Source organism: Pseudoflavonifractor sp. MSJ-37, assembly GCF_018917965.1.
In the GTDB taxonomy this organism is placed as follows: domain Bacteria; phylum Bacillota; class Clostridia; order Oscillospirales; family Oscillospiraceae; genus Pseudoflavonifractor_A.
Map to the genome: position 1 here is coordinate 858,526 of NZ_JAHLPP010000001.1, position 56,808 is coordinate 915,333.

58 protein-coding genes (2 of these 58 cut by a window edge) are annotated in these 56,808 nt (G+C 60.0%); 8 read left to right on the top strand and 50 right to left on the bottom strand.

Going from position 1 to position 56,808, the window contains the following annotated elements:
• The 3 genes from KQI12_RS04000 to pfkA form a co-directional block, all read left to right on the top strand.
• Positions 1 to 1,016, top strand: the 3' portion of a protein-coding gene (locus KQI12_RS04000) for a pyridoxal phosphate-dependent aminotransferase (protein WP_216570759.1). 175 nt of this gene lie to the left of the window's left edge; the window shows 1,016 of its 1,191 coding nt (coding positions 176-1,191); its start codon lies beyond the left edge, outside the window; its stop codon occupies positions 1,014 to 1,016.
• Positions 1,017 to 1,169: 153 nt separating this feature from the next.
• Positions 1,170 to 2,606: an adenylosuccinate lyase gene (purB, locus tag KQI12_RS04005; protein ID WP_216570761.1), complete on the top strand. Its 1,437-nt coding sequence runs from the start codon at positions 1,170 to 1,172 to the stop codon at positions 2,604 to 2,606.
• A gap of 134 nt (positions 2,607 to 2,740) precedes the next feature.
• Complete coding sequence (gene pfkA, locus KQI12_RS04010; protein WP_216570763.1) at positions 2,741 to 3,766, top strand: 6-phosphofructokinase; 1,026 nt, start codon at positions 2,741 to 2,743, stop codon at positions 3,764 to 3,766.
• A 57-nt stretch (positions 3,767 to 3,823) separates the two neighbouring features.
• Here the strand turns inward: pfkA and KQI12_RS04015 are convergent, their stop codons facing one another.
• Complete coding sequence (locus KQI12_RS04015; RefSeq protein WP_216570765.1) at positions 3,824 to 5,068, bottom strand: 6-phosphofructokinase; 1,245 nt, start codon at positions 5,066 to 5,068, stop codon at positions 3,824 to 3,826.
• Positions 5,069 to 5,253: 185 nt separating this feature from the next.
• Here KQI12_RS04015 and fba point away from each other — a divergent pair, with 185 nt between their 5' ends.
• From fba to KQI12_RS04030, 3 genes are all read left to right on the top strand, one after another.
• Positions 5,254 to 6,222 (top strand): class II fructose-1,6-bisphosphate aldolase, encoded by a 969-nt coding sequence (fba, locus tag KQI12_RS04020; RefSeq protein ID WP_216570767.1) that lies wholly within the window; start codon positions 5,254 to 5,256, stop codon positions 6,220 to 6,222.
• Positions 6,223 to 6,318: 96 nt separating this feature from the next.
• A complete protein-coding gene (locus tag KQI12_RS04025; protein WP_216570769.1) occupies positions 6,319 to 7,140 on the top strand; it encodes an ADP-ribosylglycohydrolase family protein in 822 nt (273 codons plus the stop codon).
• Positions 7,141 to 7,195: 55 nt separating this feature from the next.
• Positions 7,196 to 7,711, top strand: a complete 516-nt coding sequence (locus KQI12_RS04030; RefSeq protein WP_216570771.1) for an amidase domain-containing protein — start codon at positions 7,196 to 7,198, stop codon at positions 7,709 to 7,711.
• 92 nt (positions 7,712 to 7,803) lie between these two features.
• Here the strand turns inward: KQI12_RS04030 and KQI12_RS04035 are convergent, their stop codons facing one another.
• From KQI12_RS04035 to KQI12_RS04055, 5 genes are all read right to left on the bottom strand, one after another.
• On the bottom strand, positions 7,804 to 8,838 hold the full coding sequence (locus KQI12_RS04035) for a tyrosine recombinase XerC (RefSeq protein ID WP_216570772.1): 1,035 nt from the start codon (positions 8,836 to 8,838) through the stop codon (positions 7,804 to 7,806).
• 117 nt (positions 8,839 to 8,955) lie between these two features.
• Entirely contained in the window at positions 8,956 to 10,335 is a 1,380-nt protein-coding gene (radA, locus tag KQI12_RS04040) for a DNA repair protein RadA (RefSeq protein WP_216570774.1), read from the bottom strand.
• Positions 10,332 to 11,087 (bottom strand): N-acetylmuramoyl-L-alanine amidase, encoded by a 756-nt coding sequence (locus tag KQI12_RS04045; RefSeq protein ID WP_253290794.1) that lies wholly within the window; start codon positions 11,085 to 11,087, stop codon positions 10,332 to 10,334. Before KQI12_RS04045 ends, radA begins: the two co-directional genes overlap by 4 nt.
• A gap of 160 nt (positions 11,088 to 11,247) precedes the next feature.
• Positions 11,248 to 12,129, bottom strand: coding sequence for a DNA/RNA non-specific endonuclease (locus KQI12_RS04050; RefSeq protein ID WP_216570776.1), 882 nt, complete (start codon positions 12,127 to 12,129; stop codon positions 11,248 to 11,250).
• Entirely contained in the window at positions 12,126 to 12,422 is a 297-nt protein-coding gene (locus KQI12_RS04055) for a hypothetical protein (RefSeq protein WP_253290795.1), read from the bottom strand. Before KQI12_RS04055 ends, KQI12_RS04050 begins: the two co-directional genes overlap by 4 nt.
• 318 nt (positions 12,423 to 12,740) lie before the next feature.
• Here KQI12_RS04055 and KQI12_RS04060 point away from each other — a divergent pair, with 318 nt between their 5' ends.
• Together KQI12_RS04060 and KQI12_RS04065 are read left to right on the top strand one after the other, a co-directional pair.
• Positions 12,741 to 13,190, top strand: a complete 450-nt coding sequence (locus KQI12_RS04060) for a spore coat protein CotJB (RefSeq protein WP_371817948.1) — start codon at positions 12,741 to 12,743, stop codon at positions 13,188 to 13,190.
• A gap of 6 nt (positions 13,191 to 13,196) precedes the next feature.
• Positions 13,197 to 13,793 (top strand): manganese catalase family protein, encoded by a 597-nt coding sequence (locus tag KQI12_RS04065; RefSeq protein WP_216570780.1) that lies wholly within the window; start codon positions 13,197 to 13,199, stop codon positions 13,791 to 13,793.
• A gap of 105 nt (positions 13,794 to 13,898) precedes the next feature.
• On the opposite strand, the gene ligA is transcribed toward KQI12_RS04065, so the two are convergent.
• From ligA to KQI12_RS04285, 44 genes are all read right to left on the bottom strand, one after another.
• The gene (gene ligA, locus KQI12_RS04070; protein ID WP_216570782.1) at positions 13,899 to 15,881 is read right to left on the bottom strand and encodes an NAD-dependent DNA ligase LigA; all 1,983 of its coding nucleotides are present in this window, start codon (positions 15,879 to 15,881) and stop codon (positions 13,899 to 13,901) included.
• Positions 15,882 to 15,925: 44 nt separating this feature from the next.
• Positions 15,926 to 17,179, bottom strand: coding sequence for a methionine gamma-lyase family protein (locus KQI12_RS04075; RefSeq protein WP_216570783.1), 1,254 nt, complete (start codon positions 17,177 to 17,179; stop codon positions 15,926 to 15,928).
• A gap of 62 nt (positions 17,180 to 17,241) precedes the next feature.
• The gene (locus KQI12_RS04080; RefSeq protein ID WP_216570784.1) at positions 17,242 to 18,240 is read right to left on the bottom strand and encodes a M20/M25/M40 family metallo-hydrolase; all 999 of its coding nucleotides are present in this window, start codon (positions 18,238 to 18,240) and stop codon (positions 17,242 to 17,244) included.
• A gap of 27 nt (positions 18,241 to 18,267) precedes the next feature.
• Positions 18,268 to 19,293, bottom strand: coding sequence for a M42 family metallopeptidase (locus tag KQI12_RS04085; RefSeq protein WP_216570785.1), 1,026 nt, complete (start codon positions 19,291 to 19,293; stop codon positions 18,268 to 18,270).
• On the bottom strand, positions 19,290 to 20,321 hold the full coding sequence (locus tag KQI12_RS04090; protein ID WP_216571455.1) for a M42 family peptidase: 1,032 nt from the start codon (positions 20,319 to 20,321) through the stop codon (positions 19,290 to 19,292). The genes KQI12_RS04085 and KQI12_RS04090 overlap by 4 nt, the downstream gene beginning before the upstream one ends.
• 36 nt (positions 20,322 to 20,357) lie before the next feature.
• Positions 20,358 to 21,746, bottom strand: a complete 1,389-nt coding sequence (gene murD / locus KQI12_RS04095; protein ID WP_216570786.1) for a UDP-N-acetylmuramoyl-L-alanine--D-glutamate ligase — start codon at positions 21,744 to 21,746, stop codon at positions 20,358 to 20,360.
• 147 nt (positions 21,747 to 21,893) lie between these two features.
• Entirely contained in the window at positions 21,894 to 23,372 is a 1,479-nt protein-coding gene (spoIVA, locus tag KQI12_RS04100; RefSeq protein WP_253290796.1) for a stage IV sporulation protein A, read from the bottom strand.
• A gap of 79 nt (positions 23,373 to 23,451) precedes the next feature.
• Positions 23,452 to 24,984, bottom strand: a complete 1,533-nt coding sequence (locus KQI12_RS04105) for an SPOCS domain-containing protein (RefSeq protein ID WP_216570787.1) — start codon at positions 24,982 to 24,984, stop codon at positions 23,452 to 23,454.
• Between the two features lie 462 nt (positions 24,985 to 25,446).
• Positions 25,447 to 26,103, bottom strand: coding sequence for a thiamine diphosphokinase (locus KQI12_RS04110; RefSeq protein ID WP_216570788.1), 657 nt, complete (start codon positions 26,101 to 26,103; stop codon positions 25,447 to 25,449).
• Positions 26,088 to 26,969 carry a ribosome small subunit-dependent GTPase A gene (gene rsgA, locus KQI12_RS04115; protein WP_216570790.1) on the bottom strand — a complete coding sequence of 294 codons (882 nt, stop codon included), beginning with the start codon at positions 26,967 to 26,969 and terminating at the stop codon, positions 26,088 to 26,090. Before rsgA ends, KQI12_RS04110 begins: the two co-directional genes overlap by 16 nt.
• Position 26,970: 1 nt before the next feature.
• Entirely contained in the window at positions 26,971 to 29,076 is a 2,106-nt protein-coding gene (pknB, locus tag KQI12_RS04120; RefSeq protein ID WP_216570792.1) for a Stk1 family PASTA domain-containing Ser/Thr kinase, read from the bottom strand.
• Positions 29,077 to 29,091: 15 nt separating this feature from the next.
• A complete protein-coding gene (locus tag KQI12_RS04125; RefSeq protein ID WP_253290797.1) occupies positions 29,092 to 29,826 on the bottom strand; it encodes a Stp1/IreP family PP2C-type Ser/Thr phosphatase in 735 nt (244 codons plus the stop codon).
• A gap of 83 nt (positions 29,827 to 29,909) precedes the next feature.
• Positions 29,910 to 30,941, bottom strand: a complete 1,032-nt coding sequence (gene rlmN / locus KQI12_RS04130) for a 23S rRNA (adenine(2503)-C(2))-methyltransferase RlmN (protein ID WP_216570794.1) — start codon at positions 30,939 to 30,941, stop codon at positions 29,910 to 29,912.
• A gap of 16 nt (positions 30,942 to 30,957) precedes the next feature.
• Complete coding sequence (rsmB, locus tag KQI12_RS04135; RefSeq protein WP_216570796.1) at positions 30,958 to 32,286, bottom strand: 16S rRNA (cytosine(967)-C(5))-methyltransferase RsmB; 1,329 nt, start codon at positions 32,284 to 32,286, stop codon at positions 30,958 to 30,960.
• A 1-nt stretch (position 32,287) separates the two neighbouring features.
• On the bottom strand, positions 32,288 to 32,986 hold the full coding sequence (locus KQI12_RS04140) for a zinc metallopeptidase (RefSeq protein ID WP_216570798.1): 699 nt from the start codon (positions 32,984 to 32,986) through the stop codon (positions 32,288 to 32,290).
• 30 nt (positions 32,987 to 33,016) lie between these two features.
• Positions 33,017 to 33,940: a methionyl-tRNA formyltransferase gene (gene fmt, locus KQI12_RS04145; protein WP_216570800.1), complete on the bottom strand. Its 924-nt coding sequence runs from the start codon at positions 33,938 to 33,940 to the stop codon at positions 33,017 to 33,019.
• Positions 33,941 to 33,944: 4 nt separating this feature from the next.
• On the bottom strand, positions 33,945 to 34,430 hold the full coding sequence (def, locus tag KQI12_RS04150; protein ID WP_216570802.1) for a peptide deformylase: 486 nt from the start codon (positions 34,428 to 34,430) through the stop codon (positions 33,945 to 33,947).
• 18 nt (positions 34,431 to 34,448) lie between these two features.
• Positions 34,449 to 36,932: a primosomal protein N' gene (gene priA / locus KQI12_RS04155; protein WP_216570804.1), complete on the bottom strand. Its 2,484-nt coding sequence runs from the start codon at positions 36,930 to 36,932 to the stop codon at positions 34,449 to 34,451.
• A 79-nt stretch (positions 36,933 to 37,011) separates the two neighbouring features.
• A complete protein-coding gene (rpoZ, locus tag KQI12_RS04160) occupies positions 37,012 to 37,209 on the bottom strand; it encodes a DNA-directed RNA polymerase subunit omega (RefSeq protein WP_216570806.1) in 198 nt (65 codons plus the stop codon).
• 35 nt (positions 37,210 to 37,244) lie between these two features.
• Positions 37,245 to 37,868, bottom strand: a complete 624-nt coding sequence (gmk, locus tag KQI12_RS04165) for a guanylate kinase (RefSeq protein WP_216570808.1) — start codon at positions 37,866 to 37,868, stop codon at positions 37,245 to 37,247.
• A complete protein-coding gene (gene remA, locus KQI12_RS04170) occupies positions 37,865 to 38,134 on the bottom strand; it encodes an extracellular matrix/biofilm regulator RemA (protein WP_216570809.1) in 270 nt (89 codons plus the stop codon). The genes gmk and remA overlap by 4 nt, the downstream gene beginning before the upstream one ends.
• A 14-nt stretch (positions 38,135 to 38,148) precedes the next feature.
• Positions 38,149 to 39,027 carry a YicC/YloC family endoribonuclease gene (locus tag KQI12_RS04175; RefSeq protein ID WP_253290799.1) on the bottom strand — a complete coding sequence of 293 codons (879 nt, stop codon included), beginning with the start codon at positions 39,025 to 39,027 and terminating at the stop codon, positions 38,149 to 38,151.
• A gap of 113 nt (positions 39,028 to 39,140) precedes the next feature.
• Positions 39,141 to 39,656 (bottom strand): hypothetical protein, encoded by a 516-nt coding sequence (locus KQI12_RS04180; protein ID WP_216570810.1) that lies wholly within the window; start codon positions 39,654 to 39,656, stop codon positions 39,141 to 39,143.
• Between the two features lies 1 nt (position 39,657).
• Positions 39,658 to 40,269 (bottom strand): DnaJ domain-containing protein, encoded by a 612-nt coding sequence (locus tag KQI12_RS04185; protein WP_216570811.1) that lies wholly within the window; start codon positions 40,267 to 40,269, stop codon positions 39,658 to 39,660.
• Positions 40,266 to 41,150, bottom strand: coding sequence for a DUF5685 family protein (locus tag KQI12_RS04190; RefSeq protein ID WP_216570812.1), 885 nt, complete (start codon positions 41,148 to 41,150; stop codon positions 40,266 to 40,268). Before KQI12_RS04190 ends, KQI12_RS04185 begins: the two co-directional genes overlap by 4 nt.
• Before the next feature lie 2 nt (positions 41,151 to 41,152).
• Positions 41,153 to 41,575 carry a SoxR reducing system RseC family protein gene (locus KQI12_RS04195; protein WP_216570813.1) on the bottom strand — a complete coding sequence of 141 codons (423 nt, stop codon included), beginning with the start codon at positions 41,573 to 41,575 and terminating at the stop codon, positions 41,153 to 41,155.
• Between the two features lie 45 nt (positions 41,576 to 41,620).
• A complete protein-coding gene (locus KQI12_RS04200) occupies positions 41,621 to 42,862 on the bottom strand; it encodes a YbbR-like domain-containing protein (protein ID WP_216570814.1) in 1,242 nt (413 codons plus the stop codon).
• Positions 42,840 to 43,727: a diadenylate cyclase CdaA gene (gene cdaA / locus KQI12_RS04205; RefSeq protein WP_216570816.1), complete on the bottom strand. Its 888-nt coding sequence runs from the start codon at positions 43,725 to 43,727 to the stop codon at positions 42,840 to 42,842. Before cdaA ends, KQI12_RS04200 begins: the two co-directional genes overlap by 23 nt.
• A 194-nt stretch (positions 43,728 to 43,921) precedes the next feature.
• The gene (locus KQI12_RS04210; RefSeq protein WP_216570818.1) at positions 43,922 to 45,049 is read right to left on the bottom strand and encodes an aminotransferase class V-fold PLP-dependent enzyme; all 1,128 of its coding nucleotides are present in this window, start codon (positions 45,047 to 45,049) and stop codon (positions 43,922 to 43,924) included.
• A complete protein-coding gene (locus tag KQI12_RS04215) occupies positions 45,046 to 45,300 on the bottom strand; it encodes a DUF3343 domain-containing protein (RefSeq protein ID WP_216570820.1) in 255 nt (84 codons plus the stop codon). Before KQI12_RS04215 ends, KQI12_RS04210 begins: the two co-directional genes overlap by 4 nt.
• 61 nt (positions 45,301 to 45,361) lie before the next feature.
• Complete coding sequence (gene ispF, locus KQI12_RS04220) at positions 45,362 to 45,835, bottom strand: 2-C-methyl-D-erythritol 2,4-cyclodiphosphate synthase (protein ID WP_216570822.1); 474 nt, start codon at positions 45,833 to 45,835, stop codon at positions 45,362 to 45,364.
• The gene (ispD, locus tag KQI12_RS04225) at positions 45,832 to 46,473 is read right to left on the bottom strand and encodes a 2-C-methyl-D-erythritol 4-phosphate cytidylyltransferase (RefSeq protein WP_253290801.1); all 642 of its coding nucleotides are present in this window, start codon (positions 46,471 to 46,473) and stop codon (positions 45,832 to 45,834) included. The genes ispF and ispD overlap by 4 nt, the downstream gene beginning before the upstream one ends.
• A 170-nt stretch (positions 46,474 to 46,643) precedes the next feature.
• Entirely contained in the window at positions 46,644 to 47,120 is a 477-nt protein-coding gene (locus tag KQI12_RS04230) for a CarD family transcriptional regulator (RefSeq protein ID WP_216570826.1), read from the bottom strand.
• A gap of 168 nt (positions 47,121 to 47,288) precedes the next feature.
• Positions 47,289 to 49,232, bottom strand: coding sequence for a bifunctional 4-hydroxy-3-methylbut-2-enyl diphosphate reductase/30S ribosomal protein S1 (locus tag KQI12_RS04235; RefSeq protein ID WP_216570828.1), 1,944 nt, complete (start codon positions 49,230 to 49,232; stop codon positions 47,289 to 47,291).
• Entirely contained in the window at positions 49,229 to 49,828 is a 600-nt protein-coding gene (locus KQI12_RS04240; protein WP_371817949.1) for a lysophospholipid acyltransferase family protein, read from the bottom strand. The genes KQI12_RS04235 and KQI12_RS04240 overlap by 4 nt, the downstream gene beginning before the upstream one ends.
• Positions 49,825 to 50,502: a (d)CMP kinase gene (gene cmk, locus KQI12_RS04245; protein WP_216570829.1), complete on the bottom strand. Its 678-nt coding sequence runs from the start codon at positions 50,500 to 50,502 to the stop codon at positions 49,825 to 49,827. The genes KQI12_RS04240 and cmk overlap by 4 nt, the downstream gene beginning before the upstream one ends.
• Positions 50,503 to 50,506: 4 nt before the next feature.
• Positions 50,507 to 51,817, bottom strand: a complete 1,311-nt coding sequence (locus tag KQI12_RS04250) for an NAD(P)/FAD-dependent oxidoreductase (protein ID WP_216570830.1) — start codon at positions 51,815 to 51,817, stop codon at positions 50,507 to 50,509.
• Positions 51,798 to 52,661, bottom strand: coding sequence for a MurR/RpiR family transcriptional regulator (locus KQI12_RS04255; RefSeq protein ID WP_216570831.1), 864 nt, complete (start codon positions 52,659 to 52,661; stop codon positions 51,798 to 51,800). Before KQI12_RS04255 ends, KQI12_RS04250 begins: the two co-directional genes overlap by 20 nt.
• 160 nt (positions 52,662 to 52,821) lie before the next feature.
• Positions 52,822 to 53,529 (bottom strand): pseudouridine synthase, encoded by a 708-nt coding sequence (locus tag KQI12_RS04260; RefSeq protein WP_216570832.1) that lies wholly within the window; start codon positions 53,527 to 53,529, stop codon positions 52,822 to 52,824.
• Complete coding sequence (locus KQI12_RS04265) at positions 53,457 to 54,719, bottom strand: D-alanyl-D-alanine carboxypeptidase family protein (protein WP_216570833.1); 1,263 nt, start codon at positions 54,717 to 54,719, stop codon at positions 53,457 to 53,459. The genes KQI12_RS04260 and KQI12_RS04265 overlap by 73 nt, the downstream gene beginning before the upstream one ends.
• 68 nt (positions 54,720 to 54,787) lie before the next feature.
• A complete protein-coding gene (ytfJ, locus tag KQI12_RS04270; RefSeq protein WP_216570834.1) occupies positions 54,788 to 55,201 on the bottom strand; it encodes a GerW family sporulation protein in 414 nt (137 codons plus the stop codon).
• The gene (locus KQI12_RS04275; protein WP_216570835.1) at positions 55,191 to 55,889 is read right to left on the bottom strand and encodes a DUF2953 domain-containing protein; all 699 of its coding nucleotides are present in this window, start codon (positions 55,887 to 55,889) and stop codon (positions 55,191 to 55,193) included. Before KQI12_RS04275 ends, ytfJ begins: the two co-directional genes overlap by 11 nt.
• Complete coding sequence (gene scpB, locus KQI12_RS04280) at positions 55,886 to 56,488, bottom strand: SMC-Scp complex subunit ScpB (protein ID WP_216570837.1); 603 nt, start codon at positions 56,486 to 56,488, stop codon at positions 55,886 to 55,888. The genes KQI12_RS04275 and scpB overlap by 4 nt, the downstream gene beginning before the upstream one ends.
• A protein-coding gene (locus tag KQI12_RS04285) for a ScpA family protein (protein ID WP_216570839.1) crosses the window boundary here: on the bottom strand, positions 56,475 to 56,808 show its end. 467 nt of this gene lie beyond the right edge of the window; 334 of the gene's 801 nt are visible here — the last part of the coding sequence; its start codon lies beyond the right edge, outside the window; the stop codon is at positions 56,475 to 56,477. Before KQI12_RS04285 ends, scpB begins: the two co-directional genes overlap by 14 nt.

Sequence of the window (56,808 nt, forward strand, 5' to 3'; positions counted from 1 at the left end):
ACAACATCACCCGTTACACCCCCGCCGCCGGTACTGTGGAGCTCCGGCAGGCCGTGTGCGACCGGATGAAGGCCGACTGCAATGTGGAGTATAAGCCGAATCAGGTCGTCGTGACCAGCGGTGCTAAGCATGCCGTCTATCTGGCCCTCCGCGCTCTGGTGGATCCCGGCGATGAGGTCATCCTGCCCGCACCTTACTGGGTCAGCTACATCGAGCTCATCCGCATGGTGGGCGGTGTCCCTGTGGTCGTCACTGCCACGGAGAAGGAGAACTTCAAGCTCACTCCTGAGAAGCTGGCCGCCGCCATCACTCCCAAGACCAAGGCCCTCATCCTGAACAATCCCTCCAACCCCACCGGCATGATGTACGGTGCGGAGGAGCTGAAGGGCATCGCCAAGGTCTGTATCGAGAACGATCTCTATGTCATCAGTGATGAGATCTACTACGGTCTGGTCTATGACGGAGCAAAGTTCACCAGCTTTGCCAGCATCAGCCCTGAGACCTATGAGCGGACCATCCTGATCAATGGCGTGTCCAAGTCCTACGCCATGACCGGCTGGCGCATCGGCTATGCCTGTGCCGACTCTGCTGTGGCCAAGGTGATGGCCAATTATGTGAGTCATTCCACCGGTTCTCCCGTGGCCAGCTCTCAGAAGGCCTCTGTCACAGCTCTGACCGGCTCTCAGGCGAAAATCGAGCTGATGCGTCAGGCTTTCGAGGAGCGCCGCAATTATTTGGTGGACCGGATGAACAAGATCCCCGGCGTGAGCTGCATCAAGCCTGAGGGCGCTTTCTATGTGATGATGAACCTGGAGCAGTTGATCGGAAAGACTATCCAGGGCGTGACCATCACCGATGATAATGTCTTTGCGGATGCCTTCCTGAAGAAGGGACTGGTGGCTGTGGTCCCCGGTTCCGGCTTCGGCGCTCCCAACTTCACCCGCTGGTCTTACGCCACCTCTATGGAGAACATCAAAGAGGGCCTGGACCGTCTGGAAAAGTTCCTGGCGGAGTGAGCCATCCGACATCCTGTTGAGAAAAAGGCCGGTGTGTTTTGCGCACCGGCCTATTTCAAACGCAGGAGTCTGATGTGATATGGATATCTTGTGTCAGACGTGGTTTTATGGTATGATATTTGCTGAAATATGGTTGAAAAAGGGGATCCACACATGAATAAGACCGTATATGAAAGCCCGCTGTCTTCCCGCTACGCCAGCGATGAGATGCAGTATATCTTCTCTCCCGACAAGAAGTTCACCACTTGGCGCCGTCTCTGGATCGCGCTGGCCCGGGCCGAGATGGAGCTCGGTCTCCCCGTGACCCAGGAGCAGATCGACGAGATGGAGGACCATGTAGAGGAGATCGACTACGACATGGCCGCTGAGAAAGAGCGCCAGCTCCGTCACGATGTGATGGCTCACATCCACACCTTCGGTGCGACCTGCCCCAAAGCGATGCCCATCATCCATCTGGGAGCCACCAGCTGTTACGTGGGAGACAACACCGACGTCATCCTCATGCGTGAGGGCCTGTGCCTGATCCGGGACAAGCTGGTGCAGGTACTGGGCCATCTGGCCAAGTTCGCTGATGCCTATAAGGCGCTTCCTACCTTGGGCTTCACCCACTTCCAGCCTGCCCAGCTGGTCACGGTAGGAAAGCGAGCTACCCTGTGGATGAACGAACTGCTCATGGACCTGTCCGAGGTGGAGCATCGGATCGCCAGCCTGAAGCTCCTGGGCTGTAAGGGCACCACTGGCACACAGGCCAGCTTCCTGGAGCTCTTCGAGGGCGACCATGAGAAGTGCAAGGAGCTGGACCAGAAGATCGCCCGGGAAATGGGCTTCGAAGGCGTGGTCCCGGTCTCCGGACAGACTTACTCTCGGAAGATGGATGCCTATGTGCTGGATACCCTGTCCGGCATTGCCCAGTCTGCCAGCAAGTTCGCCAACGATATGCGCCTCCTGTGCCACCTGAAGGAGGTCGAAGAGCCTTTCGAGAAGAACCAGATCGGTTCCTCCGCCATGCCTTATAAGCGCAATCCCATGCGCTGTGAGCGCATCTGCTCTCTGGCCCGATACGTCATCGCCGATGCCGCCAACCCTGCCATCACCGCCGCTACTCAGTGGTTCGAGCGTACGCTGGATGACTCCGCCAACAAGCGGATCTCCGTGCCTGAGGCATTCCTCGCAGTGGATGCCATCCTGAACATCTATACCAATGTGGCCTCCAATCTGGTGGTCCATGAGAAAGTCATCGAGAAGCACGTCCTGGAGGAGCTGCCCTTCATGGCCAGCGAGAACATCATGATGGATGCGGTGAAGCGGGGCGGCAACCGTCAGGAGCTCCATGAGCGCATCCGCGTCCACTCTCTGGAGGCCGGCCGGAACGTGAAGGACCTGGGGCTTCCCAATAACCTGATCGACCTGATCGCGGCGGATAGCGCCTTCGGCATGACCCGGGAGGAGCTCACGGCACATCTGGAGCCCAGCCGCTATATCGGCCGCTGCCCGGAGCAGGTCACCGACTTCCTGAACGAGGACGTCAAGCCCGTACTGGATCGTTATGCGGAAGCTCTGCACCACAAAGAGACCGCGCTGAAGGTCTAAACGAAACGAAAGGGGAGAGGCTGGACGCATAGCCTCTCCTTTTCGGCGGCCTGTATAAAGCGGAGCGTTGTATGGACATGGAAACTGCGATATAATGACTGGGAATTCGAAACGTGTGAGAAGGAGGGCCTTTTATGGAAGAAAAAAAGGTGCGGAGGATCGGAGTGTTCACCAGCGGCGGAGACGCCCCCGGCATGAATGCGGCGATCCGGGCCGTGACCCGAACGGCGCTCCATATGGGCATCGAGTGTATCGGGATCCGGCGCGGCTACCATGGACTGATCAACTGCGATGTGGTCCCTCTGGATCTGGGCAGTGTCAGCGGCCTGTCCCGTCAGGGCGGCACCATGCTCTATTCGGCCCGCAGTAAGGAGTTCATGACGCCGGAAGGGCGTGAGAAAGCCCTCAATACTTGTAAACTGCTGGGGATCGATGGCTTGGTCGGCATCGGTGGAGACGGTACCTTCCGCGGCCTTCTGGAACTGTCCAAGCTGGGGATCTCTGTTGTGGGCATCCCAGGCACCATCGATAACGACATCTCCTGTTCCTCTTATACCATCGGTTTCGATACCGCCTGCAATACGGCGCTGGACTCCATCGACAAGCTGAGAGACACCATGCAGTCTCACGAACGCTGTTCTGTGGTGGAGGTCATGGGCCGGCATGCCGGACATCTGGCGCTCTATGTGGGCGTGGCCTGCGGCGCTACTGCGGTGATCGTACCGGAGCGGCCCTTTGATGCCGAACAGGATATCCTGGAGCCTATCCGCCGGGCACGCCTGAACGGACGGACCCATTTCATGGTCATCGTGGCCGAGGGCGTAGAGGGTGGAGCCTATGCGGTCGCGGACCAGATCCGGGCCGCGACTGCACTGGATACCCGTGTCACGGTCTTGGGCCACGTCCAGAGGGGTGGAAGCCCCTCCTCTCGGGATCGCGTTACGGCCACCTATATGGGCTACGAAGCGGTGAAGCTCCTGGCGGAGGGGGAGAGTGGCCGGGTCATCTGCCTCCAGAACGACCAGTATGTAGATATGGATATCAATGAGGCCTTGTCCATGAAGAAAGAGCTGGATATGCAGACCTATACTGTCATGCGGATCATGACAGGTGTGGACCATGCGCCGGACACGGTCCGTCCGTCCAGAAGCGACGCTTGAAAAAACGAGCTGTCTGACCATCGATGGTCAGACAGCTCGTTCTGCGTTCTGTATGTATCACAGGGAGGCGGCGAGGACCTTCTTCAGCTTGGCGAAGCGGGGAAGAGAGTCCACCTTTGGACTAGTCGGTTCTCCCTGGATCAGGGGGAGCACATAGTCGATGAAGGGCTGCTCTACACCGTTCCCGTCGGCATTGATCCACTCGCGGGGAACTTTTTTCTCAAAGTTGGCCACGATATCCAGAGGCTCCAGGACCGTCTCACACCGATAGCCGTTCTCCCGGTCACAACGGAACGCGACCATCTTGTCGGTGACACCGGAGACAGCGGCCTCCACAGCGGCCCTACCGGCGGCATAGGCCTCATCGATATCCGTCTGAGAGGCCACATGAGCACCGCACCGCTGAAGCAGGGACAGCTCAATGCCCCGGACCTTCGCTCCGGTCGCCTTCTTGACCACTTGGGCTAGGATGGAGGCCAGTCCACCCAACTGGACATGGCCAAAGCTGTCGGTGGCAGAGGCGGCTTTGGCCTCGGAGACGAAGGAGCCGTCTGCATAGTGGATGCCCTCAGACACAGCGATCATACAGCCGCCCTTCCTGGCATAGATCTCCTTCACATCGGCCAGGAAACGGTCCATGTCGAAGTCCACCTCGGGAAGATAGACCAAATCAGGGCCATAGCCAGCCCAAGTGGCCAGAGCGGCAGAGCCAGCCAGCCAGCCGGCATGGCGGCCCATGATCTCGATGACGGTGACAGCACCTGTATCGTAGACGTGGGTATCCTTGAACACCTCCATGCAGGTGGTGGCGATGAACTTCGCGGCGGAGCCGAAGCCGGGGCAGTGATCGGTGCCATTCAGATCGTTATCGATCGTCTTGGGGACGCCGATGATGCGGCATTCATAGCCGGACTCCTGCATATACTTGGAGATCTTGTTGCAGGTATCCATAGAGTCGTTTCCACCATTGTAGAAGAAGTAGCGGACATCGTATTTTTGAAAGATTTCCAGGATACGCTTATAGTCGGCATCGTCCTTTTCTGGGTCAGCTAGTTTGTATCGGCAGGAGCCCAGCTCGGAGGAGGGAGTATATCTCAGAAGTTCCAGCTCCGCGGGATCCTCCAGACCCATATCATAGAGCCGGTCCTCCAGGACGCCTTTAATCCCGTTGGCCGCACCCAATACTCTGGTGATGTTTCCGCTGTCCAGCGCCGTTCGGATCACGCCAAGCGCACTGGCATTGATGACCGCCGTCGGACCGCCAGACTGTCCGATGATACAGGCACCCTTGAGTTCATTCATCACAATTTCCTCCCACTGACCGCTTTGACCCCGTGTTCTGTGTCTTTATGTCGCTGTTAGTCGATTTTCCACCTATATAAGGGAGCTCAAAACGAAATTTCACCGTAATTATATCACGGACCCCTTGTATTTGTCGATCTCAAATGCTAAAATCTAATCGTACTTTGAAAAAGGAGATGAGCCTTATGCCTCTCGTCACTACAACTGAAATGTTCAAGAAGGCCTATGACGGCGGTTATGCCATCGGCGCGTTCAATGTCAACAATATGGAGATCGTGCAGGGCATCACTGAGGCGGCCAAGGAAGTCCATGCTCCCCTCATCCTGCAGGTGTCCAAGGGTGCCCGTGCCTATGCCAACCACACCTACCTGATCAAGCTGGTGGAGGCCGCTGTGATCGAGTGCCCCGATATCCCCATCGCGCTCCATCTGGACCATGGCCCCGACTTCGAGACCTGTAAGGCCTGCGTGGACGGCGGTTTCACTTCTGTCATGATCGATGCCAGCTCCAAGCCTTTTGCGGAGAACATCGAGATCACCAAAAAGGTCGTGGAGTATGCCCATGACCATGGCGTTGTCGTGGAGGCTGAGCTGGGCACCCTGGCCGGTGTGGAGGATGAGGTCAAGGTGGCTGCCGAGGATTCCTCCTACACCCATCCTGAAGAGGTGGAGGAGTTCGTCACTAAGACGGGCTGCGACTCTCTGGCTATCGCCATCGGCACCAGCCATGGTGCTTACAAATTCACGCCTGCGCAGTGTACCCGCAACGAGAAGGGCGTCCTCGTTCCACCGCCCCTGCGTTTCGATGTGCTGGAAGAGGTCTCCAAGCGCCTGCCCGGATTCCCCATCGTACTCCATGGCTCTTCTTCTGTGCCTCAGGAGTTCGTAAAGATGATCAACGAGAACGGCGGCAAGATGCCCGACGCTATCGGCATCCCCGAGGACCAGCTCCGCAAGGCCTCCGCTATGTCCGTATGCAAGATCAACATCGACTCCGATCTGCGCCTGGCCATGACCGGAACGATTCGTCAGTTCATGAACGAGCATCCTGACAAGTTCGATCCCCGCGAGTATCTGAAGCCCGCCCGTGCCAACATCAAGGAGCTCGTCAAGCATAAGCTGGTGGACGTCCTCGGCTGTGCTGGCAAGGCGTGATGCTTGGTCTTTCCGTCGAATGATATCGATCGAATGAAAAAACAGCCGTCCGGACCTTCGGACGGCTGTTTTTATATAATATAAGGGGACGAGCATATGAAGGATCAAAAAAATGGCGGTACGGTCATCGGCGGTATCATCGGCGATATCGTCGGCTCTGTATATGAGTTTGACAACTACCGCGCCAAAGACTTCGATTTGTTTGGAGACTATAAAGGGAAGCACTGTTTTGCAACAGATGACAGTATCATGACGCTGTCCGTCTGCAAGGCTCTGCTGGAGGCCGGGCCCGGTTACGACGAGCTGAGAGGCACAGCGGTCCGCTGTATGCGGGAGGTGGGCCGTCCATATCCACACTGCGGCTATGGAGGCCGCTTCTATGACTGGATGTACTCGGATGTACCACAGCCGCCGTATCATAGCTTTGGCAATGGCGCCGCCATGCGGGTCAGTCCGGTCGCCTATGCGGCGGACAGCCTGGAGCAGGCAGAGGCTCTGGCGGAGATCGTCACCGGTGTCACCCACGACCACCCGGAAGGGCTCAAGGGCGGCCGGGTCACGGCCGGTCTCGTATGGCTGGCCATGCACGGCAGAGATAAGATGGACCTGTGCGCTTATGCCGAACGGAATTATGACCTCGGCTTCACCATCGAGGAGATCCGGCCGTCCTATCGATTCAACGAGACTTGCCAGGAGACTGTCCCACAGGCCATCGTGGCATTTCTGGAGTCCAGCGATTTCGAGGATGCCATCCGGATGGCCATTTCTGTGGGCGGTGACAGCGACACGTTGGCCTGTATCACGGGCTCTATCGCCGGAGCGTATTACGGTGTCCCAGAGGAGTTCCGGAAGAAGGCGTGTTCGTTCCTAGATGACCGTCTGCTGCATATCTATCAGGAGTTCAGCCAGGCATATTAAAAAATTGGCCCGCCAGGACATGGCGGCATAAGATGATGGGAGGGGAGGGAGCGCTATGCCGCCGATCCAGGTGCCTTACGACCGCCTGGCCGCTGTTGCCTATGCCCATCGCTGGGCTTACCGTCGGGCCACAGACTACTATGACTATGAGCGACTGGGAGGGGACTGTACTAACTTTGCCTCTCAATGTATCTATGCCGGAAGTGGAGTGATGGACTTCACGCCGACCTTTGGCTGGTATTACCGAGATGCCAATGATAAGGCCCCGGCCTGGACAGGAGTGGAATATTTCTATCGCTATTTGATCCGGACAGGGGGCAGTACCGGCCCGTTCGCCGCCGAAATATCGCTGGAAGAAATACAGCCGGGCGACCTCATACAACTCGATATGGGGCTTGGGCGGTTCAGCCATACGCCTGTGGTCGTAGCAGTGGGGAAGAGGCCGACATCCCGGAACACTCTAGTCGCGGCCCATTCTGCGGATACCGACTACCGGCCGCTCGTCACATATCCGGCCCAGCGGATCCGGTGTCTCCACATTTTGGGCGTCCGGAAGCAGCTCGACCATTGACGTTGTTTTGTTGAGTTCAGTAGAGGATATGTTTATAGAGCTGATAGAAGGGCAGACCGCCCATAGGAATACGGTCTGCCCTTCTATCGTACTCACTTTTTCGCATTTTTTGAACTATCTGGACCTTTTTTTCGGTGGACAGCCCCCAACGGGTTGGCTTTTGCGGCCAAGCGCAAATCATCGCTCTCCACATGGGTGTAAATCTGCGTCGTGTTCAGATTGTCGTGCCCAAGGACCTCTTGGAGCGTACGGACATCGACACCGTTCTGGAGCATGAGCGTTGCCGCCGTATGACGGAGCTTGTGGCTGGAATAGAGCGAACTGTCCAGCCCGGCCTTTTTGAGCCGCTGTTTCACCATATAGTGGACGGCATCCTTGGTCATGCGGCCGTGCCGGCGGGTGATGAACAGAGCGTTCGGGTCAGTAGAAGCACTGCTCTCACGTTCTTCCAGCCAATCGTCCAGCGCCTGCCGACAGGCGTCATTCAAGTAAAGGACCCGTTCTTTATTGCCTTTGCCTAGGACTCGAAGCTGATCTTGGCGTATATCGGTCAGATCCAGCGCCACCAGTTCAGAGATACGCATCCCACAGTTCAGGAACAAAGTCAGGATACAGTAGTCACGGGCACGGTTGGGCTCATCGACACTTTCCAGGAGCTGGATGGATTGCTCCAATGTCAGATAGCGCGGCAGAGCTTTTTTCAGCCTGGGCGAATCCAGATCCTGCATCGGATTTTCTGTGATGAGCTTGGCTTTGTTGGTGAGATATTTGTAGAAGGAGCGGATCGTAGCGACTTTGCGGGCACGGGTGGGCGCACTGAGACTGCGGTCACGGTCCAGATAGTCCATGAACGCATAGACATCTGTGAGCGTCACAGAACGGGCCAGATCCAGATCCACATCGTCGATAGCGATGGCTTCAAAGTCTGTGTCGCGCGGGACCAGTCCTTTTTGGAGCTTCATGAACCGGAAAAAGGTCCGCATGTCCAGATAGTATTCGTCTACAGTCTTGAGCGAATGACCTTGTATGGTACGGTGATAGGTCAAAAAATCTCGTATCAGCGCAGGAGCTTCTGTACGGTAGTCCAAATCAGGCGGCGGCGGCCTGAGCGGCCCAAAACAGGCCATCCAGGCGGAGGACCGGGTCTCAGCCTCCACTCAACTCAACAAAATTTTTATTTTGTTGAGTTGATGATACACCCCCATACACCTCCCTCAAAGTGGATTTTTGTGTCTTAGAGCGGCTTACAGGATCGTGGCCAACGCTTCCCGGATGTTCTTGACACGGATCAGTTGAAGTCCATCCGGTGCATTCAGCTTTCCGCTATTGCGGGCCGGGATGATACATTTCGTGAAGCCCATCCGCCGGACCTCGCTGAGCCGCTGACCCAGAACGTTGACTGACCGGAGCTCACCGGTCAATCCAACTTCGCCGATCGCCGCCAAATCGTTTGGCAGCGGTTTGTCCCGAAAGCTGGATGCCAGCGCCATGATCATCGCCAGATCAGCTCCCGGCTCATCCAAACTCAGTCCTCCGATGACATTGATATAGGCATCACAGGTACTGACCATCAGACCGCCTCGTTTCTCCAGGACCGCAAGCAGCAACATGGCCCGATTGAAGTCGAATCCATTGGAGGTCCGTCTGGGCACGTTGAAGCTGGTAGGCGTCAACAGGGCCTGGACCTCTGCCAGTACTGGCCGGACTCCCTCCATGACACAAGTCACGCAAGTTCCGGGAGCGTCTTGAGGTCGTCCTTCCAACAGCATCTCAGACGGATTCGGGACTTCTGCCAAGCCATCGTCTGCCATCTCGAACACGCCGATCTCATTGGTCGCGCCAAAACGGTTCTTTGCGGCCCGCAGGATCCGGTACGAGAGCTGTTGTTCCCCTTCGAAATATAGGACACAGTCTACCATGTGCTCTAGGACCTTCGGACCAGCGATCGAGCCCTCTTTGTTCACATGGCCGATGACGAAAACAGTGATGCCCTGCCCTTTTGCCAACTGCATCAGGGCCATGGTACAGTCCTTCACCTGCCCGATACTGCCCGGTACGGCCGTCAGATCGCCATTATACAGCGTTTGGATGGAGTCCACAATCAGTACGTCCGGCTTGAGGGTATCGACAGCTTCTACCACGTCCTCCAGGTTCGTCTCAGAGAGGAGATAGAGCCCATCGCCTTTGATGTGCAGGCGCTCTGCCCGGAGCTTGATCTGACGCTCTGATTCCTCGCCGGAGACATACAGCACATGGGATGTTCGGCACAGGTGATCACAGATATGGAGCATCAGGGTGGATTTGCCGATGCCGGGCGCACCGCCCACCAGGACCAGAGAGCCCTTCACCGCTCCCCCGCCCAAAACTCGGTCCAGCTCTGCCATCCCGGTCTGGAATCGAAGTTCCTGGGTGGTCTCGACTTCATCCATCCGGTGCGGCATATGGCCTCCGCTGATGATGCGGCTCTTTGGACCGGCAGCGATCGATACGCCGGAAGCCTTCTTTTTTGATTCAGCAGGCCGCTCTACGATCGTGTTCCAGGCACGGCAGACCGGACATTGACCGGCCCATTTGGGGAGTTCGTTCCCGCACTCCGTGCAGTAAAATAGTGTTTTTGCTTTCATTGGATGGGATATCCTCCTTGGTTCAGCCGTCCATCAGCCGTTTCTTGAAGCCATGCGGCGGTCAGGACCATGGCAAGCTCCGTTTGATAGCGCTCCGTCCGGAGGAGTGCCTCCTCCTGTGGATCGCTGAGGAAACCACACTCCACTAAGACGGCCGGACAGGTGACCTGATCCATCAAATAGACCGAGTCCGGGATCGGCTTTGCCTCTCGACGGTTCTCCGGATCCAGGGTGCTCCTCAGGAGCGCTTGGGTCTGTTCGGCCAGGACTTGGCTCCCCTCTACTTTCCCGTAGAACACCTGTGCGCCATGACAGCGCTTTTGGCTGTTCGGATAGGAATTTTGGTGGACGCTGAGGAGGACAGCATTTTCCTGAGCCTCGACCATAGCGACCCGCATATGAAGGTCAGATATCTTCTTCTCACGCAGGGTCCTGGCTTCCGGAGCATGGATCGACCGATCCTCTCTCCGCAGAAGCAGAGGCGGATCGCCGCAGAATGCCAGGAGCTGTTCCATCCGCAAGACGATGGAGAGATTGATGCCGCTCTCCGGTATGCCGGTCAGCGAGACCGCTCCCCCGTCCTCCCCGCCATGCCCGGCATCTAAGACGAGGGTGGTGTCTCCGCCCCTCGCCGGCAGGAGCACAGCAGCGGCGGACGAGGCCATCTCCATCCGGTGCCGGATACCAGACCAGATGCCTAATATGATCACCGCCGAAGCGACGATGACACGGCCGTTTCCTAAATATTTCATGTACGCCCCTCCCCGTCTTTGAAGCTATGCATCAGGGACCGGGGCTATGCGGATATCGACTTTCTTATTGTAACACATCTGACTCATCGGGACAAGAGCGGCGGATACCTGGCTAGCCAGATATCCGCCGCGTGAAAATGACCGTGATGGATGGTCGAGATCAAGGCTTACAGGTGCCGCAGGGCGTGTAGCCTTGTGCGATCAAGTCCTCCCGCCTTCCAGTATAGTCCTGCCGATTGGATGTGCTCATGTTCTTCGCACCGGAGCAGTCCGGGAGGTGGAACTTCTTGGAACTCGTGTTCAGTACATAGCGCTGAGACGGACTGACGCTGTTGGCAGTGTCGGACGAACCACCATCGCCGGACAGACGGCTCTCTCCGGTGGTGTAGTCGATCTCGATACCGGGCTGGACGTTGTAGACGTAGACATCATAACAGACCTCGTCATCCTCTACCGACTGGGCCTCCATCCGGACGCCGCGGGCCACAAGCTCGTCACCCTGGAATACCGGCGTGACCCGGTAGAGCACATGGTGCTCCGTCTCCTTGACATAGTCGGCCACCATATTTTCGAAGGGGAGCATCCCATCTACATTCATATAACGGGTGCCGGTGATCAGGTTTTGCTTGTTCGCATTCTCGCCGGTGAGCTGGAACCCGATGAGATGACAGCGGTTGTAGAGGTTCTTCCCATCTACGTTGTCGTACTTCACCGACTGCCAGCCTGTGGGTCTCACCTGGCTGATATTCCCGCGGGGCTCTGTGGGCATCAGGTCCACGCCCACATTGACGTAGGCCACACCACACCGGCCCAAGTCATCCAGCGGGCTGTAAGACTCAAAGGAATTGGTGGTGAAGTCGGACTGGGGGAACTCCGGGACATTATCATCCACGACGACGTAGGGTCCTCCTGAATAGGCGGGGATATCCGTCAGTGCGGTAACAGTCGCAGTACCACCGGTACCGGGGACATCCTGACATCCACTCAACAGAACGCCGCAGCTCAGGAGCAGGGAGAGCAGGACAGAAGGTGCTTGTATCATCTCACATATACCTCTTTCGTGATCTTTTCATGGGAATGGCCGGGGAACTCTGACATCTGGACCAGATGCCAGCCGGACTCCCCCGGCAAAAACTTCAATCCTACTTCAGATGGATAGACCCGATTCCAGTGATAGAGGGTCAAGGACTCGAGACATTCGTCCTGAAGATCAGGACACTGTTCCTCCAAGAAGCACCACTCCCCTGTACCGGCCCGCTCCTGCGGCGCGGGGTCGGTCAGGATGACGGCTCCGGTGTCCATCTGCTGGAACAGCGTCTGAGAATAGGGCGTCATCCAGATCCGGCCATCCCCTGCGGTATCCAGAATATCCTGACATACCGCTCGGTCCCGGCTCTGTCGGCGTCCATGGAACAGCATTCCGCCTTTATCATCGACACATACCAAAATGTGCATGGCCTGCCGCCTCCCTTTTGGTCGATATCCTTAGTATACCATGGGATAGCAGGGACAGGCAAGCGTTGGCTTGGTACCCCCTTTATACATCCGGAATAGGATGGGACGTGGCGGACGTGTGGTCCGTCCAACTCCATCTGATTTGGGAGTGATCATTTGTACCCTGATGCGAAAAAAGGCGGGGGTGACGGTACTGTCGTGAATGCCTGCACGATGCCCGCCATGTGCGGAGAGGGCAATGGCAGTCTGCCGTCCTGTGCACCGCTCTCCATCCCATATGTGCCGTTCCAAGAGACGGGTTCCAAACGCTATGACCAGCGGGAGGCGCTCCAGAACGGGACGCTCTTTCCGGGGCTGGATCTCCCTTTCCATCTGAAGGCGGAACCGGGCAAGATCGCCAATGGCCCCATGGCGGAACTCCAGGCACTGGAATTCGTGCTGGTGGAACTTGGAGAATATCTGGATACCCACCAGGATGATACGGAGGCATTCCAGCTCTATCAGAAATATGCGGCGCTCGAAGAAGAAGGCCGGGAGCGCTATGAGGCCATGTACGGACCGCTTCAGCAGGTATCGGCCGCGAACGGAACGAACTGGGCTCAGTGGCTCAGCGACCCATGGCCTTGGAACTACAAGGGGAAGGAGTGAGCGTCGGTGTTCGTCTATGAGAAGAAGCTCCAGTATCCGGTCAAGATCAAAAATACGAATCCCCAACTGGCCTCTTTTGTGATCAGCCAATATGGGGGACCGGACGGCGAACTGGGCGCATCCCTTCGTTATCTGAGCCAGCGATACGCCATGCCATATCCGGAACTCAAGGGCCTGCTGACGGATATCGGCGTCGAGGAGTTGGGACATCTGGAGATGATCGGTACCATCGTGTATCAGCTCACCAGAGACCTCTCCGAGAGCGACCCCCGGATGGGGAATTTCGCTCCCTATTTCACTGACCATGGGGCCGGCGTCTATCCCGCCGCGGCCTCGGGCGCACCATGGACCGCCGCCTATATCGGCGTCAAAGGCGATATCATCTGTGACCTGACGGAGGATATGGCGGCGGAACAGAAAGCCCGTGTCACCTATGATAATATCCTGCGTCAGTCGGATGACCCAGACGTGAACGATGTGCTCCGGTTCCTGCGGGAGCGTGAGATCGTCCACTTCCAGCGCTTCGGTGAGGCGGTCCGTCTGGCCAAGGAACGTATGGACCAGAAGAACATCTATTTTACGAACCCGGTGTTGGATCGGTAAAGGAACGGGCCGCCGGGAATGCTCCCGGCGGCCCGTATTCGCTTGTGTCTCAGCATAACATCCCTTGCGGGGCACGACGGCAAAACAGCGCAAACGATAGATTTGTCACGCCTCGTCCAGCAGTTGGATCAGTTCTGCTTCACTGAGTACCGGGATACCCAGTTCATTGGCCTTTTTCAGCTTGGAGCCAGCAGACTCACCGGCCACCACATAGCTGGTCTTTTTGGAAACGGAACCAGACACCTTCCCGCCCTGAGCTTCGATCTTCGTACTGGCTTCGTCACGGGTGAAGTGTTCCAGAGTCCCGGTCAATACGAAGGTCTTCCCTGCCAACTTGTCTCCGGCCGGAGCTTCCCTGCTCACCATATTGACGCCGGCTTCTCGGAGCGTCTCGACGAGATGGAGGCTCTGGGGGCTTTGGAACCACTCCACGATACTCTTGGCTGTGATGCCGCCGATGTCTGGCACCTCGGTCAGCGTCTCCTCCGTGGCTTCCATCAGTGCATCCATCGTTTGAAAACGGACAGCGAGCACCTTGGCCGCCTTCTGTCCTACTTGGCGGATACCGAATGCGAACAGCAGACGGGACAAGTCGTTCTCTTTGGAACGCTCCAGCGCCATGATCAGGTTCTCCGCGCTCTTCTTCCCCATACGGTCCAGCTTCGAGACTTCTCCGGTCCCGAGATGATAGAGGTCACCGGGACCGTGGACCAGATCTGCCTTGACCAGTGCTTCCACCACAGCCGGACCGAGTCCTTCGATGTCCATGGCGTCCCGGCTGGCAAAGTGGACCAGATGCCGTAGGAGCTGTGCCGGACATTCCGCACCGGTACAGCGGATGTGAGCACCATCCTCGTCCCGTACTACCGGTGCGCCGCAGACCGGACAATGGTCCGGCAGATGATAGGGCACGGTCCCGTCTGGCCGTTCATCTTTGAGGACCGACACGATCTCGGGGATGATCTCGCCGGCCTTCTGGACCATGACTGTGTCGCCGATCCGGATATCTTTCTCGGTGATAAAGTCCTGGTTGTGGAGTGTGGCGTTGGTGACGGTCGTCCCGGCCAGACGCACCGGCTCGATGACCGCTTTGGGGGTGAGCACACCGGTGCGGCCCACCTGGACCACGATATCCACTACTTTGGACGGCTTCTGCTCTGGCGGATATTTGTAAGCAACGGCCCATCGGGGGAATTTTGCGGTGCTGCCCAGCACGGTACGGCCGGAGAGACTGTTGAGCTTCACCACTGCACCATCGATGTCGAAGGGATAGTCCTCCCGCCGTTCGCCGATACAGCCGATCTCCTGGCTGATCTCCTGTATGGTATGGCAGACCATATGTGGTATGACTTTGAAATGCTGGCTCTGAAGATACTCCAGTGTCTCCGTATGGGTGGTGAATTCCTTTCCCTCCGCATACTGGATGTTGAAGACTTGGATATCCAACCGGCGGGCCGCCGCGATCTTCGGGTCGTGCTGACGGAGAGATCCTGCCGCCGCGTTTCGGGGGTTTGCGAAAAGAGCCTTTCCTCGGAGTTCCAGATCTGTATTCAGCTCCTCAAACACCTTTTTGGGCATATAGATCTCGCCACGGACGATGAGACTGGAGAGCTTCTCTGGCAAGGCCATAGGGATGGAGCGTACCGTCCTCAGGTTCTCTGTCACGTCCTCCCCCACCTGACCATCTCCTCGGGTAGCGCCCCGGACGAACACGCCGTCCCGGTATTCCAAAGCCACAGAGAGTCCGTCTACCTTAGGCTCTACGTCATATTCCGCGCCGCCACTGAGAGCTTCCTCTACCCGTTGGACGAACTCTGTCGTCTCTTCCGGAGCAAAGACATCCTGGAGGCTCTCCAGAGGGACTCGGTGGACCACCTCCGCAAAGCCATCCGCGACTTTGCCGCCCACCCGCTGGGTCGGTGAACTGGGATCGGCCATCTCAGGATGCGCCGCCTCCAGTTCCTCCAACCGGCGCAGCTTATGGTCGAAGTCATAGTCGGACATGACTGGGCAGTCCAGCACATAGTATTCATAGTTGGCCTGCTCCAGTTCCTTGCGCAGGGCCTCTATCTCCTGCTGTTCTTCCATACAGGGGACCTCCCGTTCCTACATCAAAACTTGAAGGCGCAGACTCACGCCTTCACCTTGAGCAGCTCTTCCACGGCCAGCATCACGCCCAGTTTGCCAGACTCATAGGTCAGGCCACCCTGGAGATAGGCCGTATAGGGCTCCCGCATGGGTGCATCACAGGACAACTCGATCGAAGCGCCTTGGATGAAGGCCCCGGCGGCCATGATGACTTGACAGTCATAGCCGGGCATATCCCAAGGTTCCGGGGTCACATAGGAGTCCACCGGAGCACCGAACTGGATCCCCTTGCAGAACTGCTTCAAGGGTCCCGGCGTACCGAAGTGGATCATCTGGATGATGTCATGGCGCACCATATCGGAAGTAGGCTCCGTCCGGTAGCCCAAGAGCTCCATGATCTTGGCGGCGAACACAGCGGTCTTGACCGCCTGCGCCACCGTATGGGGCGCCAGGAACAGGCCCTGATAGAGGGCACGGTTCTGCCCCAGGGTAGAGCCGCACTCCCGGCCGATGCCGGGGACCGTGAGCCGCATGGAGGCCGCTTCGATCAGATCCTTCCGTCCGGCGATATAGCCGCCGGTAGGGGCCAGACCGCCGCCGGGGTTCTTGATGAGGGACCCGACCACCAGATCCGCGCCCACCTGCGTAGGTTCCTGAGTCTCCACGAACTCACCGTAACAGTTGTCTACCAAGATCGCTGCATCCGGATTGTTGGCCCGGACGATATCACACAACGTGCCGATCTCATCCACGGACAGTGAAGAGCGGGTGGAATAGCCCTTGGAGCGCTGGATCAGGACCGCCTTCACTCGGGGATCCTTCACAGCCTCTGCCAACCCCTTGGGGTCGGGGGCATCATCCACAAGGTCCACCTGACGATACTCCACGCCGTAGTCCTTTAGGGATCCAGGTCCCTTGTCTACCACGCCGATCACGCCCAGCAGAGTGTCATAGGGCGCACCCACAGCAGAGACTAGGACATCCCCCGGTTTCAGTGCGCCGAACAGAGCACAGGAGATCGCATGGGTACCGTTGACGAAGCCGATGCGTACCAGTGCATCTTCAGTCCCAAAGATATCCGCATAGATCTTCTCCAGCTCATCCCGTCCAAGATCGTCATATCCGTAGCCGGTAGTGCCGGCGAAATAGGCCTCTGCTACCCGGTGGTCCTGGAATGCCGTCAGTACCTTCTGTGTGTTTGTCTCCGCGATCGCATCGATGCGGGCAAACTGCTCCCGCAGGGAATCCTGCGCCTGGGCCGCCAAATCGCGGACCCGCTCACTGATATTGAATGCCATATGATATCATCACCTATCTATTTTCTGATCTCTTTCTCGTCCATCTCGTCGAGGCCGGGTGGTCAATTCTCCAACGGCATGCCGGCGAAAGCCGCGGCCAAGGCGGCACAGGCCTCCACATCTCTCACATCCACCATCTCCTGTGGTGTGTGGATATATCGGCAGGGTACCGAGATGCCGCCGGTATACACGCCGGTCCGGCTCTGATGGATCGCGCCGGCATCGCTCCCCCCTGCTTGGATGATGTCCCGCTGGACCGGTATGCCATGCTCCCGGCCCGATCGAGTCAGCATCTGGACCATCATGGGATGACACAGGACGGAGCGATCCATGACCTTTACGGCCGCACCTTTTCCCAATACACTGCTCCCAGCGTGTCTTGTCCCTGGAACGTCATCGACAGCGGTCACATCTACAGCTACTGCATACGTTGACTCAACTGCGAAAGCAGCCGTCCGTGCGCCGCGGAGTCCGACCTCTTCCTGCGTCGTAAAGACGAAATACAAGTCATTGCTGCTTTTTTGGAGCCGCTCCATGGCCATCAGCAGGACCACACAGCCGATCCGGTCATCCAGATACGGAGAGACCAGCCGGTCTCCGGTCTGGAAGGAGCTCGTCCCATAGACCATCGTATCTCCGGGGCAGATCTTGCTCAGAGCATCGGCCCGGTCCACTGCGCCGATGTCCACATAGAGATCCTCCAGCTTCAGAGCCTTAGGGTCCGCGGAAGCATCGGCGGCGATCACGCCGCGGGTCCCGTTCCGAAACCGTACCGGTGTGGCAGGCAGACAGGCAGGATGGAGGCCACCCACCTTGCCAAAACGCAGAAGACCAGACTCTTCCACGTAAGTCACCATACCACCAACGGAGTCCATATGGGCGGCAAACATGATCCGAGGGCCATCCCCCTTCCGGCGGACGATCAGATTTCCCATGATGTCGGTGCTGATCTCATCCGCAAAGGGAGCCGCAAGCGCCTGGATCCGCTCCGCGACCGAGCCCTCTTCGCCGGAGGGACTATGGCAGGTATTCAGTGCCTGGAGCGTCGTCAAGATATCCATTTTAATGTTCCTCTTCCTTCTCTGCTGTCATACCCGGTCAGTGACCGTGCCGATGAACGCCCTAGTCAGAGCCAGCATCTGTTCGATATCCTGAAGTGAGGCCACAGCGGCTGGGGTATCCAAATATCGGACCGGGATACCCAGAGTCACGGTCCGGATCCCGTTCCGGGTCCGCTGGATGGTCCCGGCATCGCTGTCATCAGCGTCCGGACGCTGGAACTGCCAAGGGATATGATCTTCTTCCGCCAGACTGCGCAGGAGTTCGAAGAGCGCCCGGTCAGCGATCATGCCCCGGTCCATGAGAGACAGGACGGGGCCCTGTCCGACCTGGCACCCCTGTTGATGTGGTCTTACGCCGGGCAGATCTGCCGCGGAGGCACCGTCCAGGACCAGTGCGATCTCCGGCTTCGTGGAGAAAGCTGCGCCAAACGCGCCCCGGTGCCCCACCTTCTTCTGTGTGGAGAAAATGAGATCACAGTCCAGCGGCAGTTCCTCTTCCATCAGCTTTAGGAGGACCGCACAACCCACCCGACTGTCCAGAGCTTTGGCCTTTATCAAGCCGTTCCCGAATGGCTCCGCCTTAGTATCGAATACACAGATATCCCCGAGAGACACCTGTTCCTCTGCTTTTTCACGGCTGTCAGCGCCGATGTCGATATAGAGGCTGTCCGTCTTAGGGACGATCTGCTCTTCTTCTTCGCTCACCAGATGGTAAGCCTTGAGACCGATCACACCGGGGATGCCTTTCGGTCCCACACGGACCGGCTTGCCGATCAGCACCCTGCGGTCGATCGGTCCGATGCAGGAGAATCTCAGATGACCCTCCGCCTCAATGGTGCGGATGATGAGACCGACCTCATCCATATGGGCACAGAGCGCCAGCCTCGGTCCGCCTGAGCGCCGTCCGTGTTTAGAGACGATCACGCTCCCCATGGCATCCACACGGACCTCGTCCGCCGCGGCCTTCGCACGTTGAAGGAGAACGGCACGCACGGCATCTTCCGCGCTGGCTGCGCCCGGAAGACCACACAACATCTCTACCAGTGCTCTCATAGACGGTCATCCTCCCTCCCCAGCCGCTCTGCGATAGCCGCCAGGAGTTGGGCCACCTGCTCCATGTCCTGCCGGTCCAACACCTCGATGGGGCTGTGCATATACTTCAGCGGTAGGCTCAGCACCAGCGTGGGGACGCCCTCCCGACAGATCTGGAGATACCATCCGTTGGTCCCGCTGTGGCCGGCCATGACCTCCAACTGGATGGGGACCGCAACTTCGTTTGCCGTCCGGATGGCCAGATCCGTCATCCACCGGGTCATGTTCGGTCCGACACCGACCACCGGGCCGCCGCCCAGTGCGAAGCTCATGTCCTTTGGACCGTCCGGCGTCCGACCGTGGGTCACATCTACTGCCACGCAATAGTCCGGCTCTACGGCGAAGGCGGCGCACTGAGCGCCGGAGCCGCTGATCTCTTCCCGGGCGGAGCCCAGGATGTAGAGGTCTACATCCAGATCTTTCCCCTGAAGGAGCTCCACTGTCCTGAGAAGCGTCACGAAGCAGGAACGGTCGTCCATAGATTTCCCGCAGATCTCACGGCTGCCCAGCGGAAAACTTCCGGCACGGAACACCATGGGAGTCCCGATCGGGACGGCCTGCTCTGCCGTTGGCTGGTCCATACCGATGTCCACATAGAGCTCAGAGAGCGGAAGAGCCCGGTCCTTATCCTTCTGATGGCACACATGGGGCGGCATAGTAGCTACCACGCCCAAGATCGGAGGATCTGTGAGAACGGTCAACTCCCGGCCTGGGAGCATCCGGGGGTCTACCCCGCCGATGCTCTGAAAACGGAGAAAGCCACCCTCGATCCCTGTGACGATGAGACCGATCTCATCCAGATGGGCATCCAGCAGGAGCTTTTTCGCTCTGGGCTTTCCACATCGGCGTATGCCGATGACATTGCCGATCCGGTCAGTCCATACCTCATCCATCAGCGGCTCCAGAAGGGCCTTGGCCGCCTCCGCCACCGGGGCCTCAAAGCCGGAGGGGCCATTCTTCGTACACAGCCGCTCCAGCGCGTGTTGCATATCCAATCTCTTTGACCTTCTTCCCCGTCGATATGGTCATTCCAGCCCGTTGACGATCGTTTTGAACGCATTACCGCGCTCCATGAAGTTCTTGAACTTGTCGAAGGAGGCACAGGCTGGAGAGAGGATCACCACATCTCCCGGCTTGGTGTCGCGGTCCGCCTCCAGGACGGCATCCTTGAAGTCCTCCACCGCGATGATGTCCAGAGCGCCAACGGCGTATCCAGGAGCGGCCTCCACCGCGGCCCGGATCTTTCCGGCGGTCGGGCCGGTGAGGACCAGCTTCTTCACATGGGCCACGATCTCCGGCCCGAGCGCATCGAAGGGGATATGCTTGTCATAGCCGCCGGCGATCAGGATGACCTTCTCCGGGAAGCACCGCAGACCGGCCATCGTCCTAGAGGGGCTGGAGGCGATGGAGTCGTTGTAGTAGCGCACGCCTCGGAGCGTGCGCACCAGCTCGATCCGGTGTTCTACGCCCTTGAAGGAGGATGCGTACTCCCGGATGATGCCATCGGAGACCAGACCGTCCAGTGCGCCGATGGCCGCCATATAGTTCTCCACATTGTGGACGCCGGGCAGGAGGATGTCCGCCAGGGGCAGGACCTTCCGTTTCCCGTCCGCATCTGCGACCCAGATCGCATCGTCCTTCACATAGACGCCCTGCTCCAGTTCCTTCTGCCGGCTGAACAGGACCACTTTCCCAGGAGCCTTAGCCGCAAAGCTCCTTGTGATATCGTTGTCTTCGTTGAGGACGACGACCCCATCCTCATCCTGATAGAGATAGATATTTTCCTTCGCCGTCACATACTCCTCCATAGAAGTATGAACATCCAGATGGTTTGGAGCCAGATTGGTCACAACGGCGATGTCCGGGCTCCGGTCCATAGTCATGAGCTGGAAGGAGGAGAGCTCCAGGACCGCGATATCGCCTGGCTCCATCCCGTCTACGTCAGGCAGGAGGGGCTTGCCGATGTTGCCGCCCACATAGACCGTATAGCCTGCCGCTTTCAGCAGGCCAGCGATGATAGTGGTGGTAGTAGTCTTTCCGTCGCTTCCTGTGACCGCGATCATCTGGCAGGGACAGACCTGGAAGAACACTTCCATCTCCGAGGTCACTACAGCACCGCGCTCTTTTGCGGCCAAAAGTTGAGGCACGTCAGGCCGCAGACCGGGCGTGCGGAAGATCACATCCTGATCCAGGCCGTCCAGATAGTCCGGTCCCAGCTTCAGGTGGACACCCAAGCTCTCCAGCGCATCCGCCTGTCCGCCGAAGCTCGTCCGCTCCCGCTTGTCACAGGCCGTGACGTCGATGCCGGACCGCACCAGCATCTTGATGAGGGGGGTGTTGGACACACCGATCCCGATGACAGCCACCCGCCTGCCTCTCAAATCATCCAGATATTCCTGTATCATGGAACTCATCGTTCGTTCCCCTTTCCGGATCCGATCCGCAAATATCACAAATTTATTATACCGCGAGTCGGCGCCGATTTCAATGTTCAGCGAAGATACATCCGGAAGTCGGCTTCGGGCACGAAGAGAGCGGAGGCACTGAGTCCTCCGCTCCCCTTACAGGATGATACAGATGAGCCCGCCGGAACCCTCGTTGATGATACGCTGGAGGGTCTCTTGGAGCTTGGATCTGGCATCGTCCGGCATTCGTTTGAGCTTTGCGTTCAAGTCCTCACTGACCAGCTCATGGAAGGACTTCCCAAAGATATTGGACTGCCAGATCGCTTTGGTGTCGCCCTCGAACTCCTGGAAGAGGTAGTCGATCATCTCCTCACTCTGCTTCTCGTTGCCTACGATGGGAGAGACCTCGGTCTCGATGTCTGCCCGGATCATATGGATCGATGGCGCGGAGGCCTTTAGGCGGACGCCATACCGTCCCCCCTGCTTCACGATCTCCGGTTCTTCCAGCACCAGTTCATCTGTGCTTGGGATCACGATGCCGTATCCGGTGGCCTTCACATCTTCCAGAGCGGTGGCCACCTTGTCATATTCCGTTTTGACATGGGACAGGTCTGTGAGCAGGCCGAGCAGGTCTCCGTCATCGTGGATCGTGAAGCCGGACTGCTCCGAGATGATTCCATAGAACAGGCTCCGGGGCAGATCCAACTCGGCGGCGGCCACACCGGTACCCAGGCTGATATTGGCGATCCTGGCACTGCTGACGCTCTCACAGGCGGCGATAGCGCTGACCGTATGTTCTACGTCCCGGATCCGGCGCATCCCTGCCGCGCCTTCACGGATGGCGGCATACAGACCACTTTTGATGGGATGGCCATAGTCCAGCGCATCTACCCAGGGCGGCAGGAACAGGTCCAGCTCCTTCACTGGGAACTCATAGAGCACTCCCTTGATGATGTCTGCCACGTCCCGCTCGTCCAGCTCCAGACAATTGGCGGCCACACAGGTCACATCATAGCGCTCCACTAGGTCGGCCCGGATCGCCTGAGCCCGCTCGCCGGAGGGCTCCGCCGAGTTGAGGACCACCAGGAACGGCTTCCCCAGTTCCTTCAGTTCAGAGATGACCCGCTCTTCCGCCTCCAGATAGTCCTCCCGCGGGATATCGGTGATGCTCCCATCGGTGGTGATGACGATACCAATGGTGGAGTGCTCTGCGATCACCTTCCGCGTACCGATCTCCGCCGCGTCGGTCATGGGGATCTCATAGTCGAACCAGGGCGTGGTCACCATCCTGGGACCGTCTCCATCGGTCTGACCGGCCGCTCCCGGGACCATATAGCCCACACAGTCGATGAGACGTACGGAGAAGGCTGCCCCGTTCTCCAATGTGACCTCTACCGCCTCCTCCGGGACGAATTTCGGTTCCGCCGTCATGACCGTCCTTCCGGATCCACTCTGAGGGAGCTCGTCTCTGGCGCGTTCCCGCCGATAGACGTTTTCGATATTTGGGATCACCATGGTCTCCATGAACCGCTTGATGAATGTCGATTTTCCCGTCCGGACGGGTCCCACTACGCCGATGTAGATGTCCCCTTCCGTGCGGCGGGCGATGTCCTCGTAGATCCCGCGTCCTTCCAATCCTATCCCCTCCTTTGACCGGGGGCAGAGCGGTCCCATACCCCGGTCGGCCGCTTCCACTCGTTCCATCTTCACCTTGTCAGGCCCGTTTCCGCGGGATCAGCAGGAGCTGGCCGTCTGGTAAGCAGTCTTCCTCCAGCTCATTGGCCTGTCGGATGTCTGCCATCGTAGTCCCACAAGCCTTGGCGATGTCCCAAAGGCGCTCCCCTTTCCCTACCATCCGCAGGACGATGGAAGGCTGGCATTCCTGTGCCCGGGGCGCATCCATGTCCAGCCGTGCGGCAGAGATGCCGATGGCCGTGACGCTCTGGAGTGCCAGATAGCGGAACTCTACGGCGAAGCGCACTTCTACACCGCCGGTGGTAGGCGCAGCAAACAGCGGTTCAGGGCATCGGCAGGCACAGATGCACCGACATCCATCCGGCAGATCCAGAGTGCAGGGCACCCGGAACACCTTTGAGACCGTTTCCAAACTGCCGGAGCTCATCCGGCACAGAGCGGTGGCCCGGATCTCTGCCTCCAGGACCAAATGACCCTCTTCCCGGCGCTGCTCCAGCCGTCCGACGGAAAGGTAGGCATCCACCACCTCTTCCGCCAGCTCTCCGCTTTCGATGACCTCCCGAAGGGCCGGGGCCTTGGAACTCCGCTCGATCAGGTGGTCCAGTGTCTGCGCCCGGGTCTCAGTCTCCAAGGCATAGGAGACGCTATACATATCTGTGAGCATAGGAAAGCTCTGTTCTGTAAAGAGCACCGCCTGAGCCAGAAGCTCCAGTCCCACATGGATGGTGCGTCCATCTCCACCATCTTCCAGAGAGACGGTACAGCGGACTGCCGTCACTTCGACTGAAGAGTCAGACTCTTCCCCAGAGTTGGATACCTCCATGATCTGAGAGAACGGCAGTTCGAAGAGTCCGTCGCAGAGCATGCCGTCCCGGCTCTGATAGAGGAGCTGGAGCGCCACGTTCCCTTTGAAGATCAGTTTGTTCCCGATCGTCTTGGCCTCACCGCAAGCCAGTCCGAGCCGGTACTTCAGGAGCGTCTCTGCCTCCGGCTTGCTTCCGGGCAGCGTCACGTCATCAGCCACTGAGAAGGGCTTCTCCTGCACACAGGCGATATGATAAGAACGGCAGGTCTCACAGAGTTGCTGGACGCCCCCATCTCCGCCGTCCGCCGCACCGGAGCAGAGCTCATCCTCTATTGGGATATAGACTTGGAGTTCCACCGCGATGCCGGCCCGGATCAGGACCTTCCGTGGGTTCAGGATACGGGTCTCCATGCCCTCTACCCGCGGGACAGACAATATCCGGCACCGGCTGTCGATCCGGCTTCCGTCGGCACTTCCGCTGAATGGGATCGTCACCGTCAGCCGCCGGATGCCTTCTTCCCCGTCTGGCTGATAGAGTACCGCCGCCTCCACCTGACCGGAAAAGCCAGCACGTCCCTCTGAGGCCTCCCGGCCGCTCAGAAAGGCACAGCCCTCCGTATCCACGATCCGCAAGATGTCCGGACAGGCGTCCGGTACGATCGTCTCCAGCGTCTCTTCCTGGAACACTGTGGTTTCCAGGACCATCTCATAGCCGTTGAGCTGGATCCGTTCCAATTCCAGTTCCATGAGCAGTATCCCACTTCCTTTCGAGAGAGCATGGCCGCCCTCCTGTCTGGGACACTATATGTACGTGGTCTCCCGTCTATGTGTGAAAGTAAAAAACGGACAGCCGGGCCGCCACGCCCGGCTGTCCGTTCACCCCAGTCCCTGGCGGGACTAACGCAGGCCGAACAGGGTCCGCAGGATCCCACGGAGGGCCTTTGGGGAACGCACGACTACGATCCTCATCCGGATATGCTCCTTTCCAGTGCTTCCAGCCAAGCACGCCCTCGACATCCAAGGACGACACCGGCGCCCAGCGTCACGATACTCACGGGATGCAGCAGGACGGCCGTCAAAGCCCCTGCGGCGATGTACCACTTCAACCTTTTGATATCCGGCCGAAACGGCAAGATGACCGCCCCCTTCGTCACTGGTCTCATCCCAGTATACGCAGGAAGCGGTCATCCGTTCCGTATGTAGTCTGCTTTACCGCAGATCGTCCCGCTGGCTCCGGATCAGCAGGAGCCGCCCCCGGCCCACCCGGACCGTCAGATCTGGTCCAGTCGGCTCATTGCTGACCGTGAGAGAATCGCCTCGGTAGAGCGTGGCCTCAGTCAGAGGATATTTGGCCCCCGCCAGAGAGACGTCCTCCACCGTCCGGTCCAGAGGCGCCAACGAAAAATAATGGTATCGGGGGGATATGGCATCCAGACGGACGGTCTCGCTATCCAGCAAACGGACTTCGTTGTCGCGATCCACCAAGAGCCCCCGTGCCCCCCGGTCTGCCAGCCACTCCAAAAGGTGCAGATTGAACACGGTGTGGTCCAGCCGTGGGCCGCCCAGGGCGCCGCAGAGCAGCAGGTCTCGGTATCCGTCCCGGCAGGCACGGGACATAGCAGACTGCAGATCGGTCATGTCCTTCTCTGTGGGGAGGCTGACACTGTCTACCCCGGCCACCGGCGCACCGCCGGAATCCCAGTCGCCGATCACAAAGTCAGGCCGGAAGCCCGCGGAAGCGGCCACGTTCACGCCGCCGTCTGCACAATAGACCGGACAGCCTGCTGTGTCATAAGCCTCCAGGAAGCGCCAGTCCGTACATGGTACCGACCCGAAGACCAGCGCACGCTTCATTTTCGTTCCCATTCCGGTACCTCCTTGGCCTGCTCATAGAGCCGCACATAGCTCTCATATCGGCTGGACGCGATCCGGCCTTCTCTCATAGCCTTTCGAACGGCACAGCCCTTTTCCTTCACATGGGCACATCCCTGGAAGCGGCACTGGTCCAGATAGGGCCGGAACTCCCGGAAGGTGGCCGGGAGCTCCTCGGGCCGTCGGATCTCCTCCCACTCGGTATCGAAAGAGGAGAACCCAGGGGTGTCTGCCACGACCGCTCCATTGGAGAGCCGGAAGAGCTCCACATGTCGGGTCGTATGCCGGCCGCGCCCCAGCTTCTCACTGACTTCCCCGGTCTGGAGTCCGAATGCGGGCTCCAGAGCATTCAGGATGCTGGATTTGCCTACGCCGGAGTTCCCGGTGAATGCGCAGGTCTTTCCGGCGATGGTCTGCCGGAGAAGGTCGATGCCCTCTCCGGTCTCGGCGCTGACCCGGATAGTGGTGAAGCCAGCCCCCTGATAGGTCCGGTAGAGTTCTTCCGCCGCATCCAGATCGCACTTGTTGATACAGATGATCGGTTCACAGTCCCGGCTCTCCGCGATGGAGACCACCCGGTCGATCAGGAAAGGATCTGTCACCGGGATGGCCCCAGAGGCGATGACCACCAGCAGTTCGATGTTAGATACGGCAGGGCGGTAGAACTCGTTCCGCCGCGGCAGGATATCATCCAGCGCACCGGTCCCGTCGCCTAGGTCCGTGAAGGCTACCCGGTCTCCTACCAGCGGAGTCTGTTTGTTGTGCCGGAACTTGCCCCGGGCACGGCAGGTGACCAGCGCCGCCCCGGTGTCTACATAATAGAAGCCGCTCAGGGCTTTCAAGATCGTTCCCTCTGCCATATCAATAGGAATCCAGCGGGCGGCTCTCCACGAGCTCGCCATTGACGATGACGCTCACCAACTCGTCGCCGTCACCGGTGACGGGCACGTCCAGCTTGCCCAAGCTCACAGAGACTTCCTGCTCCGGATAGACGTCAGAATCTCCCAGCATGACCCGGACCCGGACAGTCTCTCCGCCAACGCTGGAAAGGTCGACTACGATCGTCTTAGAGACCCGGCTCTCAGAAGGCGAAGCAGACGTAGAGGGCTGTTCCGGAGCCGGACTCGGAGTGGCGGCCGGCGCAGGCCCCTTGCTGACGATCAGCGTGAGGCTGGCCCCTTCCTGGACTTGCGTCCCAGCCTCGATGGACTGATCGATGATGAGGCCGCTGGCCACGACGGCATCATACTCATATTTATAGGTCACATCCAGACCATCCAGCATGGTCTGGTCGATCCGCTTCAGACTCAGGCCGGTCAGAGGTGGGACGGTGATCGACTTTGCAGCCTTCCCACTGCTGACGACGACCGTCACGGTCTGGCCCTTGGTCAGGACCGTATCCGCCTCGGGATCGGTACGGATCACATGCTCCTCCTCGATGTCTTCCGAGGGCTCGGTGGTAGTCTCGACCTCCAGCTCCAGGTCCTTCATCTGCTTCAGGAGCTGAAGGGCATACCCCTGCTCCTCGTCTACCAGATTAGGCATGGTCTGATCCTCCCCGTCGGTGCCCTTGCTGAGCTGGACGGTGATGACCCGGTTCTCCTCTGTATCCCGGAGGGCAGCATTCTCTTTGGGAGACTGAGTGGCGATGGTCCCTTCCGGATAGGAACTGTCGATCGGATCCCCGACCTCTTGTATCGTAAAGCCTCCATCCTTCACAGCATCCAGCTGCATGGCATCTTCGATGGTATAGCCCAAGAGGTTCGGGATGGTGATATCGTGGCCGCCCTGGAACGTATCGCCCAGAATGTTGACGAGGAACACACCGATACCGATCAGGAAGATCAGGATCGCACCTGCGGCGGCGATGATCGGCCAGCGGTTGGGCCGCTCCTCCAACTCGTCCGGATACCGGTCCTCTTCTCGGGATACATCATAGCGGGGCGGTGGAGTCCGCCGGCTGTTTCCACTGCTCCCAGTCCGGGGGATACGTTGGGTGGCGTCCTCTGCCTCCATGGGCCGGGCGGGCCGACGGCCGCCAGTCATGGCACTGGGCGTATTGGCTCCGATGATCTGAGTGGGCTCATCCTCTCCGTCCATCAGCCGGATGTCCTCTGGAAGATCGAAACTGATGCTGGGATTGCGGCGGAATTCCTCCAGATCGGCCAGCATAGCGTCGGCAGAGATATAGCGCTTGTTCACATCGGAGGCCATGGCCTTGAGGGTGATCGCTTCCAGTGCCTCAGGGATATCCGGCTCCAGCTCCCGGGGAGAGAGCGGGATGGAGTTGATGTGCTGGATCGCGACTGCCACTGGGGAGTCACCCTCATAGGGCAGGCGGCCGGTCAGCATCTCATAGAGGACCACACCGGCGGAATAGATGTCCGAGCGGGCATCGATATGGCTTCCTCTGGCCTGCTCCGGAGAGATATAGTGGACAGAGCCAAGTGCCTCCTGCGTCATGGTGTTTTGACAGGCGGAGGTCAGCCGGGCGATGCCGAAGTCGGCCACCTTGATGCTCCCGTCCCGCAGGACCATGATGTTATGGGGCTTGATGTCCCGGTGGATGATGCCGCGGGAGTGGGCATGGGAAAGCGCCTTCATGATCTGGATGATGAAGTGCAGGGCTTCCTTCCAGCTCAGCTTCCCGCCCCGGCGCTGCATATACTGCTTGAGCGTGATCCCGTCCAGCAGCTCCATGACGATATAGTCCATGTCCCCCGATGTGCTCACGTCGTACACTGCCATGATATTGGGATGCGAGAGCATGGCGACGGCCCTGGACTCATCGTGGAAGCGGCGGCGGAATTCCTCGTCCTGGGCCAGGTCGTCCTTCAGGATCTTGATAGCCACCAGACGGTTGAGCCGGTGATCACGGCCCTTGTAGACCACGGCCATGCCGCCGGTCCCGATCCGTTCCAGGATCTCATATCGATCATCGAGTAATTTCCCTATGTATCGATCCATAGTCATTACCCTCCCTTACTCATACTGAAAGAGGACACAGGTCACATTGTCCGGGGCGCCCCGGGACAACGCGATGTCCAACAGACGGCGGCACGCGCCCTCCACTTCGCCTCCATGGAGGACCTCATAGAGCATCTCCTGGTCGCTGACCACATTAGAGAGCCCATCTGAACACAGGAGCAGGTGGTCGCCCGGCTCCAGGGTCCGGTGGAACAGATCCGCCCGTACGTGCTCTTCTGTCCCGAGCGCACGGGTGATCAGGTTCTTCTGGGGATGGCTGCGGGCCTGTTCCGGGGTCAGGTCGCCCCGGCGGACCATATCCTCCACCAAAGAATGATCCCGGGTCACCTTTTCGATGCCGACGGAGGAGATGAGATAGGCCCGGCTGTCTCCGATGTTCAGAAGATAGGCCTCCTTCTCCTCTGTCAGGACAGCCACCATGGTGGTGCCCATCCCACGGCAGTCCGGGTCCGTCCGGGCCCGGCGGTAGACCGCCTCATTGGCGCATTCCGCGCCCTGGCGCAGGAACGCTTCCGGATCGTCCGGCGTCCCCGGCGGAAGCTGTTTGAGCGCCTCCACGAAGGACTCGACCGCCAACATACTGGCGATATTGCCCGCCCTGGCGCCGCCCATGCCGTCGCACACCAGTCCGACGGCCAGGTTTCCGGAAAGGACATCCAGATAATAGGCGTCCTGGTTCTGCTGCCGCACACAGCCTCTGTCTGTGATCCCCCATGCTTTTATCATCATAGAAGCCTTCTTTTCCGCAGTAGATTTTCTCTCCACCATCCCACGCGGACCGGGATGGGACGCATCGCCGCGGCGATGCGGGGTCAGCGGACGCCCTGCTCCAGCATCTGCTTCCGCCGGAGCTGACCGCAGGAGGCGTCGATGTCGCCGCCGAGCTTCCGCCGGACGGTCACAGTCACGCCGTGGGACTCCAGCCGTTTCTGGAAAGCCGCCACCCGGCGGCTGGGCCGCAGGGGGCTCTCCTTCACTTCATTGAGCGGGATCAGATTCACGTGTCCAGGCGTCCCCTTGAGATGGCGGGCAAGGAGATCGGCCTGCCAGTCACTGTCGTTGACACCGTCGATCATGGCGTACTCATACGAGATCCGCCGTCCGGTCTTTTCGAAATAACGCCGGCAGCTCTGGAACAGCCGCTCTACGCCTACGCTCCGGTTCACCGGCATGATCTTGGAGCGGGTCTCATCGTCTGGCGCATGGAGCGACACAGACAGAGTGAGCTGGAGCTGTCGGTCGGCCAGCTCATCGATCCGGTCCACCAATCCACAGGTGGACAACGAGATATGGCGCATCCCGATGTTCATGCCCTCCGGGTGGTTCACCAGTTTCAGGAAACGCATGACCGTGTCGAAATTGTCCAACGGCTCGCCGATGCCCATGAGGACGATGTTGGAGATCGCCGCACCTGAGTCGATTTGGGTGAAAAGCACCTGATCCAGCATCTCTGCCGAGGTCAAGTTCCGCACTTTGCCCGCCAGCGTGGAAGCACAGAAGGCACAGCCCATCCGGCATCCCACCTGAGAGGAGATACACACAGTATTGCCATGCTTATACCGCATCAAAACCGTCTCGATGCAGTTCCCATCATGGAGGCGCCACAGATATTTGATGGTGCCGTCCAGCGCGGAGACCTGTTTGCGTTCCACTGTGGGCGGAGCCAGGAGACAGCGCTCCTTCAGCTGTTCCCGGAGGTGTTTGGAAAGGTCGGTCATCTCATCGAAAGAGCGCACGCCCCGGTGGAGCCAGCGGAACACCTGTTTGGTCCGAAAGGCGGGCTGGTCCATCTCTTTCAGAAAGAGAGCCAGCTCGTCCATATCCATGGATTTGATATCGATCATAAGTACAGTCCCTTTTTCACGCCCTCCGGCGCAATTTTGCCAAGAAAAAACCATCGGTCCCGTGGATATGAGGCCAGAGGGTCAGCATACCGCTTTCGACCGGTCCGATCGGTCCAGCCGCCTGAAACGGCTCAGCCGTAAAGTCCAAATGGCCGTCAAGAAAGTCCGATACGATGTCCTCGTTCTCCCGCCGCAGGAGCGTACAGGTAGAATAGAGCAGGACACCGCCGGGAGCCACATAGTGGGAGACGTTCTCCAGGATCGCAGCCTGAATCGGCGGGAGGCCGGACAACGGTCCCGGATCCTTATACCGGATATCCGGCTTCTTGCGGATGATCCCAAGACCCGAACATGGGACATCGGCCAGCACCACGTCGAACCGCTCCAGCCAGTCCTCCCGCCGCTCCCGTCCATCCTGGACGGCAGTATGGACGATCGTTCCAAATCCAAGCCGTGCCGCGCCGGTCTGGATCAGTCCTGCCTTGCGGGGGTGGATGTCGCAGGACCAGATCTCCCCCTGCCCCTCCATGAGGACTGCCGCGGCAAAGGTCTTGCCGCCGGGGGCGGCGCAGGCGTCCAGCACCTTCTGCCCGGCTTTTGGCGCGGCTGTCATCACAGCCAGCCGGGCGGCGGCGTCCTGGATGTAGAACGCGCCATCCCGAAACAGGTCCAGACGCTCCAGGTCCCCTGTGCCGCTCAGGAGCAGACAGTCCGGGAGCCATGGATGGAGTTCTGCATCCACGCCTGCCTTACGGAGGGCGTTCAGGACCTTACCAGTCTCATATCGGACCGTGTTCACCTGAGCCATAGTGGGTGGAGCTTCATTGTCCGCCGCCAAAAGGGCTTCGGTCCCTCTCCCCTTCAGTGCAAGGTCGAATTCCTTTACGAGCCATGCGGGGTGGGAATAGCGAGTGGCCAAATCTGTGGGCGGAGCCAACTCCTCCCGCCCCCGGATCAGATTGCGGAGGATGGCGTTCACCATGCCGGCCGCCTTGGGGTTCTTCGCGTGCTTCCGAGCCAGAGAGACCGATCCATCCACCGCCGCTGCATCCGGGATCCGATCCAGCATCAGGATCTGGTAGGCTCCCAGTCGGAGGCAGTTGCGGATCTTCGGCTCCAGTTTTTCCAACGGGAGCTTGGAGAACTGGGCCAGATACCAGTCCAGGAGCATCTGCTCCTGCTGAACGCCGTAACAAAGCTTGGAAGCCAGTCCGCCGTCCCGGCTGTCCAGTCCGGCCTCCCGGATCGTCCGTTTCAGGTAGTTGTCTGACCAAGCGCCCTGCCGCTCACAGGCCGTCAAGGACAGGAGCGCGGCCTCCCGCGCTGTTTTCGCTGTTTCTCTCATCTCAGTCTCTCCTCCGCCTTCCATTCCCGGCAAAGGCCAGCAGAAACCGCAGGAGCTGGGCCAGGGACACCAGCAGCGCGGCTACATAGGTCAGCGCCGCGGCGCTCAGGACCTTCCTGGCCCCAGCCAGCTCGCCGCCCTCCAGCAGATAAGCGGCCTCGAGCGTTTCTAATGCCCGGTGGGAGGCGTTGAATTCCACCGGAAGAGTGACCAGCTGGACCACCACCGCCAGAGAGAAGAGCAGGATGCCGACTGCAAAGAGGGGCTCACTGTACAGGAACAGGCCCAGCAGGATGAACGCGATCGACAGTTGAGATCCTATATTGCACACTGGGATGATGGCACTGCGGAGCTTGATGGGGCCATACCCCACGGCATATTGGACGGCATGCCCTGCCTCATGGGCGGCAACGCCGATCGCGGCCACACTGCTGGAGCCATAGACTCCATCGGAAAGCCGGATGGTATTGCATCGCGGGTCGAAATGGTCGGTGAGACGACCGGAGACACGCTCGATCGTGACACCCATGACCCCGTGGGCCCGGAGCACGGCCTCTGCCGCCTCCGCCCCGGTGAGTCCACGGGAGGACCGCACTGCGGACCAGCGGCGAAAAGTGGAGTCCACTCGCCACTGGGCCCATGCCGCGATCAGCATGGCCGGCATCAATATGGTCCAATAGGTCGGATCATAGTAAAACATGAGTGTCCCCTTTCTGGGCGCTCCGCTCCATCAGGAGACGGAGAGCGGATGCCCGCGCAGATAGTCGGCGGCCTTCATCCGCTTCTTTCCGGCCGCTTGGAGCTCCAAGATCCGCAGGACTTTCCCGTCACCGCAGACTATGTCGATGCCAGACTTGCCGGCGGCCAGGATCGTGCCAGGTGCGGCAGAGGCCGTCTCTCCGGGGAGCGTAGTCACGAAGAGCTTCATGGGCTCGCCAGTGATGGCCTCCGTCACGGCGGCGGGCCACGGCAGCAGACCGCGCACCTGATCATGGATGGCTTGGGCCGGCCGGCTCCAATCCACAGGAGAAAGCTCACGGCTGAGCATGGGGGCAAAGGTCACCTGAGCAGGGTCCTGAGGGGTCCGGCCGGCCGTGCCGGCGGCGATCTCCGCTACCGTAGGAATCAGCAGTTCCCCACCCATCTCAGCCAGACGCTGATAGAGGGCGTCCGCATCCTCATCCGGGCCGATCGGCGTATGGACCTGAGCGATGATATCACCTGCATCCAGCTCAGTAGCCATGTACATGATCGTCACGCCAGTCTCAGCGTCCCCGTTCAGGATGGCCCAGTTGATCGGCGCCGCGCCCCGATACCGAGGCAGGAGCGACGAGTGGACGTTGATGCAGCCGAATTTGGGGTAGTGCAAGATCTCATCCGGCAGGATCCGGCCATAAGCCGCTACCACGATCAGCTCGGGATCCAGGCTCCGGATCTGCTCCAGGGCGCTCCCATCCCGGAGCTTCGTTGGCTGGAACACCGGGATGCCGTGGGCCACAGCGTGCTCCTTCACCGGCGGGGCCTGGAGCTTCATACCGCGTCCCTTCGGCTTGTCCGGCTGGGCGAACACACCCACCACTTGGTGGCCCGCATCGATTAGTTTTTCCAGAGAAGGCACCGCGAATGCGGGGGTGCCCATGAAAACGATCCTCATATCTTCACTCACGCTCCATCAAGGCGTCCAGTTCCTTCGTCGTATAGAGCCGGTCGGTGTGCTCCGTGAAGAGATGACCGTCCAGATGCTCCAGCTCATGGCAGAAGCACCGGGCCACGATCTCCTCACCGGAGACCTCGAACCAGTTCCCGTTCCGGTCCTGAGCCCGGACCTTGGCCCGCATGGGGCGCTTCACCAAGCCCCAGCGGCCGGGGACGCTGAGACAGCCCTCGAAGCCCTCCTGCTCGCCATCTGTCCAAATGAGCTCCGGGTTCACCAGTTCCAGCATCTCGTCATTGGAGTCCACCACGATCACGGCCCGGCGAAGGATGCCCACCTGGGGCGCGGCCAGACCGGCGCCATTGGCGTCCGCCAGCGTCTCCTTCATATCGTCCAGGAGCCCCCACAGGCGCTCATCGAACACGGTGTAGGGCCGGCACACCTTGTGCAGGGCCGGATCCTCATCCGTCAAGATCTTTCTCAGTGCCATTTCTCTCTTCCTCCTAGGTCAATCTAAGGGGTCGGCCTCCGCAGTCACGGATACGCCCCGATTTTGTTTATCTTTCTGCGCACAGCAGACCAGATGGGCGATCAGCGCCCGCGTCTTTTTGTCGTTCCGTCCGCTCAGCGTCAGACGATAGCGGTAGCGGTCATTCACTTTGGCGATAGGGGCGGGGGCAGGGCCTAATACTTCCAGCCCACTGTCTCGACAGGCGGGCTGATGGAGCCAGTCCTCCAAACTGCTCCGCAGGCGCATACAGGCCCGGAGCACAGCACTCTCCTCCGGTCCGGACGCGCCGATCGTGAATAGATCCCGGAAGGGCGGACAGCCTCTCAGCCGCCGTGTCTCGATCTCCTGGGCATAAAAGGCGTCATAGTCCTGGGCCGCCGCCGCCAGGATCACGTCGTTCTCCGGCGTGTAGGTCTGGATGACCGCCCGCCCGGCCTTGGCGCCCCGGCCCGCCCGGCCCACTACTTGTGTGATGAGTGAGAACGTCCGTTCCGCCGCCCGGTAGTCGTCTACATAGAGGGACAGATCGGCGGCCACGACGCCTACCAGCGTCACATTGGAGAAGTCCAGCCCCTTCGCTACCATCTGGGTCCCCACCAGGATCGGCACCTTCTCCTTCTCGAACCGGGAGAGGAGCTTCTCGTGGGAATGGGTAGCAGATATCGTATCAGCATCCATACGCATCACCTCTGTCCCTGGAAAGAGCTGTTCCAACTCCTCCTGGACCCGCTGGGTACCGGTGCCGATGAAATTCAAAGTCCCGCCGCAGGAGGGGCAGATCTCCGGCGCTTTCTCCGAATGACCGCAGGAGTGGCACATGAGCCGCCCGTTGGCCGAGTGATAGGTCAGATATACTGAGCACCGGGGACAGGTAGGTACTTCCCCGCACTCCCCACAGGAGAGCATCCGGTTAGCGCCCCGCCGATTGAGGAACAAGATGGACTGTTCTCCCAGAGCGATGTTCCGGGCCAGAGCCTCCCGGAGCGGCCGGCTGATCGACGTGCCGTTGCCCGCCTTCAGTTCCTGCCGCAGATCGGCGATAGTCACTTGGGGCAATGCCTGCTCGTTGTAGCGGCGGCGGATGGTGAACAGGTGATAGGGGCCGTTTCGGGCCCGGTACATAGTCTCGACAGACGGAGTGGCCGACCCCAGCACTAAAAGTGCGCCGCGCTGAGCACAGCGGTACTTGGCCACATCCCGGGCATGGTACTTTGGGACCTGTTCTGAGTGGTAGCTCCCCTCCTGTTCCTCGTCCAGGATCACGATGCCCAGATCGTGGATCGGGGCGAACACCGCCGAGCGGGTACCGATGACTACCTTGGCCTGACCGGAACGGACTCGCTTCCATTCGTCATACCGCTCTCCCGCCCGGAGCGAGCTGTGGAGCACCGCGATCCCATCACCGAAATGGGCGGAGAAGATCCGCAGGAGCTGGGGCGTCAGCGCGATCTCCGGGACCAGGACCATAGCTCCTTTCCCTCGTTCCAAGCTGGCCTGGATGAGGCGGATATAGACCTGGGTCTTCCCGCTCCCGGTGACGCCATAGAGGAGCGCGGCGGCCGGCTTGCCGGACTGAGCCAGCGCATCCAGTCCCTGGAACGCTGCCTCCTGCTCCTCATTGAGCACCACCGGACCGGCAGGCTCTACCGGTGTTTCTGATGTTGCCCTGCGGAGGATCTCCCGGCGCTCTAATGTGATGATGCCGCTCTTCTTCAAAGAGCGTATGGTCTCCTGAGAGGCGCCTGTGAAATAACAGAGCTCCTTCACCGAGGCCTCGCCCATGGCGCAGAGAAGCTCCATCACGGCATAGCGCATGGGAGCTGACTTGCGCCGGGGCGTCACTTGTGCCAAGGCATCTTCTGGCGGGACTGCCAATACAGCGACCCGCTCCGTCTTGTCACCAACGCCCCGGGAGGCACTGGTCTCCAAGGCCAGGATGCCCTTGTCCTGGAGCATCTTCAAGGCGGGCCCCGGGTCTCGGGTCCCGAAGGCCGCCCGGATGGCGCCCCGCTCCATGCTCCCGGCGGCACAGATCATCTCCACGATGGACTGGGCGCGGCTGGACTGCCCAGCCGCTTCCCAGGCCGCCTCCCGGTCTACACCGGGAGCCAGCCGGAAGCGGTCTTGAAGGGAGAAATAGAGTCCGGCAGGAAGCATGGCCCGGGCGGCGTCATATACAGTGCAGAAATACCGTTCCCGCATCCAAATCGCCAGTTTGAGGCTCTCCCGGTCCAGTACCGGCTGATCGTCCAGCTGGGTCAGGATCGGTTTGCACCTATCTGATACCGTCTCCAATGTTTCGATGGCCAGAACGATCCCCTCGGTCCTGCGGTTCCCAGCTCCGAATGGGACGATCACCCGCATCCCGGGGCGCAGGCTCTCCTGAAGTTCCGGCGGGATCAGATAGGTATAGGGCTTATCGATGGCATAGGTAGCCGCTGAAAGGGCCACCTGAGCGGCCATAGACGCTCCCGTGCCCATGCTCCCGCCCCCTTCTGTCTGGATTTCGGAAAAGGCAAGCGCCGGGGCTTCCGCCCCAACGCTTGCCCCTTGTCTCTCCTTATTCCTCTGCCTGAGGCTCGACCTTGCCGTCAGCCACCTCACGGATGGCCAGCGTCACGGGCTTGTCCTCCAGATGGATTCCGTTTTCCTCGGCCTCATTGGCGATCTGGCGGGCCCGCTGGGCCACCACGTTCACCAGCATATACCGGCTGGGGATCTGCTCCAACAGTTTGTTCATAGGGGGATAGAGCATCATAAAACATCAAACTCCTTCTCGTTCAGTTTCAGATATCAGCGGTCTGTGGAAACATCATCCACCAAATGGAGGCGGTTCCGGGTCCGACAGTCCTCGGCCGTCATGATGGAGACGATCTCCGCCGCCGCGTCAGACACCTTGTCATTGACCACCATGTAATCATACTGGGGGATGTGCCGATATTCCTCTCGCGCCTTCTGGAGGCGGCCCTGGATCACGTCCTCCTGGTCCGTGGCCCGGCGGTGGAGCCGACGGGAGAGTTCCTCGAAGGAGGGCGGGATGATGAAGATCAGCACGGCCTCAGGGCACTTGCTCCGCACCTTGGCCGCCCCCTGGACCTCGATGTCCAGCAGGACATCGATCCCGGCATCCAGCTTGTCCTGGATGACCTTCAGGGACGTACCGTAGTAATTGCCTACATATTCGGCATATTCCAGAAGCTCGCCTCGTTCGATCATCCCTTCAAAGGTATCTCGGGAGACGAAGTTATAGTTCACGCCATCCGCCTCGCCGACCCGCGGCTGACGGGTGGTGAAGGACACGGAGAAAAACAAGTTGTCCCGCTCACTCATCAACTCAGCGATCACAGTGCTCTTCCCTACGCCGGACGGGCCGGAGAGCACGATAAGCTGGCCCTTGTTCTTTTTCTTTCGTATCATTCCATATCCTCCTCCGGATCAGGGCTGGTCTCCTTCCCGGTCAAACGTCCCGCTACCGTCTCCGGCTGGAGGGCAGAGAGCACGATATGATCACTGTCCATGATGAGGACGGCCCGTGTCCGGCGTCCGTATGTGGCGTCGATGAGCTGTCCACTGTCCCGGGCCTCCTGTATCATTCGTTTGATCGGCGCGGAATCCGGGCTGACGATCGCGATGAGCCGCCCAGCCGATACCATATTGCCAAAGCCGATATTGATGAGTTTCATAGACGCCCTCCAGGTCACTCGATGTTCTGGATCTGCTCACGGATCTTTTCGATCTCGCCTTTGATATCCACCACATAGCGGGCAGTCTCGATGTCACTACACTTAGAACCGATGGTATTGGCCTCCCGGTTGAACTCCTGGATCAGGAAGTCCAGTTTGCGGCCGATGGGGCCGTCGCCGGAGAGCATATGCTCCAACTGGGACAGGTGGCTGCGCAGACGGACAGTCTCCTCATCCACTGCCACCTTATCGGCGAAGATGGCCGCCTCCGTGAGGATCCGGCTCTCGTCGATCTGGGTGCTCTGGAGCACGTCAGTCAGCTTGGACTCCAGCTTAGCTCGATAGTCCGCCACGATGCCGGGAGAGCGCTCCTCCACCTTTCCGGTGAGGTCTGCGATGACCGCGGCCCGGTCCCGGACGTCCTGGACCAGTTTCCCGCCCTCGCGGATGCGCATAGCGTCGAAGTCCTCCAAGGCCGTCTCCAACACCTGGCACAGGTCTGCGGCCACCGTCTCCAGATCTTCCGGGTCCTTTTCCACCAGGAACACATCCGGCATCCGAGAGAGCAGAGACACCGAGATATCGTCCTTCAGGCCATAAGTGTCCCGCAGGTCGCAGAGAGCCTTGTAATAACCATCCGCCACCGGCTTGTTGACGGAGACGGACACATCGCCGCTCTCAGAAGGACCGATGGTCACGAACACATCTGTCTTACCCCGGGAGATATGGGCCTGGATCCGAGTTTTGATCGCGTCCTCGGCAAACACATAGATCCTGGGCAGCTTGATGGCACAGTCCAGATAACGGTTGTTGACGGAGCGGATCTCTACGGTGATGGTACGGCCGTGGAGGACCGCCTCTCCCCGTCCATAACCGGTCATGCTTTTGATCAAAGGGCTTCCCCTCGTTTCTCTTCAAGTCTGTAGATGGGCAGTCGCCTCGGGCGAGCCGGGACAGCCGACCGCTATCAATTTATTATAACAGGATCGTTCCCGCTTGCAAACCCTCATTTCCGCAAAGTACGATGGATCCTTCGGATATAGAGCCAAATAACGCCGGATAGGCCGTGGTCATAGGCCAGAAAAACCACGTTCCCAGCCAGATAGACCGGCAACGTGCCGTTCAGGACCGCCGGCAGGAGCGGCAGGAACATGCTCTTCAGGGTCAGCCAGAACAGGGTGAGCACGCCATTGAAGAACGCCAGCTTCAGGAAGGACTCCTTCCACCATACACCGCATCGCTCCGCCAGAGATTTGACCAGAGGATAGATCCCGAAGAAGAGCAGGTAGAGCAGGGCGCAGCCCTTGTCCGGCACCAAGATCAGGCCCAGCAGTCCTGTACAGCCGTAACAGAGAAGCCCGGCCCGGAGACCGCCGCCGGAGACCGCCGCGGCTGCCGGCAGGATGCCGGACAAGGCCGTCAGTCCCAGCCGGCCAGTCGGCATGACAGACGCCCCGCCCAATACGATCAGAGATAAGGCGGCGAACAGGGCCGTCAGAGCCAGACCACGCGAACGAGACATCTCAGTAGCCTCCACAGCCGCCGCACAGACAGTTCAGACACAGCAGACTGGTACAGCAATCGCAGGAGTCGATGGCCCCGCCGTAGCCGTAAGGACGATAGACCTGTCCCGCGTTCTGCATCATGGCCAGTGCCTGGCGGTATTCCCCGTTGGATGGATCCATTTGACAGGCCATCCGGAAGTGCTGCATGGCCTCGTCCAACCAGCCCTTTCGATAAGCGATGCTCCCCATGAGGAAATGCCACTCAGCATCCTGCGCGGGTGCGGTCCGCAGAAGCTGTTCCGCCCGGATCAGATCGTTCATATCGATCGCCTGACGGGCCTGCTGATAGACGGTCCCGCCGGGGCGGCTCTGCTGTTGATAGCCGCTGCTCTGCTGGTAGGAATAAGAGGAAGACTGACGTTGGGCCTGATAGCCGCCGGAGGACCTCTGCTTGGTGATCGTCTCGTAGGCCTCGTTGATCTCTTTCATCTTTTCCTCCGCCAGATCGGCCAGAGGGTTGTTCTGATAGTTGTCCGGATGATACTTCCGCGCCAGCTCCCGATAGGCTCGTTTGACCTCTTCATCGGTGGCGGACGGGTCTACACCCAAAACACGGTACGGATCGCTCATCGTTCCATTCTCCTATGCTTGAAAGGATGGTCCCTCCGCCTGCCGTCCCGGTCGGAGACGGACCGCTCTACTGCGGGAAGGCCGAGGAACAGGATGTTCTCTATGATGCCCCGCCAGTCTCCCAGCTCCAGCAGGGCACATGCGCCCGCGGCCAGGTTCCTGGAATGGCGCAAGGTCAACTCTATCTCTTCTCTATGCCGCTCCGGACCATCCGGAAAACGCAGGAGCAGAGGATTGTAACTCCCGCTGCTCCGGTCCTCCTCCAAATCGTCCAAAGCATCGATCAGGTAGATCCAGCGCCCCACATGGTAGAGAAGCTGGTCCATGGACCGGTCCCGGACCTCGCCGCCGCTGATGGGCGCGGCGGCCTGGAGGAGCCGGGCGAAGGTATCCGCAGTCCGGTCCAGAGAGGGACACCCATCCCGTTCCAAGTCGTGGAGCTCGTCCAGACAGTGTTCCACCGTCTCTGTGAACTCCGGCCAGCGGGCGGCGGCCTTCCGATAGGCCGGACGAAGCAGACGGGATAGGCATCGGCAACCGATCCGTTCCGGGAACGTACCGTCCAGGATCCCATCCCGGAGCTTCCAGTAAGTCAAGATCACGCTCTCCCCCGCCGCCGTATCCATGCCGGGGGCCGGCTTCGTACAGGGCTTCCGTCCACACCACAAGCGGGCCGGACAACGGCATCGATACAGTTCGGTCCGCTCCTCCGCCGGAAGGAGGAGCATGGCCAGGAAGGTGAAGTCATAGTTCAGGAACATCCGGGCCGTCAGTCCGTACTGCCGCCCGATCGTATCGCACAGCCCGCAGTAGGCCGCACGGTAGTGCTCCCATTCCCACACCTTCAATTCGCGCCGCAGGGGCCTTACGTAGCCGAACATCCTCAGTCCAGGATAGCCGTGATGCAGAAGGCAGTCAGCTTCTTCCGCTTGACGACCCGATTGACAAGCACTGCCGCGATGATCCCCGCCGCGAATCCAACTCCGCCGGCCGCCATAGCATAGGTCTCATTCTGGAGGAGCCAGCCGACCGCGAAATATCCCACGAAAAAGAGGAACAGCGGAAGCAGATAGACGACCGCGGCGATCCCCAAGACCTGTCCGCTCTCGCTCTCCACCTGGACGCTGTCGCCAGGCTGGGCATGGATGGGATTGGCGGCCCGGGCAGTCACCTCGCTCTTGACCATCAACTCACTGCACCCGCCCCCACACTGGGAGCAGTCATGACCGCAGGCGGACTTCCGGGGGACGGCGATCTCCGCCATCCCGTCGCTGAACACTTTCTTCACTGTGGCGATCTGCTTCATATGATCTCGTTCCTTTTTTATTCGATGATATCCTTTTCGTATGAGTCAGGCGCGTTTCACATTGACCACGATCTTATAGTCTGTGCCTACGACGCCAACATCACTGCTCCCGTCCAGATAGACCTTGACGGGGACGGTCTGACTGCCGCGCCCGGCGTCTTTCAGATCGGCCACCGCACGGAGCTGAGAGGGTATGACGGCACTCACCGCATCCTCTCTGCCTCGGACTTGGACCTGGATGGACAGCGTCACGGCTTCCGCTGTATAGCCGTCCGGCACGTTGATGAACTGGATGTCGTCCACCTCCAGCGTCCGGGTGGTCAGCCCGCGGATCTTGACCGTCACAGTGGCCTCGCTGACGCCGCTGACGTTCTCCAACTCCGTACCCACGTCTATCGGGAAGGTCAGGCTGTCCTGCGTGAACACCTTCTGCAGGTCCACCTGGCCCAGCACGATCTTTTCTACGGAGTCCAGTGCGGACTCGTCGCCGGAGACGGTGATGGTCCTGGGGGAGATCTCGATGTCCACATCATCTTGGGCAGCGCCGCCTCCGTCTAGGATATCCACCGTCAACGGGATCTCCTTGAGCTTCACCACAGGCAGTGTCACATCCACCGTATCCACATTGGCGGTCAGATGGAGGGCATCCATGTCCAGGACCTGTCCATCGAAACCGATCAGCTGGAAGGGCATAGTACCGGTATAGGTGGCGGACAGAGGCTCGTCGTCCCGGGTGATGACCACCTGAGCGTGGTCCACCTTGTTCACATTGGCCTCTTCCCCGCTGATCGTGATGCTGCCGGGGGTGATGGAGAACTCGCCCAACTGGAAGCCGTCTGCCACCTCACCATTGAAGAGTCCGCGGATCTCCACCTCACGGTCGGACCGGCGAGCCACGGTATAGGAGATGTTCTGCATACTGCCCACGATACTGAAACTGCTCTGCACCACGCTATTTGGTGTGTTGAGCTGATAGCCGGTGGTATAGCTCCCGGCGCTGGTGACCTTGGACACATCCACCACCGCCGACACGGCTCCCTTCTCCATGAGCTTGAGGGCCACGCTCCGGGTGGCCTTGATCTCCAGATCCAAGGTCTGCTCCGCGCCCTCGGAGATCATGAGCCCCCGCTCTTCCAGCGCGTCTATATTGGTATAGACCACTGGGATGTTCCGGATGATGTTGATCTCTTCCTGTCCGTTCTCACTGCCCACGGTCAGCCACAGGAAGAAGGCCGCCACGAAGGACAGGAGGATATAGAGCCATTTACTTTCCTTCATCTTCTCCATCACGGCTCCCTCCCTTCTTGCTCTTCAGCAGGCTGAACAGCTTGAACTTCTGGCCCTCGTCCGGGGCGCGTTCCGGCAAAAGCTCATTGCGCAGGAGTCGGTCCAGCGTTTCGGGGGCCAGATGGCGCTTGAGCATGCCACCTACCGCCACAGAGATGGAGCCAGTCTCCTCAGAGACGATGGCCACTACCGCGTCGGTGTGTTCGCTGGCGCCGATGCCGGCCCGATGGCGCATGCCCAGATCACGGGACAGGTTCACGTTGCCGGACAGGGGGAGCACACAGCCCGCCCCCACGATCCGGCCCTTGCGGACGATCACCGCGCCATCGTGGAGCGGCGCTTTGTTCCAGAAGAGGTTCTTCAAAAGCTCACTGCTCACAGAACAGTCCAGCGTAGTACCAGTTTTGATGGAGTCATCGAAGAGGTTCTTTCGCTCGAATACCATCAGAGCGCCAGTCTTGCTCTTAGACAATGAGGCATACGCCTCCACCGTCTGCTGGATGGCGTGCTCGATCTCATCTGGAGCCTCTTCTTTGTCGAACATGTTCCAAAGGCGGTTGTTGCCTACCTGCTCCAGCACCTTGCGGATCTCCGGCTGGAACAGGACCACCAGAGCCACGACGCCCCACTCGACCACCCGGCCAAGGAAGAAGCTGACTGTGTTCAGGCGGAGCATCTGGGCCACCCAGAGGGCGGCCAGCACCAGGATGACCCCCTTGGCCACCTGCCCGGAACTGCTTCGGCGGACCAGCATGATGATCTTGTAGATCACGAAGGTCATGATCCCGATGTCGATCAGATCCGTGATATGGATCAGACGCAGATAGTTCAACAGTTCCTGCGCGAACTGGTACACATATTCCATAGATGTTCTCCCATCCTGGCAGTAGGGCCAGCTTGTGGTGGACAGATGCTCCGTACCGAAACATCCGTCCCTCCGTTCAAATCATTATACTGTTTTTCCACGCTGATGGCAATACCCTCCGCAGATAGGGAGCGGCCGGAATACCACTGTGACAGCGTGTTTTCCGGCCGATTCGTAAAATATTTTCAAAAAATTCACATGCGCCGCCGCAACCGCTCCAGTGACCGGACCAGATGATGGAGTTCCTCCTCCCGGCTGAATGCCGAAAAGCTGATCCGCACTGTGCCCTCCCGGAAGGTCCCGGCAGTCCTGTGGGCCAACGGCGCGCAGTGGAGCCCGGCCCGTACAGCGATGCCCATCCGGCCAAGACGCTCTCCTGTCGTCTCACAGTCCATGTCCTGACACTGGAAGGAAAGGACTCCGGCCTGCCCCATACCGTGGGGCGCGGCATATACCGTCGTTCCAGGAAGATGCCGCAGGAGCTCTGCCGCCTGGGCGGTCAGGCCGGCCTCATGTTCCAGGATCCGCGCCGGGCCGGTACGCGCCACAAAACGAAGCCCTTCCAGTAGTCCGGCGATGGCCGGCATGGCGTGCGTCCCGGCCTCCAGACGGTCCGGCAGGTCTTCCGGCATCCCAGGCAGAGCCGAGGCGCTCCCGGTCCCGCCCTCCAGGATGGTGTCCGGATGGTCTGCTCCGCAGAGCAGGAGCCCGCTCCCCTGGGGTCCGTACAAGCCCTTGTGTCCTGGCATGGCGATGAAAGCCGCGCCAAGCCCCTCTAGTGACACCGGCAGGATCCCGGCAGACTGGGAGGCATCCAGCACGAAAGGCACGCCCCGTTCCCGGCATAGAGCGGCGATCTCCTTCACTGGAAGGATATGACCGAACACATTGGATACATGGGTGCAGATCACAGCGGCCGTGTCCGCTGTCACCGCCTCCCGGAATTGCCGCAGGAGGAGCTCCGGCCGGAACAAAGGAGTCTGGACCGCCAGCACATCTGCACCCAAGGCTGCCAGCGGACGGGTGACCGCATTGTGCTCATAGCCGGAGATCACCACCCGGTCTCCGGGGCGGACCAAAGTTTTGATCGCGATGTTCAGCCCGTGTGTGGCATTGAAGGTGAAGATCACCCGTTCCGGGGCAGATACCTGGAAGAGACGCGCCGCCAGCGTGCGGCATTGGTAGGCCGTGTCCGCCGCATGGGCGGAGGCTGGATAGGTCCCCCGCCCCGGTGTCGTCATGGTCCGGACAGCCGCTGCCATGGCCCAGGCCACCTCCGGAGGTTTCTGGAGCGTGGTAGCCGCATTGTCGAGATAGATCATAGCTCTACCTCTTTATAACTGCCATCGCTCTCTGCGATGAAGACCCGCTTCGGGCTCAGTCCGACACGGGCTAGGACCAGGAGGGCGCCGGCCAGGTTTCGCTCCGCGACCTTGACCGAGTATCCGCACCCCTCCCCGGCGATGATCTTGGGCGAACGCAGGATGTGCGCGCCGATCCCTACCCGCTCCAGAACAGACGCTGTCCGTTGGGCATAGGTCAGGGAGCGGCAGACGATAAGATAGTAGACCATGGTGCAACGCTCCTCTCGCCCCAGTCTATGCGGCCGGGACAGGGGGCGTCACGAGCGTGGATCAGTCCTCTTCCAGAAGGCAGACCGCATGGGCGGCCATGCCCTGTCCGGCGCCAGTGAAGCCGAGCCCCTCTTCGGTAGTGGCCTTCACGTTGACCCGGTCCACATCAACGCTCATATGAACGGCCAAGTTGGACCGTATCTGCGGGATGTGAGGCGCCAGCTTAGGGCGCTGGGCCAGGATAGTGGCGTCCACATTGCCCACATGAAGGCCCTTAGAGCACAGCATCTCCATGACCCGGTCCAGCAGGACCAGGCTGTCTGCCCCCTCATAGTCCGGGTCTGTGTCCGGGAACGCATGGCCGATGTCCCATAGTCCGGCGGCGCCCAGCAGGGCGTCCATCACCGCATGGGTCAGCACGTCCGCATCCGAATGCCCCAGCAGCCCCTTCTCCCAAGGGATATCCACTCCGCCCAGGATGAGCTTTCGGCCCTCCGTCAGCTGATGCACGTCATATCCATGTCCGATCCTCATCTGTTCCCCCTCCAGTCCAGCAGGGCCTCCGCCAGGATCAGATCCTCCGGCGTGGTCACCTTCAAGTTCGCATAATCGCCCTCCGTAAGGCAGACCTTCATGCCCAGACGCTCCACCGCCGAGCAGTCGTCGGTGAGCTCTGCACCCTCATCCAACGCCTTCGTCAGCGCACCCAAGATCAGTTCGTGGTCGAAGACTTGGGGCGTTTGTACCGCAAAGAGCCTGGTGCGGTCCGGAGTTCGCTCCACCACACCGTCCACCGCTTGCTTGATCGTGTCCTTCACCGGGACGGCCGGTGCGGCCGCGCCATGCTCCTGCGCTTTTCGGAGGACGCAGTCCAATACCTGCTGACTCACCAGAGGCCGCGCTCCGTCGTGGATGGCGATCAGCTCCATCTCTGGGCTGACCTCTCGGATGCCTCGAAGTACTGACTCTGCCCGGGTGGCGCCGCCCACGACCACGCACTTGATCTTGGAGAGGCCGCTCTCCTGACAGAGCTGGCTGATCGGCACGATCTGATCCTCGCGGGTGACTACTATGATCTCATCGATCCCCGGACACGCATCCAGCGCCCGCAGGGTGCGGATCAGCAGAGGCACTCCCCCCAGAGGGAGGAGCACTTTGTCCTGCCCTTGCATCCGGGTCGAGGAACCTGCCGCCGGGACGACCGCCGCACACCGTTTCTCTTCGTATTTTCGTCCAAAAAATCCTTTGAACCATCCAGCCATATCCTATTTCCTCACTTCCTGACGATCGATCTTGCAGATGATAGGAACGAAAGAGGAGCCCGAAGGCTCCTCTCACTATATCAGCTCAGGGCTGAATCGATGCGGGCTTCCACAGCCTCATAGCTGGCACCCTTAGAGAGCACGATCTCGGAGATCAGGATCTGCTTGGCGGAGTGGAGCAGTTTCCGCTCCCCCGTAGAAAGCCCCTTCTCCTCGTCCCGCCGGGACAGCCCCTTCACGACCTTGGCGACCTCCAACAGGTCTCCGCTCTTGATCCTCAACATATTTTCCCGATAGCGGCGGTTCCAATTGGGATCCATATCCGCCTCGATTTCAGGCAGAGCAGCCAGCACGCGGTCCGCCTCCGCTCCCGCCATCACAGGACGTACACCGATCTCCTGGCAGTGTTCCGTGGGGATCATGACGAGCATCCCGTTCAACGGGAGCTTCAGGATATAGTACTCTCTCAGTGCGCCGTTCACTTTTTTCTGCACGATGCTGTCGATCACACCGGCGCCGTGCATCGGATGGACGATCTTATCGCCTGCCTGAAACATGAGCTCCACCTCCATAGTCAAAAAATGTACGTTCGTTCCAAAAAATCTGTCACACTTGGTATTATAGCCGTATTTTTCACCATTTGCAAGGATGAGGCCGTCCAAACACAAAAAAGCGTCCCGCCTCCCCGAAAGGAGACAGGACGCTCTGTATGGATATCGTAAAATTTACTCGCCGTCAGCCTCGTCAGAGCCGCGTTCCTCCAGCAGAGCACGGATGGACAAGGAGACCTTCTTGTTCTCGAAGTCGATATCAGTGATCTTCACATCCACCATCTGGCCCTCGCTCAGCACATCGCCGGGCTTGTCGATCCGATGGTCAGCGATCTGAGAGATGTGGATCAGACCATCCACACCGGGAACGATCTCAGCGAAGGCACCGAAGGTCATCAGCTTGACCACCTTCACATTGGCCACATCGCCCACGTCATAGGTGGAGGTGAACTTGGCCCAGGGATCCTCGCTGCGGTCCTTCATGCCCAAGGAGATCTTTTTCTTCTCCTTATCGGCAGAGATGACATACACGTCCACAGTATCGCCGACCTTCACCACCTCGGAGGGGTGCTTGATACGGCTCCAAGACAGCTCGGAGATGTGGACCATGCCGTCCACGCCGCCGATGTCCACGAAAGCACCGTAGGAAGTCAGGGACTTCACGGTACCGGTATAGTGCTTGCCGTCCTCGATCTCCTCCCAGACCTTGGCAGCCTTCTCAGCGCGCTCAGCGGCGGCCACAGCGCGGATGGAGCCCACCACGCGGCGGCGGGCACGGTTGACCTCGGTGATGCGGAGACGGACGTGCTGCTTGACCAGCTCGGACATGGCCGCGTCGCGGGGCAGACCGGTCTGGGAAGCGGGCACGAACACGCGCACACCCTTCACATTGACGACGACGCCGCCCTTGTTCTCCTCGGTGACAGTGCCCTCGACCACAGTCTGATCTTCCTTGGCCTGCTCGATGTCGTCCCAGTTCTTGACGGCATCCAGACGCTTCTTGGACAGGGTGACGACACCCTCCTGATCGTTGACGCGCATGACGTAAGTCTCGATCTCGTCGCCGACCTTCACGATGTCCTCGACCTTCACAGAGGGGTCGTCGCTCAGCTCGGACACCGGGATGTATCCGGCATGCTTGGTACCCAGATCCACATAGATCTCAGTAGGCGTGATATCAGTAACGACGCCGGTGACCTTCTCCCCTGTATTCAAAGTTTTGATCGACTTCTCCAGCATCTCAGCAAAGGATTCCTCGATCTCCATGTTTTCTGCGCTCATTTTGTCATAGACCTCCTTTATAATCCACCCGGGAGTTGACGCACCCGCGGTGATTCCTATAGAAGCCTTCCCATACAGGTCGGAAGGTTCCAAGTCCTCTGCCCGTTCGATCCAGCAGACCGTCTTGCAGAGGGCCGCGCAAAGCTCGGTGAGACGTTTGGTATTGGAACTCTCCCGCCCGCCGATGACGATCATGGCGTCGTTCCGAGCGGCCAACTCCTGAGCCTCACTCTGTCGTTCACACGTAGCATTACATATTGTATCAAAAACTTTGAAATTTGTACACACTTTTTTTGCCGTTTGGACGCACAAATTCCATTTATTTTGTGTTGAGGTGGTTTGAGAGACCATCGTGATGGGCATTCCAGACCGCTTTGGGTCCTCTTCCAGCCACTTTTCCAGAGCTTCGGGACCTTCCAGCACCACTGGACGGCGGCACCAGCCTGCGATCGCGATGACCTCCGGGTGGTCCGGCGTACCGATGATGACAGGGACGCGCCCCTCATCCTCTGCCTGCGCCACCAAACGATGGATCCTGGATACATTGGGACAGGTGGTGTCGATCAGCTCTGCCCCCCGGCGGACCAGCTCTTCATAAACACTGCGGCTCTCCCCATGGGAGCGGATGATCACAGCCGTCCCATCCGGGACCTCTGCTGGCGACTGGATCGTCCGGATGCCGGACGCCTCCAATTTCCCGATCACGCTCCCATTGTGGATGATGTGTCCCAGCATGACGCATGGCCTCCCGGAGACTGCGGCCTCCTCTGCCATCCGCACGGCACGCTTGACTCCGTAGCAGAACCCGGCAGACTTGGCCAATGTGACTCTGCTCATTTGGCTCGCTCTCCCAACTTGTGGATCCGATCCATCAGGTCGGCAGTGATGGCCTCATACTCTTCCTGAGTGCCCTTTCGGGTGGAAACTGTAGGCATATAGGGCTCACCGATCACCACTGGAGTCCGTCGGAACCAGTTCTTATGCTCCGGCACATAGACCGGCAGGATAGGCACGCCGCACCGGACGGCCAGCATGGCGGCTCCGGCCTTGGGATGGCTCACATCGCCCCGACTCTCCCGGACCCGGGTGCCCTCCGGGAAGATCAGGACTTTCTCGCCGGAGCGCAGATACTTCATCGCCTGCTTCACCGCGCCGATGTCGTTCTTGCCCCGGTCCACTCCAAAGATGCCGGCCTTAGACAAGAGCCACCCCACTACCGGCACCCGCATCAGTTCGATCTTAGCCATGGCCCGGAGCTGATGCTTGAGGGTGAAGGCATAACAGAGGAAAAGGGGATCGCTGTCGCTGGTGTGGTTGCAGCAAATCATCACGGGGCCGTCCGGGATGTTCTCCCGGCCGATGGGCCGTCCCGGATGGACCAGATTGAAGAAGGGATAGACGATGCTGTAGAGAAAGATATACCAGCCTCTCACGCCCCCACCCCCTTTTGCACCACGTTCAGCAGGCGCTGGAAGCTCTCTTCCAGGCCGATATCCGTCGTATCTACGGCTACGGCGTCCTCCGCCTGCCGCAGGGGCGCGGTGTCCCGATGGATGTCCCGCTCGTCCCGGGCGACGATATCCCGGAGGACCGTCTCATAGTCTACCTTGGTCCCTCTTGCATGGAGTTCGTCCCAGCGGCGGCGGGCACGGGCTTCCGGGGAAGCTGTCAGGAAGATCTTCACGTCTGCGTCTGGCAAGACCACGGTACCAATGTCCCGGCCGTCCATGATCACATTCTGCCGCCGGGCCAGATTCCGCTGCATATCCATCAGGAAAGCGCGGACCGCCGGGATCGCAGATACGCCGGAGGCGCACTTGGAGACCTCCGGTTCCCGGATAGCAGAGCTCACATCCTCTCCATCCAGATACATATGCTGGAGCCCATCGTCTCCATGGCCCAGGTCGATGGAGATCCGCCCCAACAGATCCACCACTCCGACCGTGTCCTCCGGCGCGATCCCGGCCCGCAGGACCGCCAGACCCAGCGTCCGATAGATCGCGCCCGTATCTACATAGAGGTATCCCATCGCCTGAGCTACCTGACGGGCCAGCGTGCTCTTCCCCGCCCCGGAGGGGCCGTCGATGGCGACGCTCTTGAATCCCATATCCTTATTCCGCTCCTTCCGTCATTTCCAGAGATCGGGCCGCTCCCTCTCCCGCCGCCCGACCAGTGGCCCAGGCGATCTGGAGGTTGAAGCCGCCAGTATAGGCATCCACATCCAACAGCTCTCCCGCCAGGAAAAGGCCAGGCGCCTTCTTGGATGCCATGGTATGGGGATCCACCTCCGAGACTTTCACGCCGCCGGAGGTGACGATCGCTTCTTCGATCGGGCGTGGCCCGGCGATATCCACCCGGAAGCCCTTCAGAAGCTCCAGCAGGCAGCGGCGCTGCCCCTTCGTCACCGAGTTGGCCTTGGTGTCTCCCGGGATACCGGTGCGTTCCAGCACCACAGGCACCATGAGCCGGGGCAGGAGGCCCTCCAGCACATTGCGGAAGTCCCGGTTGGCGTTCTCACTCAGGTCCCGCAGGAGCCGCTGGTCCAGCTTCTCCTCATCCAGAGCCGGCTTCAGGTCAATGAGCAGATGGTAGCGGCTCTTCCCAAAGTCCCGCATATGTGCGCTGGCACTGAGCATGAGAGGGCCGGATAGGCCGAAGTGGGTGAACAACATCTCGCCCTGGGCCGCATAGACGATCTTTTTTTTCTGGTCCCGGACCTTCACCGCCACATTGCGCAGGGACAGGCCCTGCATCTTCCCGCAGTCCTCACCTTCTGCCGCCAACGGGACCAAAGAGGGTCTGGGTGGCAGGATCGTATGCCCTACTGCCGCGGCCATCTCATAGCCATCTCCCGTGGAGCCGGTAAGAGGATACGACGCGCCGCCGGTCGCCAAGACCACCGCGCGGGCAACATAACTCCCGTGTTCGCCACGGACGCCAGTGATATGTCCATCCGCGTCTGTCAGGAGAGACCGGGCCCGGTCCTCCACGATCTCCACCCGCTTTCGGCGCAGATCCAGGAACAGGGCGTCGATGATGTCAGCCGCACGGTCGCTCTGGGGGAATACACGTCCTCCGCGTTCGGTCTTGAGGCGGACGCCTAAGCCCTCAAAAAACGCCTTCACGGCCTCCGGTGGGAAGCGCGTGACGGCGCTCATGAGGAATTTGGGGTTTCTGGGCACATTTTGCAGGACGTCTGTCGGAGGGCAGTCGTTGGTCACGTTGCACCGCCCTTTTCCGGTGATGTACAGCTTGCGTCCCACCTTGGCGTTCCGCTCCAGCAGGAGCACCGAGCATCCAAGGTCCGCGGCGGTGAGAGCGGCCATCATACCCGCCGCTCCCCCGCCGATCACGATGATATCGTTGGTCAAAAAGACCTCTCCATTCTGCGTCGATCGCACGTTATCGGTCTGCTTTCTCATAGACGCCGTACTCGTCCCAGATCTTTTCCAGACGGCCGAAGTTCTCCGAGATATCGCTGTTCTTCTTGCGGCCCAAAGCTACGATGAGGGCGTTCACCAAACTCAGGGGAGCGACCAGCGAATCCACGAAGGAAGCCATATCGCTCTTGGCCAACAGGGTATGGGCCGCGATGGCCGCCAACGGAGAGGTCTCGCTGTCGGTGATGGCCACCACCTGAGCTCCCCGGTCCCGGGCGAACTCCATGGCCTTCACCGTTCGGCTGGAATACCGGGGAAAACTGACGCCGATGATCACGTCCTCCGGCCCGATATGCAGGAGCCGCTCGAACACCTCGCTCACCGAGGTGCTGTTGATATGGACCACATCCTCGAAGATCAGATTCAGATAAAACGCCAAGAAGCTGGCAATGGCGGAGGCGGAACGGACTCCAAGGATATACACCCGCCGGGCAGACACGATCGCGTCCACTGCACGGCTGAAGCGCTCCCGGTCCACCTCTTCCAGGGTCATGCGGATCTTCTCCATATCGGACTGCATGACCATGGACAGGATATCCTGATCGCCGATCCGATCGTTGCTTACCTCGATACGTTGGATAGAGGTGAGCTTGCTACGGATCATCTCTTGCAGGGCCTTCTGCATGGCAGGATATCCGTCATAGCCCAGTTCGGCAGCGAAACGCACCACGGTAGACTCACTGACGTTCACGGTCTTGCCCAGCTTACTGGCGGTCATGAAGGCCGCCTTATCATAGGAGTCGAGGATGAAGCGTGCGATCAGCTTCTGTCCCTTGGAGAAAGAACTCATCTCGCTCTGGATCGAGGACAGGATGTCTTTAGGCATATAGCGCCTCCGTTCCGCCGCGCCTGCTGTTTACGGCTTATTCTTTCGTGGGGCAGACAAGACTGCCCCATCTATATCTATCTTTCTAATAATATAGCGGCGATTTCGGGATTTTTCAAGCCTTTTTTGCAAGACTTCCCTTTTTACTTGCAAAATGCCGTCATCGGCCCATCAGGGTCTGGAGCTCTCCACTGGTCAGTGCGCGCCAGCGCCCCACCGGAAGCGCTCCCAGCAGGACCTTTCCTTCACGGACCCGGCGCAGACGGGACACCTCTAACCCGGCCAGCGAGCACATCCGCCGGACCTGCCGGTTCCGGCCCTCATGGATGACGACGGAGAGGATGCTCCCCCGCTCATTGGTCCGCAAAAGATGCACTCCTGCCGGATGGAGCGGGATGCCGTCTAGTTCTATGGGTCCGCGCAGGATCGGAAGGGCGTTCTCTACATCGCCTCGCACCCAAACATGATACTCCTTCTCCACCTCATGACTGGGATGGAGGAGCTTATGGGTCAAGTCCCCATCATCCGTCATCAGGAGCAGACCTTCTGAATCCATGTCCAACCGCCCCACCGGCCAGACCCGTGCCCCACAGCCGGAGACCAGCTCCGCCACGGTCCGCCGTCCCTTCTCATCTGAGAGCGTGGTCACGAAGCCTCGGGGCTTGTTGAGCATGAGATACGTCCGCCGCTCTGCTTTCCGAAGCGGCGTTCCATCCAGACAGATCTCATCCCGGTCCGGGTCGGCTTTGTCTCCCAAAGCGGCCCGCACGCCGTTCACCGTCACCCGGCCCGCCGTTATGTACCCCTCCGCTGTCCGGCGGGAGGCCGCCCCCGCCGCAGACAGGATCTTTTGCAGGCGTTCTTCCATGGTCTATCCGCTCCCTTCCCGCCATATGGGAGCCGGATCGGCTCCCATATGGCGGCAGTCATCTCTTCCCCGCTCCTTTTTCGGTCCGCTCCGCCTTGGAGCCAGTCCATGAGCCGGGATGCCAAGCTCTGCTCTGGACGGTCCTCCAGTACGTCCCGGCCGCAGACCAGATAGGTCCGGCCGATCGGCGTCCCCTCCAAAGAGAAGCGAAGCTCCCCTACGATCGCCCCTGCCTGGACAGGAGCTTCCAGTTGGGACGGCAGGACTGCCTCCACCCGCACCGATTCCTCAGCCGTCAGTGGATATGCCACTTCGCTGTAAGTCTCGATGGGCACTGCGGGGACCAGTCCGCCCGTCACAGGGAGCCGTCCTGCCACCTTCCCCGCCCGGGCCAGCAGATGGCTGGGCCATTCCTGGAACCCATAGTCCAGAAGGGCGGCGTGATCGGTCCAGTCGTCCCGGTCGGAGAGGGTGACGACGATCAGTGTCTGCCCGTCCCGCTCCGCCGCAGAGACCAGCGTACGTCCTGCCCGATCGGTATAGCCCGTCTTGAGGCCGATGCAGCCCTCATAGCGCCAGAGGAGCTTGTTGTGGTTCCGCAGTGTGCGTTCTCCCAGCGTGATCGTCTTGGTGGCCACGATAGTCCGCAGACGCTCGTCTGCCAAGACCGCCCGGGCCAGCACCGCCATGTCCCGGGCGGTGGACCAGTTCCCCTCATCCTGGAGCCCGCTCGGGCTGGAGAATTTGGTATGCTCCATGCCCAGGTCCGCCGCCCGCTGGTCCATCCAGTCCACGAAGCGGTCCACATCTCCGGCGCATCCCCCTGCCACCGCCAGAGCGGCATCGTTGCCGGAAGAAAGGAGGAGTCCATAGAGGAGCTCCTCCAATGACAGCGTCTCTCCGGTCTCCAGATACATGGAGGAACCCTCCACGCCGGTCCACTCCCCACGGATCCGGATGCACCGATCCAGCGGCGTGGACTCCACCGCCACCAGCGCTGTCATGAGTTTGGTGATGCTGGCGATGGGGCGCTCCTCCTCCGCGTGATAGGCATAGAGTACCCGCCCGGAGCTCCCGTCCACCAAGATCGCCGCCTCCGCCGATATAGACGGGGCGGCAGAGGCCACCGCCGGGATCGCTGTCCCCATAAAAAACGCCGCCAGCAGGCAGGAGGTCAGGAGCCGTTTCATACGCTGTCACCCCGATCGAAAGGATGATGGCAGTATGCCCCGGACCGTGTCGTTCCATGCCTGACAGATCAGAAGCGGATCTCGTCCTTCTCTTCTTCCCGTCTGGCCTTCTGCTCATCTAAGAAGGAGCTGATCCGGTCTATGATCTCCGGGACCAACTCCACCACACGGTCTGCCGTGCTTGAGGCAGGCGGATCCACCGGCATGAGACGCACAGAGTCCCCTTTGACGATCAGGAAGGACACCGGCGTCACCTTCACACTGGCGCCGCCGCCTCCGCCGAACGAGTTCTGACCATCCGGCTTCTGATGCTTGGTCGAGAATTCGCTCCCACCGGAGGCGAAGCCCACACTGATGCGGGAGATCGGTACGATCGTGACCTCCCCCGCCTGGATGGGCGTTCCGATGACGGTGTTGGCATCTACCATCTCCCGGATCTTCTGCATGGTGCTGTTCAGCAGATCGCCGATCTTATTTTCCATGATGTTCCCCTTCCTTTCGTTCTGATGTGGTCTCCCCATCCCGGATCTCCCGCCATGCCTTCGCTGCGGCCGGCAATGTGCGCAGGAGCCACAGGCCGAACAGCAGGAGCTGTCCCAGCGTCATAGAGATATCGAAGTCTCCGGCGATCATCGTCCGTTCTGACTGGAACGCCGCCTCCGTACGGATATGGCAGTCCTTACAGTCGAAATTCTGCTCCAAAATAGGGAACAGTATCCCTAGAGCCCCGTTGATGCCGCCGTAGAGGAGGGCAGTGTCCCCGGGATCCTCGTCGCCGGCATGGATATCCAAGTGGACCGGGCCGACTCGGATCTGATCGGTCAGCCGTCCCGCCGCCCGGCCGATCACCGGCAGGAAACATCGGGCCAGAGCCGGAAGCTGGGCCGGGGGCATCTCCCCCAGTGTTTCGGACAGCAGAGATGCCGCTCCGGACTTCTCCCCACTCTCGGCCTGATCTTTCCGGCCACGGCCTTCACGGCAGCCCCGCTTTTTGTGCACCTCTGGTCCTGTCTGCTTCCTGTTGGATGGATAGACTTGGATACGGATCGGTCCTGCCTTGACCCAGGCCCGGAACGAGCTGTCCATGACCTGCCCCATGATGCCCAGCCGCAACCGGGAGAGCAGATAGAGTACCACCAGGATCACCAGAAGTACCAGCCATGGTCTCATGGTCCCACCGTCTCTTCCTCCTGCTGTTCGGTCCGGAGCTTAGCCAGGCGGGTCTCCATATCCATGGTGACCTGTCCCTCCTCCGCCGATACGCCGGGCAGATCCGGCAGATCCTCCAGACCAGATAGATGGAAGGTCCGCAGGAAGGTCTGTGAGGTCCGATATTGAATCGGACGTCCTGGAACGGCCAGACGCCCGGCCTCTTCGATCAGGTCCCGTTCTGCCAGCATAGAGACTGTGTAAGAGCTGTCCACGCCGCGGATCTGGTCGATGTCTGCTCGGGTGATCGGTTGGAAGTAAGCCACGATGGCCAGCACCTCCAGTGCAGTCTGAGAGAGCTTGGCCGGACGGCGGGCCTCCAGCGCCTTCCGGACTGCATCCGCATGTTCCGGTGCAGAGCAAAGCTGATAGGCGGTGCCCAGCTTCACCAGCCGGATCCCCCGCCGCTCATAACGGTACCGGTCCGCGATCTTCCGGCACACCGCGTCTGCGTCCGCCCGACTGATCTCCAGCGCGAGGCAGAGTCGCTCTACGCCCACCGGATCCCCGGCGGCGAAGAGGATGCTCTCCACGGCCGCCTCGATCTCACTGAACGCCATCCGGCTCCCTCCTCTCCTCATCCGGCGGCCCGGTCAGCACTGTGACCGTACATTCCTGCTCCGTCCCGGCTAGGAGCAGACGCCGAGCCTTACACAGCTCCAGGACTGCCAAAAAGGTGGCCACGACCTCAGAACGGCTCTGGCTCCCCTGGAACAGAGCCCGAAAGCGGGTCACACCGTTCCGGAGCAGGCGGCTCAGAAGCTCTGCCGCCTTCTCTGCCACGGGATACGGCTCACGGCCCACGATGCCCTCAAAGGCCCGCATAGGCGGCGGGAGCGATCCTCCCGTCCGGGAGAGGACCGCACGGACGGCACGGTAC

Coding starts and splice junctions, on each gene's coding strand:
- purB (WP_216570761.1), top strand. CDS start 1,170: ATGAATAAGACCGTATATGAAAGCCCGCTGTCTTCCCGCTACGCCAGC.
- pfkA (WP_216570763.1), top strand. CDS start 2,741: ATGGAAGAAAAAAAGGTGCGGAGGATCGGAGTGTTCACCAGCGGCGGA.
- KQI12_RS04015 (WP_216570765.1), bottom strand. CDS start 5,068: ATGAATGAACTCAAGGGTGCCTGTATCATCGGACAGTCTGGCGGTCCG.
- fba (WP_216570767.1), top strand. CDS start 5,254: ATGCCTCTCGTCACTACAACTGAAATGTTCAAGAAGGCCTATGACGGC.
- KQI12_RS04025 (WP_216570769.1), top strand. CDS start 6,319: ATGAAGGATCAAAAAAATGGCGGTACGGTCATCGGCGGTATCATCGGC.
- KQI12_RS04030 (WP_216570771.1), top strand. CDS start 7,196: ATGCCGCCGATCCAGGTGCCTTACGACCGCCTGGCCGCTGTTGCCTAT.
- KQI12_RS04035 (WP_216570772.1), bottom strand. CDS start 8,838: ATGGCCTGTTTTGGGCCGCTCAGGCCGCCGCCGCCTGATTTGGACTAC.
- radA (WP_216570774.1), bottom strand. CDS start 10,335: ATGAAAGCAAAAACACTATTTTACTGCACGGAGTGCGGGAACGAACTC.
- KQI12_RS04045 (WP_253290794.1), bottom strand. CDS start 11,087: ATGAAATATTTAGGAAACGGCCGTGTCATCGTCGCTTCGGCGGTGATC.
- KQI12_RS04050 (WP_216570776.1), bottom strand. CDS start 12,129: ATGATACAAGCACCTTCTGTCCTGCTCTCCCTGCTCCTGAGCTGCGGC.
- KQI12_RS04055 (WP_253290795.1), bottom strand. CDS start 12,422: ATGACGCCCTATTCTCAGACGCTGTTCCAGCAGATGGACACCGGAGCC.
- ligA (WP_216570782.1), bottom strand. CDS start 15,881: ATGGAAGAACAGCAGGAGATAGAGGCCCTGCGCAAGGAACTGGAGCAG.
- KQI12_RS04075 (WP_216570783.1), bottom strand. CDS start 17,179: ATGGCATTCAATATCAGTGAGCGGGTCCGCGATTTGGCGGCCCAGGCG.
- KQI12_RS04080 (WP_216570784.1), bottom strand. CDS start 18,240: ATGGATATCTTGACGACGCTCCAGGCACTGAATACCTGCCATAGTCCC.
- KQI12_RS04085 (WP_216570785.1), bottom strand. CDS start 19,293: ATGAGAGCACTGGTAGAGATGTTGTGTGGTCTTCCGGGCGCAGCCAGC.
- KQI12_RS04090 (WP_216571455.1), bottom strand. CDS start 20,321: ATGCAACACGCGCTGGAGCGGCTGTGTACGAAGAATGGCCCCTCCGGC.
- murD (WP_216570786.1), bottom strand. CDS start 21,746: ATGAGTTCCATGATACAGGAATATCTGGATGATTTGAGAGGCAGGCGG.
- KQI12_RS04105 (WP_216570787.1), bottom strand. CDS start 24,984: ATGGAACTGGAATTGGAACGGATCCAGCTCAACGGCTATGAGATGGTC.
- KQI12_RS04110 (WP_216570788.1), bottom strand. CDS start 26,103: ATGGGAACGAAAATGAAGCGTGCGCTGGTCTTCGGGTCGGTACCATGT.
- rsgA (WP_216570790.1), bottom strand. CDS start 26,969: ATGGCAGAGGGAACGATCTTGAAAGCCCTGAGCGGCTTCTATTATGTA.
- pknB (WP_216570792.1), bottom strand. CDS start 29,076: ATGGATCGATACATAGGGAAATTACTCGATGATCGATATGAGATCCTG.
- KQI12_RS04125 (WP_253290797.1), bottom strand. CDS start 29,826: ATGATGATAAAAGCATGGGGGATCACAGACAGAGGCTGTGTGCGGCAG.
- rlmN (WP_216570794.1), bottom strand. CDS start 30,941: ATGATCGATATCAAATCCATGGATATGGACGAGCTGGCTCTCTTTCTG.
- rsmB (WP_216570796.1), bottom strand. CDS start 32,286: ATGAGAGAAACAGCGAAAACAGCGCGGGAGGCCGCGCTCCTGTCCTTG.
- KQI12_RS04140 (WP_216570798.1), bottom strand. CDS start 32,986: ATGTTTTACTATGATCCGACCTATTGGACCATATTGATGCCGGCCATG.
- fmt (WP_216570800.1), bottom strand. CDS start 33,940: ATGAGGATCGTTTTCATGGGCACCCCCGCATTCGCGGTGCCTTCTCTG.
- def (WP_216570802.1), bottom strand. CDS start 34,430: ATGGCACTGAGAAAGATCTTGACGGATGAGGATCCGGCCCTGCACAAG.
- priA (WP_216570804.1), bottom strand. CDS start 36,932: ATGGGCACGGGAGCGTCTATGGCCGCTCAGGTGGCCCTTTCAGCGGCT.
- rpoZ (WP_216570806.1), bottom strand. CDS start 37,209: ATGATGCTCTATCCCCCTATGAACAAACTGTTGGAGCAGATCCCCAGC.
- gmk (WP_216570808.1), bottom strand. CDS start 37,868: ATGATACGAAAGAAAAAGAACAAGGGCCAGCTTATCGTGCTCTCCGGC.
- remA (WP_216570809.1), bottom strand. CDS start 38,134: ATGAAACTCATCAATATCGGCTTTGGCAATATGGTATCGGCTGGGCGG.
- KQI12_RS04180 (WP_216570810.1), bottom strand. CDS start 39,656: ATGTCTCGTTCGCGTGGTCTGGCTCTGACGGCCCTGTTCGCCGCCTTA.
- KQI12_RS04185 (WP_216570811.1), bottom strand. CDS start 40,269: ATGAGCGATCCGTACCGTGTTTTGGGTGTAGACCCGTCCGCCACCGAT.
- KQI12_RS04190 (WP_216570812.1), bottom strand. CDS start 41,150: ATGTTCGGCTACGTAAGGCCCCTGCGGCGCGAATTGAAGGTGTGGGAA.
- KQI12_RS04195 (WP_216570813.1), bottom strand. CDS start 41,575: ATGAAGCAGATCGCCACAGTGAAGAAAGTGTTCAGCGACGGGATGGCG.
- KQI12_RS04200 (WP_216570814.1), bottom strand. CDS start 42,862: ATGGAGAAGATGAAGGAAAGTAAATGGCTCTATATCCTCCTGTCCTTC.
- cdaA (WP_216570816.1), bottom strand. CDS start 43,727: ATGGAATATGTGTACCAGTTCGCGCAGGAACTGTTGAACTATCTGCGT.
- KQI12_RS04210 (WP_216570818.1), bottom strand. CDS start 45,049: ATGATCTATCTCGACAATGCGGCTACCACGCTCCAGAAACCTCCGGAG.
- KQI12_RS04215 (WP_216570820.1), bottom strand. CDS start 45,300: ATGGTCTACTATCTTATCGTCTGCCGCTCCCTGACCTATGCCCAACGG.
- ispF (WP_216570822.1), bottom strand. CDS start 45,835: ATGAGGATCGGACATGGATATGACGTGCATCAGCTGACGGAGGGCCGA.
- ispD (WP_253290801.1), bottom strand. CDS start 46,473: ATGCAAGGGCAGGACAAAGTGCTCCTCCCTCTGGGGGGAGTGCCTCTG.
- KQI12_RS04230 (WP_216570826.1), bottom strand. CDS start 47,120: ATGTTTCAGGCAGGCGATAAGATCGTCCATCCGATGCACGGCGCCGGT.
- KQI12_RS04235 (WP_216570828.1), bottom strand. CDS start 49,232: ATGAGCAGAGTCACATTGGCCAAGTCTGCCGGGTTCTGCTACGGAGTC.
- cmk (WP_216570829.1), bottom strand. CDS start 50,502: ATGGGATTCAAGAGCGTCGCCATCGACGGCCCCTCCGGGGCGGGGAAG.
- KQI12_RS04250 (WP_216570830.1), bottom strand. CDS start 51,817: ATGAGAAAGCAGACCGATAACGTGCGATCGACGCAGAATGGAGAGGTC.
- KQI12_RS04255 (WP_216570831.1), bottom strand. CDS start 52,661: ATGCCTAAAGACATCCTGTCCTCGATCCAGAGCGAGATGAGTTCTTTC.
- KQI12_RS04260 (WP_216570832.1), bottom strand. CDS start 53,529: ATGGAAGAACGCCTGCAAAAGATCCTGTCTGCGGCGGGGGCGGCCTCC.
- KQI12_RS04265 (WP_216570833.1), bottom strand. CDS start 54,719: ATGAAACGGCTCCTGACCTCCTGCCTGCTGGCGGCGTTTTTTATGGGG.
- ytfJ (WP_216570834.1), bottom strand. CDS start 55,201: ATGGAAAATAAGATCGGCGATCTGCTGAACAGCACCATGCAGAAGATC.
- KQI12_RS04275 (WP_216570835.1), bottom strand. CDS start 55,889: ATGAGACCATGGCTGGTACTTCTGGTGATCCTGGTGGTACTCTATCTG.
- scpB (WP_216570837.1), bottom strand. CDS start 56,488: ATGGCGTTCAGTGAGATCGAGGCGGCCGTGGAGAGCATCCTCTTCGCC.